This is a genomic window from Bacillus sp. FSL W8-0770, from assembly GCF_038008705.1.
GTDB lineage: Bacteria > Bacillota > Bacilli > Bacillales > Bacillaceae_G > Bacillus_A > Bacillus_A cereus.
Genome location: NZ_JBBOZR010000001.1, coordinates 2387477 through 2445147, shown reverse-complemented (window position 1 = coordinate 2445147; position 57671 = coordinate 2387477). Strand labels below are relative to the sequence as shown.

Genomic DNA, 57671 nt, shown 5'->3' with positions numbered 1-57671 from the left:
TTTCACCACAATAAATTTCGTTATATAGTTGACCATCTTTAATAAAGATTACTCGGCTGCAAAAACTCGCTGCATACGGATCATGTGTAACTAACATCATCGTTGCTTTTTCTTCTTTATTTAGAGTATCCAGCATCTCCATTACATCATTTGAAGATTTAGAGTCCAAGTTCCCTGTTGGTTCATCTGCAAGTAATAATTGCGGCTTATGAACGATCGCACGAGCGATTGCTGTTCTTTGAGCTTGTCCCCCTGATATTTCAAACGTTCTTTTATTCAATATATCTGTAATATTTAACTTCTCTGCAATCTCTTCCAATCGCTTGTTCATTTCTTGCACGGAAACACCATCTAAAGTCATCGGCAATACGATGTTTTCTTTTACAGTAAGTGTGCTAAGAAGATTAAATGATTGAAAAACAAATCCTAATTGTTTTCTGCGGAATAACGCTAATTCTTCTGATGATAATTGAAAAGGATTTGTGCCATTAATAAATATTTCTCCCGATGATGGAGAATCAATAGTAGATACCATATTCAATAACGTTGTTTTTCCGCTACCTGATGGACCCATAATTCCTACAAATTCACCTTCTTGAATTGATAAATCAATATCTACTAATGCTTTATAAGGTACTTTCCCTTTATATACTTTACTAATACTTTTTGCATGTAAAATTTCCATGTATATTCTCCCTTCATTTCCACTGCTCACTATAAAGTGTAAATGAATTGTCTTACAGCTCATATTGATTCATCTTTCATTTACCTTACACGCTTGTAAGATTTCTAAAAAAACTGACAACATAATTATTTCAAACTAAAATTAACGCATAACTATCTTATAATAATTGTATAGTAGTAGGAAATATAATGTATAATAAATCTTTATTATATAAATGAGAAAAGACCGATTGCTATCGGTCTTTTACTACCAAACGTTATATTTTTATCCACTCAGATTTTCTCAATATATAATGATTATATATTTGATTTTCTATCCTCTGTTGGCTCTTATAAATAAACCCGCATTTTTCAATAACTTTATTTGATGCTACATTGTTAATTAAAGCAATTGCGTTAAGGACATTTAAATTTGTTTCTTTAAACAAATAGTCAATTAAACCTTTAGTCGCTTTTGTAGCATAGCCATGATTTTGATATTCATTTGAGATAGCATACATTATCTCTCTGTTTGGTGAAGGGAGTTCTTCTTTCATACCTGTGCAGCACCATCCAATGAGTTCATTTGTAGCTTTCTTAAATATTCCTAGCTTTAACATATGATTATCTATGTTATTCGTAGTTTTCACTGCATCAAGAAATACTTTGTTTGCTGGTATTTCATAATCTGCAATCCAATCCACCCTTTGTTCTTTCGTTGATTTCCAGTCTGGTAAAAATTTTGCTATTTCCGGTTGATTTGCTATTTGATAAATACTCTCTGCATCTTTGACCGTAAACTCTTGCAAGTATATATCTCCACAATCTATTTTAAATAACTTAGTGAATCTCTCTTCTCCCATGTTAATCCCCCTTACTTACGTTATAGCTCTTTAATCTGCTTCGTAAGTTCCATAAACCGTTCATCCAGTGCTTTATATTCTTTGTCTTTAGAAGTTAAAAAGCTTAATTTCCCTAAAACTTCTTGTCTCTCTGTTTCTAACGTTAAACGTAGCTCTTCAATATCATCTCTTGTTTTAGTAGGTTCTTCTAGCTGCTTTTGTATCGTATTGTTTGAAAACACGAGTTTTGTGTTAGTTGTTTTCTCCAGAAAATATCGATCGTGAGATACAATTACTAATGTTCCGTTATACTCAGCTAATGTATTTTCAAGTTGTTCACGTGAAGGTAGATCCAAGTGATTCGTCGGTTCGTCTAAAATGAGTACATCTTTTTCATCTAAAATATAAGCCATTAGCTTACACTTTACTCTTTCTCCCATACTCATATGCTCAATCGGCTCTTTCCATTGAGACGCTTGGAATCCTAAATGTTTCATTAAATTTTGGACTTTTCCTCTTTCTTCAAACGTCTCTTTAAAAAATAAATTTTCTGGTGTTTTATCAAGCGGTAAATCAAAAACTTCTTGTGTTAAATAGCCGATGTTTGCTGAAGGTGAAATCCATATTTCTCCTTCAGCAGTTTCCGTTCCCATAATCATCTTCAGTAATGTTGTTTTCCCACTACCGTTTGGTCCAACAATCGCAACTTTCTCACCGTGCTGAATTGTAAAATTAACGTTTTCAAATAATACTTTCCCATGAAAGTCTTTTTTTAATTGCTTCACTTCTAAAAAACGTTTTCCTACTTTTTTGTTCGCTTGAATAGAAAACTCAACTGAATACTCTTCTTTCACACGTTCTACTTTCGTTTTCTCCAGCTCTTTTTCGAGTCGTTTTCGTTTTGACTTCACTTGTGCATCCATTCGCTTCGCTTTTACACGATAGAATTCTTTCACACCTTCTTGTTTTGTAGACTGCGCGTGTGCCTTTTGTGACCATGAACTCAATTCTTTTATATGTGTTTCTACTTGTTCTATCTTTTTTTGCTGCTTTTCATATTCACGCTGTTGTGACTTTCTTTTTTGCTCACGTGCTTTCATGTAGCTCGTATAATTACCACTATGCTCAATTAATTTTTTGTCCTCAATTGACCATATTTTTGTTGCGACAACATCTAAAAAATATCGATCATGTGATACAACGATAACTGTACCTTTCATGTTTTTTATTTGTTTAATGAGAAATCCCGTACTGATCTCATCTAAATGATTTGTCGGTTCGTCTAATATTAAGACATTAGGATTTTCAGCAAATCCTTTTGCTAATCGAATTTTCAGCTTTTCACCACCACTTAAAGTATGAAAATCGTTCGTTGGCACGCCCCATTTCGCAAGAAGTTCTGCTTCTTTTGCAATTACATCATTATTAATAAAAGATTCTATTTCTTGCTCAACATATGCGGTTGTCATATTCATTTGCTGCCATTCAACAATCCCTTTTGAAGGCTCAATCTTTCCATTTATTAATTGAAGTAACGTTGATTTACCAGCACCGTTTTTACCAATTAATCCGATAACATCCCCTTGTTTTACTGTCACATTCATTTTCTCTAACAACATATTTTCTTTTATTTCAACATAAACATCATTTAATTTTAATAGTTCTTTCATAATACCGATCCCTTTCATTAAGGGAGAATAAAAAAATCCTCCCAAATAAATTTGGCAGGATTAGTCGTTAAAATATTTACACCCAAATAAGCTATTACGTAACATAAATAGCAATACCGTTCTATGGAAATTGGGCAGACTAATCCTATTTTTTAGAAATTGAAATTTATTGAATTTCAACATTTAAAAATAAGATTAGTTAATCATCGTCCACCCATCATTCCTTTCCGTCATTAGTAACCATATTGTACCATGATAATACTGTATGCGTAAATATTATTATTTGTACTACAAAAACAATTATTTTTCATTTCTACAATTTCATGTGCTCATATCTTTAATTTTTACTAATTTGTGTCGTTTATTCATATGAAAACTTTAAAAAAATACAAAACAAGGCTAAAAAACTTATCTCCAAGTTCTTTAGCCTTGATCAATTTTTACACATTAAAAAATATTACTCGTACTGCCGTACCTTTATCAACTTCTGAATGAATCTCTACACTATGACCTAATTGTTTTGTAATTTCATATACAAGATATAGCCCCATTCCAGTTGATTCTTTAAAATCTCTACCATTTTCTCCTGTAAAGAAAGGTTTAAACACTCTTGGTAAATCTTGCTTCGGTATTCCTACACCATTATCGGCAATTTCAAGTATAACATTATTACCTTCCTTACAAGCTTTCACTTTAATCTTCTCTCTACTACCAGATGAATATTTAATCGCATTCGATAGTATTTGTCCAATTAAAAATTGTAACCATTTCGCATCACTTTCTACTGTAATGTCCTTATCAATTTCAAGCTCTGGATATACAAAATTCCGGATAAAGAACCGTTTATGCTCATGTACCGAATCATTCACTATTTTATGTAGTTGTACTCTTTCTACATAAAAATCTTGTGTAAATGCTTCTAAACGTGCGACATACAGAGCCATTTCTAATCCTTTTTTTAATCGATCAGTTTCCTCATTTATACTTTCAAAACGTGAATCTACTTCATCCTGTGTAATTAATTCTATTACAGATAAAGGTGTTTTCATTTGATGAATCCACTGATTCATAAAGGTTAAATGGTCATTATTTTTTCTCTCTTGCATTTGCAGCTGATTTTGATAATGTCGATATTGCACCTCAAGTAGTTCTTGAAGAGCAGCCGATACATCTGCAAAATCAGATTTTTGAACAGATTCATCCAAAGATTGCATCGGGTTTGCTAAGCGCTCATAAAAAGAACGATGTGTAAAATAACGAAACACTAAATAACTTCCCATAAAGAAAATACCTAGAAACATTGCATATAACGCCGTTGTAATATGATTATGCCCATCAAACCAATATACGAGAAATATAGCTAGTAGTTGAATTATAGTAAAGCAAATAAGTGGTATATGATCACGTATAAACAACCTTATCATTTTTCTATACCAGTATCCCAAGTAAAATGCAATCTATATCCAACACTACGAATCGTTTCAATTGCACCTTCTATATGTAACGTTTGTAACTTTTTACGCACACGTGTTGTATTTACACTTAATGTATTATCATCAACATAAGATTCACTATCCCATAATTTATTAAGTAACACTTCTCTACTCACAACACGCGGATAATTTTTCATTAATGTCTCTAATAAAATAGCTTCGTTTCTCGTTATATCAATCTCTTCGTTTCTAAGTTTCAATACAAGTCTTTCAGGATATAAACAAAGGCCTTGTTGCTCAATCATTCGCTCTTCTAGTTTCGGTGCATAATCTCCATATGCACGTCTTAAATGACTACGAATTTTCGCCACTACAACTTCATAATGAAAAGGCTTCGGAATAAAATCATCGCCACCATTTTCTAACGCCATAACTTGATCCATCGTGCCTTCACGAGCCGAAATGAATAGTATCGGACATGTAGAAACACCGCGAATTTGACGACACCAAAAGTACCCATCAAAACTCGGTAAATTAATATCTAATAAAACTAACTCTGGTTGTTCATCTAAAAAAATGTCTAATACATTTTGAAAGTCCGATACAATAACTCCTTGATAACCATATTTCGCAACATGTTTTGATAATAGTTCTGCAATTTTCATATCGTCTTCTACAATCATAATTTTGACCATTATTGAACTCCTTTTTAATCCACAATCTCAAATATACTTATATAAAATAAATACTACCTCTTTTCACAAAATCCGTAAATTAAAAAAGGATGCTTTTATACAAAAGTATCCTTTTTCGCCCCTTATCTATTTAATATGAAATTTACTAAAAGTAAATCCTAGTTTCTCCACATAATCCATCCCTAATTCCATACGCGCCGTTTTCAACGGATCCACAACTTGGCAAACTTTTAAATTACCTGCTGCCGATAATAAAAGAGTTGCATCAGCTTTAGACATTGCTAATTCTTCATGTAAAAATGTCACCATATTATGTACAGCACGACTTGCTGCATCATCTAACAATTTCTCTGAAGCAATCGTCATCATTTTTTCTTTTTGAATAGCCATTGGTAACGGCCATTTTTTCCCTTTTATAATTTGAACTGTTACAGTTACCTCACCAGCAACCTCTACACCACTAACACCAATTTCACCATCACCCATTGCTGCGTGTAAATCACCTAACGCTAATAGTGCTCCTGGGACATTAACTGGTAGTAGTAATGTTGTTCCTTCTTTAATTTCTTTACAGTCCATATTCCCGCCGTGATCATGCGGTGTGCCACATGAAATGCTCTCTTCTTTCGGTGCAGTACCAATTACCCCAATCATTGGATTAATCGGGATTTGTAGTTCACTTGAAAACAAAACATGTTCATTATGTATTGGGACAATTTTCACTGTATTTTCATTTAACTCATTCCCTATTACACCAAGGTTTGCACCTGTAGTTAAAACGCCCTGCTCTGCAATTTTAATCTTTTCAATCGTTACGGCTAATATATCGCCAGGTTCTGCTCCTTTAACATATACAGGTCCAGTCGCTGGATTAATTCGGTTCCAATCTAATTCTTGAAACACAACATCTTCAGAATCGATTTAATTTTCAAAGCAATCATATGTTTCAAATACAAGACTGCTCCCAATTTCCACTTCCATACAAGGCTTATTTTCTGGTGACATTGAGTAAATGATATGGTCTTTATGAATTCGATACATAATACCTCTCCCTTTTATATTTATCTACTATTACTAATTAGCTCTTTTTATACAAGCTCCTCTTAAAATTAAATGTTATTTTTATGTAAAAAAGCACGCAGATTGTTTTATAACATACACTCTTTACTATAACAGAAAGGTGGTATCACTATGCCCCTTATTCCATACAACGAAAGTGATGTTGATTTACTAGCTCGTTTAATTCGTGCTGAAGCTGAAGGTGAAGGTCGCCAAGGTGAGGAGTTAGTTGGATGCGTTGTAGTAAACCGTGTATTTTGTGATTGCTTAGATTTTAAACAACTCCGTACCGTACGCGACGCTGTATATCAAAGCCCCGGCGGATTTGAAGCAGTACAATATGGATATTTTTATCAACGCGCTCGTGAATCAGAAAAAGAAATTGCACGAAAAGTTTTACAAGGTGAATGGCGCTGGCCTGCACGATGGGCTCTTTGGTATTTCCGTCCAGTTGGAGCTTGTCCACCTGAATGGTATAATCAGCCATTTGTAGGACAGTTTAAAAGCCATTGTTTTTATGAACCAAGTGGTGATGAATGTCCAAAAATGTATTCACGCTAGCAAAATTTGAAACGCAAGTACTTAGATGTCTAAGTACTTGCGTTTCTTTTAGCTTTATTTTAGAAATCTAGTAATGAGATGAATTTTTCGATGCCCACCACATGTATTAATAACGATATACGTGGGCCACTAGACTGATTCATAATGAGCTTATAAATAATAATAAATAATTGTTTTTGATTTTCTTTCATTATTTTTTTATTGTCATGATGGCAAATCGAATACAATTGCTCCATTAAGTTAGAGTAATCTTTGTTAGAACGAAGTATATTGCAAACTTTTACTAACCATTCTTTCTGTCTTTCATCTAATGTGTTGTAAAACTCTGTATTTCTCTCTCGATTTACCGCAATTAATTTTTCAGATTGAAAGTTTTTTATCCAATACTCTGCGCGGTTACATATCGCTATCATAGCATCTAATGTATAACTTCTATCTATTTTTTCTAATGTATCTTGTAAAATAGATGAATCAAAATTTAATAGCGGTAACGTTCCTGCTACTTGATTAAATCTCGGATATTCTTTAAACTGCCTATCAACTTTAGAGAGTTTAATTGCATCAAATAAATCTTCATTTTTGAGCGTTTTATTTTCATAGCTATCTTTCAATCGTTCATACTCTGTATAATTACGAATCACATCTTCATCCAACCCAATATGAAAAGCAGCGCCTGGTTTGTATTTGGCAAACATAAAGAGAATTACTTCTGGTATATACACTTTCAATAAATCGCTTGGTGTAATGCTATTCCCTGAAGAACTAGACATTTTTTCATGATTCCCTTTAATACCAATGAAATCGTAAGCAACGTAATGAGGCGCTTCACGATTGAATATTTTCCTTGCAATTTCTTTTGATACATTATAACTACCCGTTTCTGATGAATGATCTCTTCCACCCGGTTCAAAAATAACATCCTCTATCATCCATCTCATCGGCCAATCGATTTTCCAGTTTAGTTTCATTTTATTTGTATTTAATACGGATAATTCTTTTTCATTTCCGCATTCACATTCATACCGGACTGTTTTTAATACTTCATCAAAATGTGTAATAGTTGTTGTATCTTTTCCACACCTCTCACAATATAATGTAGCTGGATAAAAATTGTTTCGCTCTTCTTCACTACACTCTCCAGTTTTAAAATCCATTAAAATATCATATATTTCTTTTCGTTTATACAAAGCCTCTAAAATATTTTTGTTATACCTTCCACTTCTATATTCATCATGTTGATAAATAAATTCTACTTCAATTCCAAATGCTTGAAGCGATGTTTCAAACTCTTTTTCAAAATGCTCCGCATACGAGTTATGACATCCAGACGGATCTGGAATATCACAGTATGGCATACCAATATACTTTGCAAAAGATGGATCAATATTTTTTGGAACTTTTCTAAATCGATCATAATCATCCCACGAAAATATAAAACGAGTCTTTTTCCCTAAACCTTGAAGTGCTCTTACTACGAAATAAGTCGTTACGATTTCACGAAAGTTCCCAATATGAACAGAACCTGAAGGACTAATTCCAGATGCACAAACAAACGTTTCTTTATTTGGATGTTTCCTAATTAATTCATGTGCTACTTCATACGCCCAATGCATTTATTGCTCACCTCAATTATTTTTTGTTTTCGTATTCTCAGTTTTATGCAATAAAAAAACTCCCACCCCCAAGATTATTCATCTTGAGGACGAGAGTTGTTAGCTTCGCGGTACCACCTCAGTTTGTTAATATGTCACCATATTAACCTCTTCAGGTACGGCAAAATATGCTTATACCCTATCTCTATAACGGGAGAACCCGTCGCACCATCCCTAAATAAATTAGTTCCTTGCGCAGCTCCAAGTCTTTTTTCGTTAAGATGTATACCGCTCTTTCTCAGCTACCAGAGCTCTCTGTACGTATTCTTTCTTAACTACTCTTCTCTTCCATGCCATTTTAAATATTAGTTTTTTAATATGATAATTTATAACAATTTTATTGTCAAACTTTTCCGAATCAAAAACATATAATTACCTAAAAAAATTCTTTATCGCTTCTAATTGAATTTTATGACTACACTCATCACAACAATATGCCCCGTTTGGTTTTTCTTTAAATCGCTTATATTTTTCACTGCCTTCGTAAACACGAAATATATTCTTACAAGAAAAGCAAACAATCTCATAAAACATCATATGCATTTTCCTCTCCTTGTTTATACACTTTTTTAATCACTTGTGAGAAGGTCATTTTTCTACAGAATAAATTTTAATATCCTTTGACTAAAAGGTTTACCTCTATTCTTATCGAATTATATTAATATCTTATAACGCGAGGTGAACATCTTGTTCAGTAATATAGAATTAGTTTTAGATGCTAAAGCAAGTTTAGCTGAAGGACCATGTTGGAATGAAAAAAAGCAACTTTTATATTGGGTTGATATTATGGAGAGAAAATTATGCATCTACAATCCTACCGCTAATACGAACCGAGTAATTGCACTCAATCAACAAATTGGCTGTGTTGTTCCATATTTAGAGGATGTACTACTCTTAGCTATGGAAAAAGGCTTTTATTCTATTAATGTAAATACCGAAAAACTGACACATATTTTTGACCCTGAACCACATTTAATAGAAAATCGTTTCAATGATGGAAAATGTGATCCAGCTGGTCGTTTCTGGGCAGGTTCTACAGATACATACGGTATGAATGCTGCAGGTTCCTTGTATTGTTTACATCATAATTTAAGTGTAGAGAAAAAAGTTTCACATGTAAATACATCAAATGGAATTGCTTGGTCACCTGATCATACATACTTTTACTTTATAGATACACCTACTAAAAAAGTGGTTCGCTATCAATATAATATACGTACTGGAGACATTCATAATCCAATTGATGTAATCATTTTCTCTGAAAATGATGGTCTACCTGATGGTATGACAATTGACGAAGAAGGTTGTTTATGGATTGCACATTGGGGAGGTTCAAAAATAACTAGATGGCATCCCTCTACTGGAGAACAAATATTAAGCATTCCAATTCCTGCGTTATATGTTACATCATGTACATTTGGTGGGCCTAATTTAAAAGATTTATATGTTACAACAGCCAGAACAAGAATGACAGATGACGAATTAAAAGAGTATCCACATGCTGGTGGTATTTTTCGAATTCAAACAAATATAAAAGGTTGTCCTACATATGAATTTTGCAATAAAAATATTGGGGCTGAAACAATATGAACCGTATCGATTACATAAGACAAGAAGAAAAGAAATATCACGACCTTTGCTATGAACAATATAAACTATTTGAAATTGGCTCTTGGCTGTACAAACCGGTTAAAACAGTTATGGACTTGATGGATCACTTTGAAGGACAAAACAACTTGCAAGTACTTGATCTTGGCTCTGGCGTCGGTAGAAATAGCATTCCAATTGCACAAAAATTAAGAAATACTAGCGGCACTGTTACATGTGTTGATTTACTTAATTCCGCTTTAACAAAGCTACAAACTTATAGTAAAGAACATGATGTATTCGAGGTTATAAAAACAGAACAAGCAGCAATTGAAAACTATCATATTGACTCTAACGCTTATGATTATATCGTTGCAGTATCAAGTTTAGAGCATGTTAAATCAAAAGAAGATTTTAAAAAAGTGCTCCATTCTATGAAACAAGGGACAAAAAACGGCGGTATTAATTGTTTGATTATTAACTCTAACATACAAGAAATTGATTTAAAAACGAATGAAGAATTAGAAGCTTTAATTGAAATTAATCTCCCAACTGATGAAATGATACATCTATTAAAAAGTATTTATAAAGGATGGAAAGAAGTAAAAGTTGAAATAAAAGAATTAGCTTATAATATAGTTCGTAATGAAAGACACATTCAATTAAAAACAAATGCTATAACGTTTGTAGTTCAGAAATAATCGTATAATAAAGATATGGTTATTTCTCTCAGATTTATTTTTATTGCACGAAATTTGCAAGTATAAATATTTATGAAACAAAAAAATAAAAGAGCACTTGTTTCCGCAAGTGCTCTTTTGGGGATTTTGAGATACCCTATTAACGAAAGTTAAGGTTACTTAAAGTTAAAAGGTATTTATATTATATGCTTGTCCTTTTTATTTGTGCATAATCAATATATAAACATCTTTAATCATTCTTAATAACTTTTAGTTATCGTTCTTTCTTACATTTTATCATTAAGAAATTGATTGAAGGTTTATTTACTATGTTCTTATTTGGTTCATCAATTTCCGAAACTTGTACTAATCCATATTGATTAAAATCTTTTTTTATAGATTCAGAATCATAGAAGAACATTTTTACACCTTCCATTATCTCATAATAATCTTTATCCAACTGTTTTCCTTTTCCGTACATGGGAGCTTTTTTAGAAACAGTTGTAAAAACCATATATCCTCCTGGTTTTAACTGATTATAACAATCTTCAATAAATTTCTCTCTTTCCTGTCCATTCAACAAATGAAGAAGTGCATGACTAAATATCCCATCATACAGTTTATTATCAAAAGGCATTTCGTTTACTGAACCGTGATACATACTAACATCTTCTAGTCCGTTTTCTCTTGCTAAATCGATCGCTGTTTTCGAAATTTCAATGCCTGTTACATTTATACTATTTTTGATAAATACCTTTGCGTTTCTACCATATCCAATACCGGGAACTAATATGTCCTTAATGTTCTTTTCTAGAAAAAAATCTTTTGTCAAAATTGCAGATTCTGTAGGTTCAAATCCCCACATTGTTTGTTTCTCAATAAAACTTGATTCCCAAAATTCCATTTTATTTTTATCTCCTTATTCTTATCTCATGTTTAATATCACATGAAAGACCTATTCATTTTAACGCTGCTTTTTTCACCACAGTCACTATAGCTCCATTGAATATAGCATATTAATAAGCCTATATCTAATTTAAAGATTGGCTGAATATCTATTCTAAATATTAACTTTTACATTTAGAAAAAATAAAAAATGCCAATAATTCAATTGTATATTGGCATTTCACATAAGAAATTATCTTTTTATTTTGTGCTGATCTAATGTTTTTTCTAACATTTCTAAAGTTATCGGTTGAGCTTTCTCTATTAATTGATAACCAATACGTCCATTCGGCTCAGCTGTAACTTGCTGCAAAATCTTTAAATCATGTATTCCTTTTTCTCTTAATTGCATATAAAGTTGTTGTTCAGACATTTTTGCCTTCATCAAGTTCGCTTTAATAATCTCTCCATTTTCAACAATTACAAAGCTACTGCCATTTAGGAATTGTTCCGCCTCCCTTGATTTCAGTTCAAAGAAATGAATGATAAGAAGTACGCTTGCAAATATTACAGCTGCAAATATAGATGGGACTACATTCCTACTTAATACAGGCTCTACAATAATACGCGCAATTGATACTACTATGATGATTTCAGCTCTTGTCATTTGGCTAACAGATTTACTACCTGTCATTTTTAATGCAAGAATCCCAGTGAGAATTAAAATAATGCTTTCAACAATAATATGCATAATAGCCCAATCCTTTAATGGTAAATGTTATTAGCATTCTAGATGCACTTTAAACTTTTTGGTGAAAATTAAAACTTACATATATAGAAAATGGATCTATTTAGATCCATCTTTTTTCAATAAGAATTTGATGATCTATTTTCTATTGTCAAAAAAACAAAAGCACCCAAATGGATGCGTATAGATTAAACTTATTCATTATTACTTTCTCCACTTTGATCATCAACTGATTTCGAGTCTAACATGCTGCCTATATCAGGCGGTAAGGCTAGCTCTATACCAGCTACTGGTTGATTATCTTCATTAAACCATTGTTTCTTAAATTTACTCAATTCTTCATTTTTCTTATTTCCATCCATATTACCCCGCCTTTTATGTACGTGATATTAAATACTTTACTTAATATGTACATTGAGAAAGATAATATACGATTTGTACATAATGAATGAGCAACAACCCGTTGTGCCTATTAAAAATTAACACGTACATGCTACTCCTCGTTTTATTATCATATTAATGACAAAATATATGTGAGCTAAGTGACAAGTACGTTGTCATTTTATTCATATGAGACAAATACTTTTAAAGGAGTAATTATTCCTTGACTTAATTCCTCAAAACATTTTTCAAGTGCAGTATAATGAATTTCATGTTGAAAAATCTCTTCTATCCATGGCGTCTGTTCTATTTGACTAAAAAACCAATCTGCATGTTTTTGGTAACCATATCCATCACTTGAACCAATGATTTTCAATTCTTTTCGATAAAAGTCGGCGGTTAATGTTAAGTCTTCTATATTACCATCAGAAAGAATACATATCGCTCTATTACTATTAATGGCCTTTTGTAATGTGTGAAACCCTCTATTTGTAGCAGAACATTCCAAACCGTAATTATATGTTTCTATTATTTGTTTTTCTGAATCAAAGAGGTTTTTCGCACCAAACTTCTTTGCAAATTCTCTTCTATTTTTATTAGGCTCAACAACATCCACATGCTTAACACCTACATAGTATTTTAAGAAATAACAAGCGAGTAAACCGATAACTCCCAGTAATAAGTACTTTTTCATCCTGTCGCGGGTCTAGCTTCAATACCCCTTCAGCAGCATCACACGAAAGAATAGATAATAAAGCAACTTTAGGTTTTATATAACTAGGTACTCGAATTACTTTATCTCCCTTAACTATTCCTATCGTTTCATGTCCATAAAAAGAAACTACTTTATCACCTACGTTTAAATTTGTTACTTTATTACCAACTTGAATTACTTCACCATAACTTTCATATCCAGTTTTTTTTGGATAGATAGGATTTGTATCTGTAACATCCGATTCTTTATACTGTGGTAACTCTGCTCCAATACTTATTGCACCTGCAATTGTTTTAACGATAATTTCATTATCCTGTATAGACTTAATTTTACATGTTTTCCACTTAAGACGTTTTGGTCCTTCTAAAACTAATTTATTTTGTTCCATTTATACCCCTCACATTTTATAAAATATATTCTCACTAAATTTCAAACAATGTATAATAGATTCATCTAAAATTAAGCTATAAAGTTGGCTAGCAACCAACAGTGATAATATGATAATTGAATTTGATGGATATGAAATAAATGAGTATGTTATTGGCCTTACCTGCTCTATACACGAAATAAGAACAATGTATTTACATGTTAAAAGTGAAGAGTTATCTAACGAAGATCTTCTAAGCTTATTTTGTGTACGGTATCACTTTGAAAAATCCTCAAAATTACTACAAGAAGAAGTCCTAAGCGATGCTGTCATTGATTTAGATACAGACTATATTTATATCCCTAATAGATAACAATACACTAGATTTAAATGAGTAGAAATTACGATTCAGCTAAGTGTTTAATAAAATAAGTGAATGCCCAAATTAATGTCGCAAATTGAGTGACAAAATACATTGTCCATTCAAAACCAGTCAATTTTCTCTCTCGTTTCACTTTCTTTAAGTATCTGTAAAATATAAATGTACTTAAAAACATAAGTAATAATGATAATTGCTGTAAATCATCGACTATACGTACCCCCATAGACTCCATCACCCTCCCATTCAAAATAAATGCTATACTTTAAAGATATCATCTATTGGTAGTTTATTTCCATTTAAAACAATTATGTCCTAAACAAAAAGAGCACTCAACAATTGGGTGCTCTAAAAATTATTAACATAACACTTTTCTTCTACTTTTTATAACTCAGTTCTATCACTTTGGGTATATGATTGTTATCATATTTCCTTTTATAGAGGTAACGTCAGGAAAATACGAATATACAAAGTTAAGGAATTTTCATTACTTTATAACCATTTTTAAGTTATATTCAATAACCATGCTTTGACATTGTCTAGAGCATGGTTATTATTTAAACAAATATAAATCTGCTTAGTTGATTTTTTAGTTCATCAATTTATTGAATTCATTAACTGAAAGAAGTATTCAGGTTTGTGAGTTTTATTTAGGTTAAACCATGAATGTAATGTATCTGGTGCAAATATATCTAATTTTTTCAGTACTTCCATCGCAAATTCCAGAGGAGCTATTCCTGATGCAGTAACTAAGTTCGCATCAGATACCGCAGATCTCAACTCATAGAATTTTTCTCCTTTATAGTTAGGACATACCATTTTAGTGTATTCTAAATTATTAGTTGTATGCTTTCTAGTATCTAAGTATCCCCTATTTGCAAGGGCCTCAGTTGCACCACAAATTGCACCAACAATAGTACCAAACTTTAAAGCTTGGCCAACTCTTTCCAAGATAGGTTGATGAATCTCTTCACTCCAAGTAGTCCCTCCTGGTAAAATTAAAAGATCTTTACTCTCAAAAGTACATTCATCAAGGGAAATATCTGGTTTTATGCTCAGTCCCCCCATAGTAGTAATCATTTCTTTATTAGCTCCTACTGTAATTACTTTTAAAGGTACTAAATCTTTTTTAAAATATCTTCCTGAATTTAGTTCGGTAATTAAATATCCATATTCCCAGTCCGACATTGTATTAAATACATATAGAAAAACTTTTTTTGTTTGCATCCCATATCACTCCAATCACAATTGATATGGATATTATAATATAACTTCCCTGACAGTTAACGTCAGGGAAGTTATCATACTTCATGAAATTTTATTAATTCCGACAGAACTTCAATAAGTCTTTTCTTAAGACTTATTGGCTCAATAACTTTAATAGATTTATTGTACGGTAAAAGTAAATAAGGTACATATGTATGTATCATATCTTTTTCAAGAAGAAAAACTGCTTGATTTGAAGTTCGCACTTGTAAATAATGTCCTAAAAACCAATGTTGGCAAATATCATCCAATACACTTTTATCCCCACTAATAACCAAAGAAATAATCCCTTCCTTATCTTCTATAGTTGGAAGAAGATTTTTTATAAAAAAGTCACGTGCTGAAAAATTTTCTGGCCGGTTAAACTTATTTTCGGTTAGCATTAAATTTTCAATTCGATCTACCCTAAAACTACGGATATCATTCCTAAGATGACAAAATCCAATCACATACCACCTATTATTCCAATAGATAATTCTGTACGGATCGACCAATCTATAATTTAATTGCTTTTTCCCACTTTTATAATAAAGAATTTTTACTGAATACCCATCAGTTACGGCCTCCTCCAACTCCTTCAAAAAATGTTCCATAGAGGATGAACTAAATCGACTTATTACTTCTAGACTACTTAAATGTCGGTTTATCTTTGCTTCCTGCTCTTGATTTGAGTATTTACTTAGTTTTGAAATGGCCCTATTTAATGCTTCACCTCCATAATATCCGGCTTCTTCTGCAAAAACAGCAGCGTGAAATAGTGAAGTTTGCTCTTCAAAATCAAAAAAAAGAGGAGCCTCAATAAAATTGTTTAATAACGTGTATCCACCGTTATGTCCTGGTTCTGAAATTATAGGTACACCACTTGTTGAAATTGTATCAATATAACGATACACAGTCCTTATATTCATCTCTAACTTTTCTGAAATTTGTTTTGCAGTAATTTTTTTACCTGAGCGAAGCATCCATAGAATCGCTAACATATTATCAATTTTAGGCATGTAATTCCACCTCTCTATGGAATTTATCCCTTATTATATATTTCTGATTTTTAGTATAACTCATCAACTGTTCCTTTCCGATAGCTTTCTAAATAATGAGGCCCTAGACACATTTGTAATTTCACAAATTTGATTTACATTCATATCTACCTCTTCATAAAGCTTTACTGCATAATTCATTCCTGCATGATTTTTATAGTATTTCTTTAACCAACCTTTAAATTTTCCTTCTTTCTTATTCAGTTCAATACCTTTATGTTTCCACCTACGAATCAGATCACGTTCTAATTGGTTTATACCCGCCATAACCTTAATTAAGCATCGGCTTTAGGAATTATCTTCCAATAAATCGAGCCATGTATCTTTGAAGGATTATAATTATCATCCTTATTATAATATTTAGTTACAACAATAGCTTCAATTATTATAGCGATACACACAAACAAAAGAATTATTTTGCGTCTCACAACAAAGCTACTTATTCATTTTTTTCTTTTTTAAATTGGAAGGATATATGTTCCAATTGTTTGATTTCCTCTATTATTTTACGAATTCCTTCTTCAATCCTATCTTCCTTTACATTCGATACGTTTAACTTTAATAGTCTTTCTTTCGGAAAACCTCTCACATAATTTTTATCAATTGTATCAATACTTATTTGTTTTTCACTTAGTCTTTTGAAAAACATTTCTGAAATACTCGTTTTATGTAATTTTAAACAAGTATGAATTCCAATTGTATTATGCTTTTTATATGTGAATAAAAGTGGGTTTTCACTATGAGTTCTTTCTAGTGTTTCTGCTAATTTTTTAGATCTATTGTGATAGGAAGATTTAATTTTATTTTTATGACGTTCAAACATGCCACTCTTTATATAAATTTCTAAAGCAGCTTGAGATATCATTGGACTATCAATATCTAAAATTTTTTTATATGTATAAAAAGCATTCGCAATAATCGGTGGAATAACTGCTACACCAACTCGTAAACCTGGAAAAATAATCTTCGAATAACTTTTCAAATATATGACATGATTATCATGATTCAAGCTATATAACGGATCAGCTTTCGAATCCGTTTCTAAATCTGCTAAGTAATCATCTTCCACTATAAATACATTGTATTTCTTAGCCAATAGTACGATTTTTTCTTTCTCATCTTTAGAATAAGACGTTCCAAGCGGATGATGATATCTCGGTATCGTATAAAAGAATTTTATTTTTTCAGTTTGAAATATTTGTTCCAATTCATTCAAATCAATACCTTTATTCGTACGTCTAATACCGATTACAGGAACTTTATTTATTTCTAGATAATCAATATATAGATGATATGTTGGCTGTTCAATTAATACAGTTTCATTTCCATTCGGAAATGGTATGGAAGTTAATATAGCAAGTGCCTGCTGAACACCTGACGTTATAAAAATATTGTCTTCTTTCGTGAACACTTGATAATTTGCCAACTGTTTTTGAATGACTGGAATTAAAGATGGTAACCCTTTCGGTGTTCCGTATACGAACAAATCATTTTTATAAGTATCAATAGCCTTATTAATGCAATGCTGAAAATCTAAATATGGGAAAACATCTGGATCTGGTGCTGAAGAAGCGAAATCAATTATCTCGTTATTTTCTATGGTACTCCCAGATTTCTTAACAACGTAATATCCACTTTGAGGGACAGAATATATAATATGACGCTTTTCTAATTCATGAAGCGCACGTATAACTGTCGCCTTATTACATTCATATTGCGTAACGAGTGACCGTATAGACGGTAATTTCTTTCCTTCATTTATTTCTCCATTTTGAATCATATTTTCTATGTCGTTTAAAATATGTAAATACTTATACATATTACACCTCCTTCAGCAATTTTCTATTTAATTATATCGATTTTATATTCATATAGCATTCATTCCTCAATTAGTTAATTTTCCGATCATCTATATCGTAAATCCCAATAGCGTATGAATCATTTTCAATCCATTTCTTTACTGCTTCTGTTTTAAGTACCCCTTCAACTTCTTTTTCTATTTTCTGTCCAAGTTCTCTCGCCCCTACTTCATCATCGCTAATCTTAGTTTTTATATCAATGGTAACAGGTTGATTCTTTTTATAATTTATTTGCTGAATCCCAAACCCTTCATATCCATTCTTCCTGAATACGTCATCAAATATCTGTCCAAAAACTAACCCCCATCTATGTTCTGCATTTACAATCTCCTTGTTTCTTTGAGATATATTTACTTTATAGGACATAATACCTTGAATTTGCAATCTTTTATTAATTTCTTTTTTTATTTCGTTAGGATTTTCGCTATCAGCAATCTCTAAATCTACTATTCTTGCTTTTTCATCTCTTATAGCAGCACTAAAAAAAGATTCCTCCTTTACCGCTACTGTAGCAATATCCATCACTATAGAATCTTCACTTTTAGCATCTTCAATCTCATTCTCACAGGCACATAATAAAGCAAATGGAATTAAAAATACAAGTACCTTTGTTCCCTTTCTCATGTAGCACCCCTCCACACATTTTCATTTACGATAAACTTTTTACTTTGACATATAAATACCTTCTATAATTATTAAATTTAACATTATTTCACATTTTCCCCACTTAACAAGGGAATTACAATTAATAAATAGAATATCTCTATGAATAAATAAAAAGTGAGGGATATATAATGCAACGTGTAAATACGATTGATATTAGTAATGTACTACAATTGGAAAAAACTCTTTCGACTTTATTAAATAAGATGATTTCTTCAAAACTAGACCTTGAAAATTGGTTAAAAGAGCAGTCAAAAGTAATTTGGGAAATCGAAGAACAATTAAGATCACATTACATCGCCTTTCAATGTAATACGGATGATGAAGGAATAAAGGATACTTTTGAACATGATCAACAATTTGTAAAGCCACTTTTAAAGCGGTACCAAAATTTATTGGATAATAAATATTTAGAGTCACCTTTTCGAATGGAATTAGATTCTAACGTATATGGTTTGTTAGATGCAAAAATAAAAAATGCTCAAAAGTTATTTTGTGAGGAAAATATCGAATTAGAAATACAGGAAGACAAATTAGTCACAGAGTACTTTGAAATCACTGGAGGATTAAGTGGAATTTGGGACGGAGAAGAAAAAACGATAACAGAATTACAATCCTATTTACAAGATTCGAATCGTGACATCCGTAAAAAGGCAAAAACTATTATTTCTGAACAATTTTTATCTGTTGAAAAAGAACTCCAAAACATATTAAATCAATTAATTGAAATTCGCCATCAAAAAGCAAAAAATATTCAACTAGAGAATTATCGCGATTATATGTTCAAAAAATACGAGCGTTTTGATTATTCAGCGAAAGATTGCTATGAACTAGCCGAATCCATACGTAAATATGTTGTGCCTCTTAAAGATAAAATAATGCTAGAGAAAAAAGAAAAACTGCAAGTTGATACGCTTCGCCCGTGGGATGTATCAGCTGTAACTCCAGATCAAAAAGTACTTAAACCTATTGCAAATGAAAATGATTTAATTGAAAAGAGCACTCATATCTTTAATAAACTAGATGTTGAATTTTCAGCACTATTAAACCGAATGTATAAACACAATTGTCTTGATTTAACAAGCCGCAAAGGAAAAGCAGCTGGTGGCTTTTGTGAGTACTTACCAGCTTCACAATTATCTTATATTTTTATGAACTTAAATTATACACAAGATGATATTATCACTTTTATACATGAAATGGGTCATAGTATTCATAACGAACTCATAAAACCATTAAAATTACGACAGTATATAGAAATTCCAGCTGAAACAGCTGAACTAGCCAGTATGACAATGGAGTTATTCTCGCTTAATTATTGGGATACCTTCTATACAGACAAAAAAGATTTAAAACAAGCAAAAATTAACTTCTTTAAAGATGTTATTTCATATTTACCTATTATGCTTATTGTAGATCAATTTCAACACTGGCTGTATGAAAATCCAATTCATACTTCTGAAGAAAGAAATGAAAAATACTTACAACTTCAAAAACATTATCAATCTAGCGTCATACATATTGATGGCTACGAAAACTGGATAGCAACGAGTTGGTTACCTGTACTCCATATTTTTGAAGTACCATTTTATTATATTGAATACGCGATTGCCCAACTTGGGGCATTACAAATGTATAAACAATATAAAGAGGATCCTAAGCAAGCGCTAGAAAATTATAAAAAGGCATTATCACTAGGAAGCTCGCAATCTATAAAAGAAGTATATGATGCAGCCGGTATTCGTTTTGATTTCTCTGGTGAAACCATTAAAGAACTAATGCTATTTGTAGAAAAAGAATTAGAATTACTTGAGCAATTATAAGAAGAAAACTACACCTATATTTTAGGTGTAGTTTTCTTCTTCATTTTATTAATCAGTTCTATGTACTGAGTATCACCATATCCGATTGTTGGAAAAAGATAAAACAACTTTGTTAATAATTCTTGATTTGATAAACCTTTATTTTTAGAGATGAATTTCATTACGATATTATCTTCTTTTAGCATTTCTAAATATAAATCTATAGCTTGATACATTACAGGTGGTACTTTATGATAAGTCTTTTTATGGTTTACTAATACTTCATTGTATATAGTAGAATAATCCCCCAATTCAAGTTCAATTTGATTTACTTTAAATTCATCCTCCCTGAAACTATTTAAGTATACTTTCCCTTCATAGCACGACTGCTCAAGGTATGAAAGTAAAGTAAGTAGATTCATTTGGCAAAACATATCTTCACCGAACCATAAAACAATACATTTATACTTTTTCGCAAATAGATTTTCTAACGGATCTATAACTTTTTTTGCATAATTTTCGACTGAACTGTTATGACCTTCTGCTCTTATTTTAATAAACTCTTCATCAAAAACTTGTGCAGTAGCGCTATTTACACACATGGCCTCGTTAAATGAGGCATAATCAGACTCACCCATTAGCTCCTCCGTTTTAAATTCTTCATACATCATTTGACCATTCAATATGTTAAGTACATCTTTATCAAATAGCTCACTATTCTTATTACGTAACTGTTCAACCTCTAATTTTCTAGAAATATTCATTTTGAACTCCCCTTCTTTATTTATATTAAGTTTAACAAATGATTGAATAGGCATGTTGTTCGTTGGTATTCTCTTGGATTCATTCCAAAAACATTCTTAAAAGCTCTACTATAAGCCTCTTGCGAAGGATAATCATAATCCAATGCGATATCTATTATCTTTTTATCATTCGTCAGACCCTCCTTAGATAAATACAATTTCCTCAAAAGAATATAGCGCCTAATACTAATGCCTGTTACTTGGTGAAAATTAAAGGAACAATAATAAGGAGAATAGCCCATATAACGGGATAATTTATTTAATGAAAATTCTTCTTTTAAATTGCTCTCACTCCAATCAATTATCTGCTGTATATGTTCATTCATTTCTTATTTATAAGTATATAAGAGGTTCGTTTCTTTCTTTTGATACTTCTTGTGTTTTATAACCTGAGCCGTTCATTACTTCATTTTAAAGGAAATCAAACATAAAACACGAATGTTGTATATTAAGAATCTTTTAGTTCTCTAGTAAAAAATAAAAGTTTGGAAAGGACGTTACAATGAACGAGCTAGAAAAAGAAATACTTCAATTCATAAATGAACGATATCCATTAAATTTTATTAACATTAAACCTATAACGAATGAAATGTATCAATGTCTTACAGAACTAGATACATACTTCATTAGAATTACAAACTACAAAACATATGAAGAACAGTTAGAAGAAGTTTCATATACGAACTTTTTATATGAAAATGGTTTAGCAGTTCCTCCAATCATACATTCTCTTAATGGGAATTTAGTAGAGAAATTAACATTAGGCAAAGAACTATTTGCTGCATTATATAAAGCTGCGCCTGGTATACATTTACCAAGGTGCGAATGGAATTCTAAAATGTTTAAAAAGCTTGGTAAACAAATTGGAAAATTACATCGTATATCTAAAAACTTTGAAAAGATTAAACCAGTAAAACATATAAATGATTGGTATGAAAATGAAGAGTATAATTTTCTTAAGTATATCCCTAAAGAAGAAACTACTATAAGAGAAATTGCATCTGACGTTTTAACTTCTATAAAAAAGTTACAAAAATCCACTTCGAATTACGGCTTAATTCACGGTGATTTATGGTTAGAAAATATATTAGTTGAAAACAATTCAAACTTAACAATGATTGATTTTCAAGACTGTGAAAAACATTTTTACCTATTCGATTTAGCAGTGCCTATTTATAGTGCGATAGAATATTCATTTGCTGGAAATGGGAATATCGTTGACTATGAACATTCTATTACAGAAGCACTATTTGAAGGCTACCAAGAGGAAAATGAACTACCAAAAGAGATGATAGACAAGTTTCCATTATTTATTAAATTAAAGGAGATTTTTGAATATAGCTTAATGCATATGTATTGGGTTAAAGAAGAATTAACGGAGGAACAAGTACGGATTATGAACCTTTATAGGATGAAGATCGAAAATAAGTATACCTCTATCAATATTTAAGAGTGCTGTTGTTTAACTACAAGGAAACTTTGGTTAAACAACAGCATTTATTAATTTGCTGACAGCCTTTTTTATGACTTATAAATACTGATTCAATAATCTTTTCAAATACACTTCATTTTGCGGTGATACTTTTTCAGAAAATCTAGCTGCAATAATAATAGGAGCCCATTGAAAAACTTCATCTCTTGATAAGCCGGTACGACTGCAATATATACGTAAATACATCTCAGCTAATTCTACCGAAGATTGTGAGTACAACAAGTATGTTCGAAATACATCTGCGCGAATATCACCTGAACTTGCATCTACCCAGTCTATAACTTTCACTTTCTCTTCCTTACTCAAAATCAAATTAAATGGATGGAAATCTCCATGACATAGCCTAAAATCAAATGTAATAGAATCTAATTTTTGTAATATATTCTTCTTTTTGCTTTCATCCAATTTATGTACAGATTTAATTTGACGCTCTAACCTTTTCCTCATTAACACAAAGGCCGATATAACGCTCTGCCTCATTCAAATTATTAAGCAGGAGATCACCAATGTTCTCCCCTTTTACATATTCCATAATAATTGCCTGTCTATCGTGTATCTTTTTCACTTCAAATACGTTTGGAACTGGCAGCCCGCATGAATAAGCATATTTTTGTTTGTTTGCTTCATTCATAGACTCTGTATCTGGGAGGTAATCTTTAAATAATTTTACAACCTTATCATCAGTTAAATAAATTTCTGCTGTTTTCCTTTTGCAATTGGATTACCTAAAACCACTTCATTTCTCCCCTTAACATAAATTAAAATAACACCTTATACCTCTCTTTAAATTCACTATAATCCTAGCTAAAACCTTCTTCACGAATATACAAAAAACTTACCGCTTTCCATCCTTAAATAGAAAGCGGTAAGTTTAATTGTTTAGGAATATCAGAATGAAACTCTGATGTATGCACAATTGAAAATGTATATCCTTGCTCAATAAATGATACTTCATTACATTTCCATTCAAATGATACACCATTTTTCTTAAAGTTATTTTGGATTCGCTGTAAAAATGCGACGTCTGGTGTTCCGAAAGAAACGTGTACTTTCGGTGATAGAGCTTTCATGGCGATTGGAATCCAAGGTCGCTGCCACCAAGTTGCGACGACATAAGCAGTGCCACCAACTACAAAGTTAAAAATATCCCCGTCTTCCATCGTTTTCATATTTAGATTTGATTTCAGCCATTCCCTAAAAATAGGTACACTTTTAACAGGAAGACCAATTTCCCTTACATATAAAATGTTTAAAGGTGACTGCGGTACTAATACATCTTCTTTAACATAACTATGCGCGATAATTTCGAGTAGATTTCCATCTCCGTCTTTAAAGTATAAATTGAATCGACCATCCTCTTCATCAATTATATGACCATCTTTCCATTTCGCAATGAGTAATCCAGACTCCTCAAGCCATCTTGCTGTTTCATGAAATTTTGAATATGGGATTTCAAAAGCAAAATGTGCAGGTGCAATTGGTTCATACACTTCTTGAAAACTAATTGTTGTATAAGGGGTTACTTCAAATTGAATGAAGGATGCTGTTTCTTTTTTTATTGGAAGAGATAATATGTCCTTATAAACTTGTTTTACCCCTTCTATGGAAACCGTTTGTAGTTTTATATCTGATATATGTGTAATCACTTTACATTCCTCCTCATTTCTTATTATCTATTCGTATTGTATTACACTTATAAATAGATAAAATCAAACGGAAGGATGGATTTTCCATATAGAAACTACAACTTTAGTATGAATATGTTAGCTCCAATTATTTTTTATTTCTGCTATAACAATTTCTGGTTTCTCCCAGTGCAACATGTGTGTAGTATCAGGAATTACTTTTACTATACTGTCCGTTTTCTCTTTGAAAACATTTACTGTCTTATCTCTATAATCCGCCCAAACTTGTGGAACTGTAGCTCGGAGTAATACAATATTAGCCGGCAGCTTCTCATATATATCTATCGTTTCATCTTTATACATACCTCTTATTATATTACTAGCTGTATTCCCCCTGGCATGCCACCATACTTTGTTATCCATTTCGATCCCTAGGTCCTTTACAGCAACTTCTAACAATGAAGACCACCTAGTATAAGCTTCTTTTTCACTTTTGAAAAATTCGTCCCAATTATTAAAAACGTATTCATCAAAGTCCTTTTCATAATAAGCAATTTCTTCTTCCAACGTTTTTTCTTGAAGCCTTTTTGTTTGATATCCACCATCAATAAGAATACTTCCTTGTACTTTTTCTGAATGATGTAACAAATAAAATAACGCTACAAAACTTCCCCATGAATGTGATAGAAAATAGAAGTATTCGATTCTCAATTCATTTATTATTTCATTTAACCAATTTGCTAAATTCTGCATCTCATAATCTTCTGTTCTTTCAAATGGCGGTGTTTTACCATGTCCAGGTGCATCAACGGAGATAAATCTATACTCTTCTTTTAATTCCTCAGCAATTTCTATAAAACTTAAACTCGTACTACCTAATCCATGTAAACAAAAGATAACGGGCTTGTCATTATTCCCCCATTCAGTAATATGTACATTTATTTTTTCATTGCTAATATAGTAACGTTTCAAAACATTTATCCTCCATATTTTGATTTACACTTTATTTATTTCTATTATTTTCAAGTATTTCCTGTATTCTTTTCCACACAAAAAGCTGCTTTTCTTTAAATGAAAAGCAGCTTTTACGCTAAAATATATTATAATTTAACAGCGATAATCATAAATCTTTTTGAATTCGTACGAATCTCTTTTTCAGAACTATTTGTTTCAATGAACTTTTGTAAAATAGTAAAATCCTCTTCCTCTTCTCCAAATCTAGGAATAATAGGTGTATGTTTTAATAAGAAAATAAGATCTTCAGGCGTACTGTAATAATCAGTAACATCATATTCACGTACTTGCACGAGTTCAAATCCTGCATTTATAAGTTCACCCATATACTTTTCTTTTAAAGTTCCATCTCTTTCACCTAAGCATTGTCCTCTCCCAAATGTCTCTTTTAGGTTTAATTTATCATGTTCGCTAACTTGTTGCGTTAAGAAAAAAGCACCCTTTTTCATTACTTTTGATAATTCAGTCGCTGCAAATGTTGCATGACAACTTGAAGCGATATCAAAATGCGCATGTGGAAACGTTAAAGCTTCAGAACCCATTTGAATAAACTCAACATTTTGTACACCTGATTTTTTCAAATTAGAATGTGCCGTTTCAATCATGCCGTTAGAATTATCAATTCCAATCAACAATTTAGCTGATGATGCTATGTTAAGTACATTTTCTCCTCCGCCTGTACCAACATCAAGTAGAATGTCTGATGATTTACATCTTTCTTTCACTTCTCCATAAAAGTCCCATATTTCTCCTACAGTTTCACATTTTATTTTACTAAAATCCCATCCATTTAATCTTCCTACTTTATCATAAAAGCTTTTGTACTCTAATTCATTCACCTTATAACTCCCCTTTGTAAAAACGAATTAAATATGTATAATAACCTACAACACTATTTAATTATATATTATAAAATACAAATTATTAAAACACCATTCCACTTCGTACGACGATAAGTTTACATAACAATTTTATAGTTTACCTTTATCTATATGTTCTAAATGACCTCTTCCCCAACTACACACACTATCCAAAACAGTACTGACTGTTTTTCCATGTTCAGTTAAGCTATATTCTACTTTAGGTGGTATTTCTTGATAATGCTTATGAATCTTATAAATCTCTTTCTCTTGTAAAAAGGCCTGGCCATAATAATGAAATTGCACATACTGTTCTATATTTAATGCAAAATAGTTTTACTACGGGTAATGTATTATTTCCAGATGGAGGGTACACATATCATTAAATTATTAGCAACAAAAGCCCCTTATTACAGTGGCTTTTGTTGCTAATTTAAACATTGCTGAAGTAATATAGGATTCTCTTTTATTAGTTCTGCTAAAACAAAAGTTGTGGAAAAGGTCGTAAGATTAACTCTTTATCTAGCAATCCTTTTTGTTCTCGAATCATTCCGCCTCATCCAATAAAAGCCGCCCTAATTTCTATTCCCTACACTTTTATATAAAATTAACCTTATAAAGGTAGGATTCAACAACTTCTTACAGAATTCTATATTTAATACGTATTGGACGGATTATTTTCAAATTCCTCTTTACTAAAGGTGGTTCATACAATTGTGAAATTTGTACAAGAACGAAGATTAACTGTCAAGACAACTTTTTCAAAAGAATACAAGATTTTTATTTTTGGTTTACTCATTTCACGAATCGGGGATTCACTATATACTTTTGCACTGCCTTGGATTGCATATCAATTAACTGGTTCAGCTGTAATTATGAGTTCTTTATTTGCTGTTAACGTATTGCCAATCGTTTTATTTGGCCCTTTAGTTGGTGTACTAGTTGATCGATATGATCGAAAAAAGTTACTTTGGATGGCGGATATTACCAATATTATTTTAGTAAGTCTCGTACCAATTCTACATGCATTACATCTATTAGAAGTCTGGCATTTATACGTAATTACTTTTATCTTAGCAGTTATGTCCATGCTTTTTGATGTAACAACAGTTACAGTCATTCCACACATCGCAGATGCATCATTAACGAAGGCTAATTCTTTATATCAAATGGTTAATCAATTGGCTAGTTTGTTTGGTCCAATGATAGCTGGGCTTTTCATATCTTTTATTGGCGGCTTTCAAGTACTTTGGATTAATGTTCTTTCATTTATTGCTACATTAATTGCTGTGATTATATTACCTTCTATGAAAAACTTAAATAAAAAGAATACTGATAAAAAAACATTGCAAAATGTACTAAATGATTTGTTTGATGGTTTTAAATGGCTCAAAAATGATTGGTTAAATATAGCTTTGTCACTTCAAGCTATGGTAGGTAACTTTGGAGCAAGTGCTGTTTTAGGTGTACTTATGTATTATTTATTATCGACATTAAATCTCACCTCCGCACAAAGTGGCTATAATTATACTTTAATAGGAATAGGTGGGCTTTTAGGAAGCTTAATTGCCGTTCCTTTAGAAAAGAAATTTCGACGTGGTGTACTTATTCCTTTACTCCTATTTTTGGGAGCGCTTGGGTTAACATTTGCTTTGTGGAGTACATATTGGCTTGCTCCCGGAATTGCTTTCGGAATCGCGATGACATGTAATATCACATGGAATACGATTGTTACATCAATTCGGCAGGAAACTGTTCCATCCAATTTGCAAGGACGTGTTTTAGGTTTTTCTCGTGTACTTACACGATTATCTATGCCATTGGGGGCATTAGTAGGTGGAATTATTTCAGCCTACAATCCTGTATTTATATTTGCTTTAGCTGCTTTTACTAAAATAATTGAAGTCTTTATTGCCTTATATAGTCCGATACGAAAACTGTAAAGATAAAGATTTATATATCTTGAGATATTAATAAAATAAAAAAGGCATAAAACATGCCTTTTTTTATTACTTATTTGTTTATTGGATAACAAACTTCTGTAACCCACTTATTAGGATCGGATTCCATCGCTGGGCTCACATGATAAATATTAAACATCTGGCCTGCTAATTTGTAACCCTCTGTCTCAATCCATTTTGCCGCAGCCTCATTTACAGCTGTCATCTGTTCATAACTTCCATTAACTGTTATAGAAGCTACATTAGTCGATTCCATATTTTTAAATGTAACGTCTTTTGTATTTTCGTGCTTACCAAGAATACTTAGCTGTATTTCTATATCCACATCATTTTCTTTGTATTCACGATCATGGAAAACCGCAATACTATAACTCGGTTGGGCAATACTAATATTTTTCATTTGAATTTCTTGCATTAATACACTCCATAAATCACCTTCGCAATTATACGATGGAATAATCTTTCTAACACTAGCTACAGTTCTTTCTGGAATTTCTTTTATTGAAACATGATAATTCATCTCAACAACATCCTCTCTCATCGTTTTCATTGAGTCTTCGAGGAGACGTAATTGTTTTTGGAGGTTATTCATGTCTTCTTTAATTTGAGCACTACGATTAAAAAATTGCTCTTTTATGGTATCTATATTATCGCATTCTATTATTTCTTTGATGGTAGCAATATTAAACCCCATAGCTTTTAACGTTTGAATTTGATTTACTTTTTTTAATTGGTCTGCTGAATAAAATCGATATCCACTCTGCTCATCGACTTTTACTGGTTGTAGTAATTCCACTTTATCGTAGTGTCTCAACATTCGTATACTAATGGAAGATAGTTTTGAAAAATCCCCTATTTTAAACATGATTTCCTCCTATAAGTTACATCTGCTTTGAAGCTCAACTTTATCTTAAACAATAACATTGTGTGAGGGTCAACTGTTTATAACGTTTGAATTATATTTCTTTAATTATTTACCCTTATATACTCTTCTGTCTTATGCCTATAAAGATTGATAATAATCCGTTCACAGCTAATAAAATTACTATAATACTTGTAAGTAAACCTACATCTGCCGCAAATATTTTTATCGTACGCCATGGTGAGCTTGTACAATAAGTAAGAAGTGGGATGAAAATAATAGATAATAGTAGGAATAGAGCCCCTACGAATAACCAAGTTAATTTTTTTACAGTTTCCTTATGTTTATATTTTTTAATTAACATAATTGATGAAATGAAAAGCGCGAGTATAACTGTAGACATAACAATTTGTGTAAATGGTATGCTTTTATGGGGATCAACCGGTTCTTCTTCATTCAAAATATTAATAATCCCCTTTTTTAATACTGAAAGTGCTGGTTCTTCTAATACATGATTTTTATTTGTTAAAATCACACCACCCCAGCCACTTTTATTTAAAGTAAATATTTCTGTACGAGCATCGGGCGTTGATCCTGAATGCCAAATCATCGTTTCGCTTTCATTTATACTTGTTGTTCTTAATCCAAAACCATAGCTTTTTTCTGAATTTATGTTATAAAGTGGTGTAAGATAAAGGTCGATGTTTTCTTTCTTTAAAAATTGAGTATCTTCTTGTCGATTCAAAAACATAATAAATTGAATCATATCTTCCAAATTTGCGGTAATATAACCATACGGTGCCCCGGCATTATCATAGGATACTACACTTTTTCTTGGTATGCCAAACCATGACTGATAACCTGTTAAATAGCCTTTTTCATATGCAGTTTCTTTACTTGCTGCCGCACCATTCATATTTAATAGCTGAAAAACATGTTTTTCCATATATGAGGAATATGTATCATTTGTAATTTCCTCAATAAGTGCACCTAAAACAATATAATTCGCATTACTATATTGATATTTTTCTCCTGGTAGAGCAGTTAATTTTACATTTGAAAGTCTCATTACATTTTCTTTTAATGCTGTAGAACTTTTGGATTGCTTATCTGATATTAATAAGCCTTCATATGTGTTTATTCCGCTTGTATGAGTTAAAAGGTGTTGGATTGTTATAGATGAGGATATTTGAGAATCTTTTAGTTTAAACCAAGGAAGATGTTGTTGAACTGAATCCTCTAATTTTATCTTTTTGTCTTCTATTAATTTCACTATAGCTAAAGCTGTTAAAGATTTGCTTATTGAGCCGATTGCAAATGGTGTTTTACTAGTTATTTTTTTTTCAGATTCCCCAGTAATCCCCCACGTTTTAGTGAAGAATACATCTTTATTATGTACAATTGCAACAGCAGCCCCTGGAATATTCTGTTCCTTTATAAATTTTTCAATATACTTATCTAAAGTAGCTTTAATATCTTGCTGAGCATATGCTTTTGGATAAATGATACATAATACTATTACATTACAAAGAATATAGATTTGAAATAGTTTATAGATAGTTTTCTTCATTATACTTTAGATAGCTTTCTTTTTTTATAACTTACTAAGCTAATAAACACTACTACAGAGAGCATAAAGCTAATCATTATTAATAAAACGTTCCACCATTGATTCTCTGATATGCGATATAAAATATTATAATTAAATGTATTTTTGCTATTAGTTGAATTAAATGATTCAGTTAAAAATATTGAAAATGTAGTTTGCGAGATGAGGTAAGTAATAATTGCGATGAATATGCCACGTAAGATAAATGTGTTGAATTTTCCTTTTTCATTTTGAAGTTGTTTCATTTTAACTTGTAAATCAATTTCATTTATTTCTATAAAATCTTTAACAAATAATTGAGGGGTACCTAAATCATCTATACTGTCTTCACCATGTTCATGACACTCTTGAATATGTTCTAATATTTGTCTCTTAATATTTTCCCTTTCTTCTAAACTAATATCGTATTGCTTTAATTCCTTAAGTACGTCTCTTAAAAATTGCTTTTCTTTACCTATCAATTTATTCCTCATTTCAGAAGGTCTCCTTTCAAACCGCTTTTTAATAATGTTTGAATGTCCAATTGCAATTCTAACCACTCATTAATTTTCTTCTCAAGACGTATTTTCCCATTTTCATTAATTTCATAATAAATCCTCACTTTACCACTGTCTGTTACCTCTTGATAAGTGTTAACCCACTCTTGATTTTTCAACTTAGTTAAAATAGGATAAATACTTCCTACTCCTTTCAATTTTAAATTGTTTATTTCAAGTTCTTTCATAATCTCATAACCATAACTTTTCTTTTTCGACAAAATAGATAATACACACATTTCTAAATGACCTTTAATTAAACTTGTTCTATCCATAGGATAAATTTAACAGAAATATATACTTCATTCAAGTATATATTTCTGTTAAATTTAAAAAATCACACAATGAAAAATAGATTAATAAACAAAAACATATCACTTACGAACCATTTTAAACCTTAATTTTCGTTTTTATAATATAATAATTACATAATATATTAATCGTTTATCACTATTTGTTTGGTATCTCTCCTTCCATATTACTTCTTTTCTTATTGAAAAATATTGTATGGAGACATAAAAATACTAAAAGATCCAATTTCTTAATTTTGATATTAAGAAATTGGATCTTCTTTCATTACCTTGTATTAATCATACTGCGCTAATATATACATTATAAAGAATATATGTTTTATTAATTTATATTAATAAAACATATATTAATAAAATTTACTGATTACTCTCAAGACATTCATAAACCGCCATCATATCTCGTTTATCCAACTCACGTATGCGATTGAAAATGGGTATTTGTCCAACAGCTTCTGTTAATAAGCTTTCATTCACAACATCACTTACTTTTCCAGTTAACCACGTTTGTACATCCACGCCCTCGACAACTTCTTTTAACCCTTCGTAATTAATACCACTTGCATTACAAGTTACACATGGAATTGTTAGTTTAAAGACACCATCATGTAAATTATCTTCGGTTATCACTTTCTTACCTTTACAAAATGGACATGGATTACTTTTTTTAATTTTATTAATTTGGGTAACTAATTTTTTGTATCCAAACGCTTCGTATACATACGTAAGTTTTTTATATTTACCATTTGTGAAATACTTATCTATAATGGTTTCTCTCGTTTCATAAACATTAGGGAAATCACAAACAGTTACCTGATTATTAACACTAATGGATTCGATATTTCCTTTTATTTCGCTCCAGAATGGTAAGACATTTTGTAACACCATTTCATAGTTTGAAAAGCTTGCTTGTTCTAATTCAAACATTTTCAATGCAACTTGTGCTTTTCTTGGCAATAAAGAAACATCTTCCGTCAATACCATATCGCCACCAACAATAGACTTCAATTTAACAAGTGCCGGTAAATCACCAACCATTTTCAATACTTTATTAATAGGCTGATTGATTATTTCACGAATATCTACGTTACCAAATTTAAGTGGTTTATGATGATTTAAAACCGTCCCCTCACAAATTGGACATTTCATCATTTTTTTTGAACTCTTAATTTCTTCTTTAATAGGTGCTTTTGAAATAACAATATATCCACCAATAATTGTATTAAACCCTACCCATGTTCTGCGTGTCTTTCCTTTTTTATCATAAAATGATTTTTCAAAATATCCGTACCAAAACGTATGCTTTTCTTCTTCTGACATATCATTATAGCTCTTTGACAAATCGTGACCAAGTTCATTTTTTATTTCTTCGAATAGAAATTCTATTTTTTCATGCTGATAAAATTTTAATACCTTCATGATTTCTTGATCGAATAGCCCATCCCAAAATGGAACACTTTTATCTTGAATGGCAATATCTTTATCAAAAACTTCAATTTGAAGACGTCCAGAACAAGATGGACAATGATTGTCCTGTGAATAGAAATCAAAACTTCTCGTATCTTTATTAATTGGATGAGCAGCTACAATATGATTAATTAATCCACCAATCTCATATAAGAAACTATATTGACTATATAAATGTCTTTCAAGATCAATAGCAATAACAGGTGCGATTGTATCAGATTCATATTCACCATAAATTAACCTAGCCATTGATGATAAACTTTTTAAAATACCGCCCTTATAAACATTTTCGGCATTTTTAAAATAGTTAATATGATTTTCTTCTAAATAGTGAACTCCTTTTTTCTGCTTAAGCATTGAAGAGATATTTATTTTCTCTGTGCTATTCACATTACTTTTTTGACGATAGTAATCCTCATGTTTAACAACATCCAAATGCTCTACAGATTCATTCTGCCTTTTTCCAAAATCAACTATATAATCAGAGCTTTCTAACATGTAACGATTATGCTCAATCATAATGATAGAAACTGATTCATCTTGCAGAATACCTCTAATACTATCGATAAATTGATTTAAAATATTTTGTGATAAACCTTTTGAAGGCTCATCAAAAATGAATAATGTATGTGGATTTCTAGTGTTTGCAAATAATTCCGAAACTAAATGAACACATTGAAACTCACCTGTCGATAATGTTTGTGTTTTTCTCTCTAATGTTAAATAGCCAAGCCCTAATTTAATTAGTAAGCTCAAACGTTTATAAGCGATATCTTCATTTGGAAGTTCATCAATAATATCCTCAATCGAGCGCTCAAAAATATCATCAATGTCTTCACTATACTTTGTGAGTTTCTTTTTAATATCTAGGAAAGTTGCTACAGTTGATCGACTTGTAATTGATTGATTTCGGTCTTGTCCTACCATAACTAATTTATCTTTTGGATATCGTTTTAAAAAATCTGTAGCTAGACATTCGTTGACAAGTGTAGATTTCCCACATCCCGATTCTCCTGTAACCGTTACAAGCCTGTTTTTAGGAATTTGAAACTCCGCCATTTGGATATTACGGCAATATAAATCATAGAATGTATAATATTCTGTTGGTATTTCTTTATTTCGCTCCCACAGTATTGACTTTGGTCTTGGTGATTCTTTCACAATTTTCCCGCCATATTTTCCGCTACCAGGTCCAAAGAACAATTGCTCATCAGTTGTATCTAGTACCGTATCTGAATGATCAATAAGCCAAATTTGATTTTTACACCCTAATCGTTTAATCTCTTCTAAAATTTGTAATAATGTTTCATGATCAAGTCCAACTGAAATCTCATCAATAATAATTACAGCATTTTCACTTACTGCCATGAATTCAGCCAAATAAAGTCGTGTTAACTCTCCACCTGACAACGTACCCATAATTCGATTTAATGTTAAATAACCAATGTTCATATTAATAATATTTTGCAGTATATGCTGTTTTTCCTCACTAATATTTAATTGTTTTGCTAGTGAAAGAATAGATTCAACACTTAAATCATTAATATTTGAGATTGAATGTGGCTTTTCCAACAAATCAATTTCATATTGTTCAATTTCTTCACTATAACGTTTTCCCTTACATTTTTTACACTCAACATTTTTTGTAGTACCACGGCCTTTACAACCAGTACACCAGCCTAATTGATTATTAAATGAAAAGACCTCTGGAGAAAGATTAAATACTTCAGCAAGTTTTTCCCGAACCTCTGTAAAAACACCAGTATGAGTACCAATCGTTGAACGCGGATTAGACGAAATCGATGATTTTCCTAGAAAAAGTACTAATGGCATTTCTTCCATCCTAATAGCACTAAAATTTGTTTCCATAATGTTAGGAAATAAATATTGATATTCAGCCTTTGGTAATAAAGAAACTAATCGTTTTTTTGATTCTTCACCAATTGTTTGGCAAAAAGTTGTTTTACCCGATCCAGATAACCCAGCAATTCCAAACGATTTATTAAACGGTATAGTTGCATCTAATTTATTTATGTTATTAGCAATTAATTGATTTACTTTCATATTAACCTCTATTCTTATTTATTCACAAAAGCATTTTTAAAATATAATAATTACATAATGAATATTACCTATTATACAATTATCCTCTCACTTCATGAATCTTATCCTTGTATATTTCAAACCATTGTTGCCATTCATCTTTAGAAAATTCTTTCTCTTCTCCTTCTAAAACAGAAGAAAAAAGATTTAAACAAATATGCCAACCAGCTATATCTCTCGGTGTATGATCTGTTAATTCATGAATGTACTCTTTAAGGAATAAAAGAGTACCATTTTCCTCTTTATGTATTTCAAATCGGACACGATCTTTATCCCAAGTAAATTCAAGTACTGAGTTTACTTGACATTCTAAAATATCAATGTTTATGAATGAACCGTTCATCATGTCGAACTTTATTATTCCACCCGTTTTAAGGCTTTCAATCTGTAAATTGGACATCCATTTTTTCAGCTTACTGTTTTCTGTTAATACAGACCAAACTTCTTCTGCCGTATATGGAAATTGGCGTTCAAATTTCACAATATATCCATCATTTAGTTTCCCAATTTCAGCTATCATTTTGATTGCCCCCTTATATAGAATATATGTTCTCATTTTATTTTACACGAATATAAATATAAAATAAATATTTATGTCAACGAAGTGTTAATTTAAAGTGAATGACGCTGAGAAAAACTTAAATATTTTCTAAATCGAGTTATATAGTATTGAAAATTAAATATAGATTTACGTACAAATAAAAAAGCCGCATTTGCGACTTATGAAATCATAGGATTAACTCCTTTTTTGGTTGAATGATTAGCACTTAATCGCATCGACAATTAGCGATGGAAAACCAAGTTTATCGCCTTTATTTCTAGAATCATACCTTTTCGAACGGAAAATAACACCGTCGTTTGCATCTCATTCGTTGTAATAAAACTGACCATTTTCATCACAATATTCAAGTAAAACTACCTCGAATCCAGCAGTTTCAAACATTTTCGTTAATGTTTTATAATTATGAACGATTTTATGACTTGCTGCTGGATGATCTTTCGGACCGGGTCCCCCTATTTGAACTATATTTTGATATACCTCATCCTGAAAGAATGCATCAGGGACTCCGCACCGAATATGACCAGATGGTTTTAAAAATTCATAACAGATTTCAGCTGCTCTTACACCTTCTTCAAAAGTAAGGTGTTCCCATACATGCTCAGCTAAAATAGCTGAAATAGAGTTGTATTCAAATCTTTCTTCCCACGTAGCTTTTCTAGTAAGTTAAGTTCATCTTCTTGCGTTTGAATCCAGCCTGGATTATTATTAAACACTCCAGCTCCGACAACTACTTTAATTTCGTCTTGTTTTATTGCCACCATGTTCACCTCTTAAACATTTTAATTCATTAATATATTCTATGTTTACTATTATCCTTCCTCCTTCAACAAATGTAGTAACATGAGTCCAGTACAATACCGAACTCATGCCCTAAAAACTCTCTAACGCAACAATCTGTCTAACTCTATAAAATTAGTTCATAATATACGATTTTTCTTACAGAAATATAGCACACCAAACATTAGCATAATACCAATTACGTAAAAAATTGTTGTTCCGCTCCCACCAGTATTAGGAATTACCCAATTATTCTTCGCATTTTTCACTGTTATTTTTTGTGTCTTTACTGCTTCTGTAATTTCTATTTCTATTGGATCTCTAAGTAACATGTATCCGTTCGGTGCTTTTATTTCTTTAATCGTATACTTTCCAATTGCTAATTGGTTGGAAATTACCTTTCCTTTTTCATCCGTTATTAATCTACTAAGTTCTTTCCCTTCTTTATCTAACACTTGAAATACAGCGCCTTTTAGCTTTAATTCACTATCCTTATCATCAACTTTTTCAATTTCAAATTGCCCAGTCGGATCTGGCAATTTCTTATTTTCTATTTTAATTTCTACTACTGTATCTTTTTCTATTTTTACAGCTATTTTATCTTTTAATAATTCATAACCTTTAGGTGCCTCTATTTCCACTAGGGTATAGTTTCCTATTGGTAAGTCCTTTGATATCATTTCTCCTTTTTCATCTGTTATTAACTCTCCAACTACTTTTCCTTTTGCATCTTCTATATGAAACTTTGCCCCTGCTAGTTTTTTATTTTTATCACTTATGTCTACTTTCACAAGCTTCATTTTTCCCATTGGATCGGGCAATTTCTTATTTCCTATTTTAATTTCTACCACTGCATCTTTTTCTATTTTTACAGTTATTTTATCTTTTACTAATTCATAGCCTTTTGGCGCTTCTACTTCCACTAAGATATAGTTTCCTATTGGTAAGTCTTTTGATATTACTTCTCCTTCTTCATTTGTTACTAGTTCTCCAACTATTTTCCCATTTAAATCTTCAATTTTAAACTTTGCTCCTGCTAGCTTTTTATTTTTATCACTTATGTCTACTTTCACAAGCTTCATTTTTCCCATTGGATCTGGCAATTTCTTATTTCCTATTTTAATTTCTACTTCTGCATCTTTCTCTACTTTTACAGCTATTTTATCTTTTGATAATTCGTAACCTTTAGGTGCTTCTTTTTCCACTAAAGTATAGTTTCCTATCGGTAAGTCTTTTGATATCGCTTCTCCTTCTTCATTTGTTACTAGTTCTCCAACTATTTTCCCATTTAAATCTTCAATTTTAAACTTTGCTCCCACCAATTTTTTATTATCATTATTACTATCAACCTTTTTTATTTTTACTTTTCCTATACTAGGCTTGTTCCAATGTTTCCAGTTAAATTTGAAATTGTGAAACTCAAATCCACCAGTTTGTTGTACCGCACCAACAAATGCTTGTCCATTAATCGAACCGCCTTTTGTTTCTAATACAGCATTGGGAGCAAACACACTCCCAACTACACCATATCCCTCTGTTGTAATTTTTTTCGCATTTGGAAAAACCCAAATCATTTTCCCATATAGCTCAGTAAACGGGGAATTAGGCGAATATGGTTGTGATGTAGGAACTATATCTGTAGCCTTTCCAATATTGTTCGTGTCATATAGAATAGACCCATTTTTAAATGTAACCTCTATTGCATCTGAATACATTACAATAAAATCTTTGTCCTTAGCATTGGGCAAAAATACATCTCTTATATCTACACTGATTTTCCCTGTCAATTCTGATGAAACATAAATATTAGGATTGTTTATATCTTTTCCGATTCCATGACTCATATTTGGAATTGGGGTATTCGTTTTATATTGACCTGCATTTTTACTAACTTGGTTCACTATATTGCGAAATTCATTAAATTTCGCGTCAATTTCTAGTTTTTCTTTATAAACGATACGATCATAAGAAGATTGTATGATGCGATCTGGATCACTCTCTTTTGTCATTACGACTATTCCGTTTTGAATGATAAAAGATTCTTCTCTTGATTTTTTTAGTTTTCCAGACAATAACAAGGACGGATATCCCTCATCAACCCATTTTTCACCTACTATATTAGATGTTCCTGCTGCTGCACCTACAATCGTATACCCCGATGCATCCATATCACCTTGAACTGCAATTGCTCCTTCAATGTCGCCACCTATTGCTTTATGGTTACCAAAGACAACAGCATTATAACGCGATATATCTCCTAGACCTTCTAAGGTAGTCGTGGATCCATATGCTTCTTTTGGTACATATACGACAAAACTTACACTTAACATTAACAAAACAATAAAATGAATACTTACCAGCTTTAATCGTAGCCTCAATTCCTTTGTTCCCACCTTTACCGTATTTTTTTTATAATCGAATAAAATGAATTTTTATTAATGATGATTTACTTCATCCCCTATATACCGTCTTTACTTATCTTTTAATTTCCGGTCCCACTTCCCATTAATGCAGGATAAATACATTCTATCGAGTTAACTTTTTCTTATAAATTACGACTAGAAGCACACATAACAATAGGATTGTAACTATTACAGTCCACTTATTAAATATAAATATCTCTGTACTCACTTTTTGTTTTTCTTTCTCGTTTAACTCCACGCGCTCACCTCGAACTAGCAATCTATTGGTGTTTACTCCATAAGGCGTACACGTAATTAAAGTTGTATAATCTTTATTTTCTACAATTTGTAGATCGTCCGTTTCATGTGGTAACACTACTTTAATTTGATCTACTTTATAAGCAAGAACTTTGTCTAAAGAATGAATATAAAAAAGATCTCCTTTGCTCAACTTATCTAAATCTGTAAATAATTTTGCTGATGGTAAACCACGATGCCCTGTTAAAATAGTATGCGTACTTTCTCCACCTACCGGGAGCGAAGAAAAATCTAAATGACCTATCCCGCGACCCAATACTTCCTCAGAGGTCCCTTGATAGATTGGCAGTTTTATATTAATTTTCGATATTTCAATATACCCCATTACATCTCCTAAATTTAACACATCAGCATACGCTTGATGATTACTTTTTTTTTCAGAAAATGGATCTGTAAATGTTTTCGCAGAAGTTTGAACTTGTTTATTATATTCGGCTGCTTCTTTTTCCCTACGTTCGACTTCTTTCTTTTGTAATGCTTTAATCTTCTTATCGTAAGAGCTAATCTCAGAATAATGTGCACGAGTCGCCAACCAATTACTAATAGTAGGATATAAAAAAATACCTAATCCAAATAAAAAAATACCCCCCAAAACAAGATTTCGTTTCATATTTCCACCTCTGTATATGCTTAAATATCGAAAAGAGGGAAGCATTTTGCTTCTCCCCTTTTCCCATAGTTACATGTTCCTAAAATCTTAATTTCTAGCAAACTTTTTTCTAAAGAAAACAAATGCCGCTGTAAGCATTAACGTAAGGCCTATTACAGTAAAAAGAGTCGTTCCTATGCCACCCGTTACCGGAAGAATCCATCCACTTTTATTATTTTCAATCGTCAATTTAACCGTTTGATTATTTTCACTAATCTTTACATCAATGGGGTCTTTTAATAATTGATAAGATGCTTTTGTACCATCTTCTTTTGTATATGTTGGTGCTTTCGTTTCAAAAATTTGATAGTCTCCATATGGAATGTTAGACCATTTAATAACACCATTTTCATCTGATACACCTGTTACTTCTTTTCCTGCTACGACAACTATTTTTCCATTATTATCTTTAAGTACAAACTCTGCACCTTTTAATTTATTCTTATTAGCACTATCAATTTTTGTTAACTCAATTATTCCAGTTGTCGGAATAACAACTACAGGTTTAGATTCCTTTTCTCCAATTACATCATTTTTATTTGTAAAATGTATTTTTGCTGTATTTAAAATTTCCGAACCAGATGGTACTCCTTCTTTTACTTGGGATTTAATTTGCAAATGAAATTCTTTTTTACCATCTAATTTTGTGAAATCTTTTACTGTAGCTGTTACTTTTTGACCTTCTATAGCTACCTCAACAACGTTTGCATTTACTTCTGCTCCATCAATTTTCACGATTGGCTTTCCTTGAATCACTAAACGATTATCCAAAGTATCTGTTACCACATATTTTTTGTATTCCTTAATGTCTTCTGGAATTAATGTTTTAATATCATAATTATAATTAGTTAAAGGGTTTATTGGTAACGCTTCCAATTTTCCGTTAATTTTTTTATCAATTGTTGGTTCTTCATTGTTTTTCACTTCTATTTTAACTACTGTACCAGAAGTAATAGTTCCATCTTCATTAATTGTTCCGGAGTTCTTAACAAAAAACTCACGTTTAGTTGGATCTATTACGTAGCCTTTCGGAGCTTTTGTTTCTTGGAAATAGTATTCACCATACTCCAATCCTTGCACGCGAATATGACCATTAGCATCTGTTACTAACTCTTTTTTCACTTCTGTACCATCTTTTTTAAATAAAGAGAATACTGCACCTGCTAATGCTTTTTCATTTATACCAGTTTTTATTAAATCCACTGCACCACGTTTAATCTCATTTTTGGGATACATGTGAACATCATAGTTTAGCACCTTACCCTCTTTATTCGTTAATGGGATATCCACTGTATACGTATTGGGATTTAGATTAACATGTGGAGGTCCTGCCACTTCTTTCACCTCATAACGTCCTAGCGGAAGATCTTTTAATACAGCTTGTCCGTTATCATCTGTTACTACTTGATTTGGAGTGTCTCCCATTACAGGTTTCACGTCTTCTTTTACGATTTTCCCATCGTTTGAAATTTTTTCAAAAGAAGCAACCCTTTTCACTTCAAACGTTACACCTTTTAATGGTTTCACATCTTTTGGCACCTCTTGATTTGCAGAACCGTCACCTTCTAGTCCCTGCGCTCCATCTTTTTCTTGTTCATACTTATGAATCGTTAAAGTACCTTTAGATGGTGAATCTGCCTTTACTAATACACTAGACCATGTAGAAAATGTTAAGAATAACACTAAAAGCACACTAAATATTTTTTTCATTTCTCTTATCCCCTTTACTACTTCTATCATTTTAAAAATTTCTTTATTACTATTACCTTCTTAAAAGCAATAGTGTGCCAAGTATCAGATTTAAACGAATAACATAAAACATAGTCGTCCAACAATCCATTGTTTACAATCACTTATTCACTTTTCTTATCTTCTATTATTACGTTGTCTCTCCACATGATATATGTAATTTTCTCCCCTAAATTACACGTATATCCCTATTTCAAGAATCATTACATTTGTTACATAATAGCTTTCACTGCTAATTTCGACTAGTCACTTACTGTCAATCTATTCATATCTCACTTCCTATCCCTATTTAAAATCCAATCTTAATCATTTTTTAATACATATAAGTAATAACCAACAAATAAGTGTGACGATTCATATTTTACGTTACTGTCCAAAACTATTACCTGTATATTCAAATAATATGTGCTATTCATGTTAAATTATGGTATTATTCTTAGAAGTTTATAACTTTTATTTATATTTTTTATTGATAAAGGTTTTCCGTATCTACTTATGAAAAAGGAATATATGTTTATTTAACTATTACGCATAACTGTAAGGAGGAAGAATATGACTAAAAAACTCAGTCTAGTTGAGATAGAGTACATTTGCAATATGTTTTTTCAATCTTTCGAAATTCCAGTTTGTTTTTTAGATTGTAACAAAAATATTCTTTTAGAATTTAAATCCAAAAATGATTCACATTCGTTATATACATCAAAAATAGAACAGTTACATATGCTTTTTCAGAGAAATGATACATATAATTCCCCCATCTTCAGAACTCACGAATATCTAGGGCACTTTATTTTAATTCACATAAAGAGCGATTATATGGTGAACGGTACTGTTATTATTGGGCCCTTGACACATGTAAATTTTTCTACAAGTAAAGCGGATAGTAACCTTAATTTTATTCCAAATTATAAAAGAACAAGAGACCATTATTTTTCATTGTCAGTCAAAGATCAAAATTTCTTTGTAAATATAGCGATATTGTTCTATAACATTCTCTATAAAAAAAATTCAGATGTAAGCACCTTTTCAAATAACAGTGACTCACTTCATATAAGTCATAGCAGCATCTTAAACGAAGATGTATATATTTCAATGCAAAAAGACGAATCGATTTATCATAATTTATATATAGAGCAGCAACTACTTAGTTCTATAGAAGACGGGGATAAAGAAACCGTCCTCAAATATTATTACGAATTCCAACAAGAGACTCTTTCATCTTTATCTTCATTCCATCAATTAAGACGTCATAAAAACATTTGTATTTCATCCATCACGCTCGCTACTAGATATGCGATAAAAGGGGGACTTCCATCTGGGATTGCTTACAAAATTTATGATTTACATATTCAAAGAACAGAAGATTTAAAAGACAAAGAATCTGTTTGGGATTTATTAAAAAATGCTTTTTGTACCTTTGCAGACCGTGTAAAGGCACAAAAAACACAGCAACATTCACAGACTATTGCTATTTGTAAAAACTACATTTTTAAAAATATTTACAATCCAATATCTGTTAAACAACTTGCTAAATTTGCAAATGTGAATTCAGATTATTTATCTATATTATTTAAAAAAGAAGTCGGTATTTCATTAATTGAGTACATTCAACGTGAACGAGTCGAAGAAGCAAAGAAATTATTAACTTTCACCACCTATCCCTTATCAGATATATGCGCTTCGCTTAATTTTAGCGATCAAAGTTATTTCACTAAAATTTTTAAAAAATTCACCAATGAAACACCTGGTAAATACCGAAAATCTCATGTTGTCATTTAGAGTGACACTTCCATTAAAACAAAGTGTTTTCAGTAACTTATCAATGGCAAATTAGAAGTACTCCTATATTCATGAGCTATAGGATTTATACTATTTTCAAATTAAAAAACACGTTACTATTCTTTTATTTTAATGAGAATAGTAACGTGTTTTATATGTAATATAGTTCTGTAGACAGAATAGTATCCAACTGCAAATTTTTATAAAAGCCAAATGTACCGCTTAACTATTAAAATCTTAATAAGTAAAAAATCCATATTTCGTTTTATTTACTTTCTACTTTATTTCTTTTGAATACTGAACTCTTTTCTTCAAACGAATGATCCCTACTATTATTTTTGTATCTTTCTAAATTTGCGAATCAAAGTGAGTACTGTACCTGCAATAATCATCAATATGCCGATTGCTGCACTGTTAGTTGTACTTACACCCGTCTTTGGCAGCTCCTTATATGTATATTCTTTTTTATCGGTATTACTGTTATTTGAGATATTATTGTTATTTGTCTTATTAGCAAGACCATTAGGTTTGCTAGTTTCTTTATCTTTCACTAATACTTTTTGTATCGTATTTACCTCATTACCCACGGAATCTCTTACACTATATATTATTTCATAAATACCGGCTTTATTTGTATCTATAGTTCCTTCATACGCTACTTTAGAAGTAAGGTCACCGTCTTCTTTGTCAGTAGCTGATACTCCTATCAACGGATCAAATTGATCACCCTCAGTAATTGAAGTTGTAGCAGGTACTTTTAGTATTGGTTTTTCATTTGTAACTTCTTCTCTAACTTTAACCGTTACAGCTTGTTTCGCCGTTACTTCATGACCTTTAGAATCTGTAACCGTGTACGTTAATACGTAAGTACCGACTTTAGATGTATCTACTCCACCAGCAATTTTTACTTTAGAAGTAAGATCGCCGTCTTCTTTATCAATAGCTTTTACTTTTATCATTGGATCGAATGAATCTCCTACATGAATTGTCGCTCCAACAGGCACTGTTAATTTAGGTTCTAAATCTAATATTTCTCCATTTCCCTCTACAATTACAGTCTGTGTAGCCGTTGTAGTTCTCCCTTGGGAATCAACGACCAAGTATTCCACAATGTATGTACCTGGTTTTGAAGTATCTACATCGCCTTTATGCTTTACTTTATTTGTTAAATCACCATCTTCTTTATCAACAGCTTTTACATTTCTCATTGGATCAAACGTATCACCTACACGTAGTGTAATCGTAAACGGCACAGTTAACTCTGGAGCTTGGTTTTCTGCTGTTTTTTCGTTTTCTTTCACTGTTCCGGTAATTTTTGCAGCATCAAAAGCATTTTGGACTGCTTGAACTTCAATTGAGCTCGTTCCATATTTATTAGTTGCCACTTTAAGGCATGCCAATTTCAATTCAGAGAAATTAGAAGTCATGTTTAATTCATCAGTATTTGCATAATAGAAAATATCAAACATTTTATCTTCACCAATACCATTTACATTTACACCGTTATGAGTACCACCTTGTGCAATTAAATACGCAACTTTATTAATAATACTTGAGTTAAAATGAACGCCTCCATAATCCTCTCCATTTAAATCATTATATTTACTATAATCATCGGGATACGGTAGTCCTTCTGAAAAATTAATTGCAGTTGGATTTTTCATATTACGAAAAGTCGATCCAGTTTGCTCTCCTATTGTCCAGTTAAATTCCCCATTATTTATGTATTTCTCTATAGCCGTTCCCATAATATCCGATAATGCCTCGTTAATTGCCCCAGATTCTCCTGAGAATTCAAGGTTAGATTCACTTGATGTAACTGCGTGTGTAAATTCATGACCGGCTATATCGAACGCTTTTACCATAGGATCTCCATATAAAAGCATACTGATGTTATTAATATTAGTACTAAATGCATTCTCCCAATTTTCAGGATCATTTGTTCCTCCAGAATCCCATGCATGTACAACTGAAACTACTTTTTTTCCTTTATTATCAAAACTATTACGATTATATTTTTCTTTATAAAAATCATATACCTTTGTTGCTAAGAAATGAGCGCTTACCGCCTTTGGATCATTAAATGTTGTTGAAGCGCTAGTTGCTAGTATGCCAGGATAATAACTTTCTTCATTTGTAATATCTCTATAATTTACATCATATGTCTCAATTCCTTGCCCTCTTGTGTAATCAGCAAGCGCATAATTCCCACTGGTCTGTTTAGAAATACCAAATGTACGAGTTACGCCTAAATCATCTTTTCCTGTTCCAGTTAATGATGTGAAATTGCTAGTTTTATTTTCCTTAACGGATTCAACATACTCTTCACTTATTTTCAAACTTGATTCTTGTACCATATCTTTTAACATATCGCCATTATGAGCATTCACTAAATAAGTTCCAGATACATAATTTGGTGTTGTAGCAGCAAATGTAACTTGATATGCATTGCTAGCCTGCCCATGATTTTCATCAACAAAAATAACCGCCTTAACTTCTGGTTCAGAAATAAATTTAATGTCGTTTCCGTACTTTTTATAAATATATTGTTTCGCTTCTTCTTTTGATAAATTAATAGGTTTCTTTAAATCTTCTTGTGTTAAATTTTGTGCGCTAGCTCCTGAAATGCTTTTAATAATACCTTTTTTATCTACGTGAGCAGTTAACTGGTGGCCATACACTTCTTTTCCTTCATATATTTGTTGCATGCGCACAAGTGTAGTTCCATCATAAGAACCACGTTTTTGAAGAACCTTGTAATCTACTCCTGTTTCTGCACTAACTTGTTTTGGAGACAAAGCATGCTCCGTATTTTCCTTAAGTGCATCTTTCACTACATTCTCTGGCGCCTTTTTTGATGGTTGTGTAAGATCACCTGTACGGAATGAATCCTCTTGAATTTCAACTTGCATTTGACCAGGTTCCTCTGCATGACCTACTCCATATGGTGTTACACTTGTTAAAACGAATCCTGTTGTTAATGCAACTATAGCTATTTCTTTTTTATTTCCCATGGTATTTACCTCGTATAAATTTCTATTATTTATATGAAACTGCTAAAATGTATACAATCTATTCCTAACATAAAAAGATGACTTTTGTAATCTACAAAAGCCACCTCTTCAATATATAATATCCCTAAAGTGTTTTTAATACATAATTTCTATAAAAAAAAGAAAAAAGCATTCATTAACGAGCATTTTGCAATACTTTTATTAGGTCATTTATATTTTCAACTTTCTGCTGAAACTGATCAAATCTGTTATGTAGCGATGAAGGATTTTTATCTTCAGTTGAAATAACTTGTTTTAATTCATTTTCTAATTTATCATACATATCAAAAAAATTATCAAATTCTACACTTACAAGCTCTTCATTTTCGCGATAGAATCTTTTTGCTTCTATATAAGTCATATATGATTTATTTAAAAATCCTAATGAAATTAAATATTTAGAAGTGTTTTCTTGATAAATAGCAATATCACATGCTATTTTAATATCAGAATAAGTCTTTTGAACGAGACAATGCAATTCAAAAATCTTAAACTTTAATCCATTATTCATTTCATCCCCTCCCATCGTATCTATTCTACATAAAATTAGAATATTATACAAAGAAAATTATTAGCATAAAATTGACAATTTAAAAAATAACTTAAGGATAAACAAAATCCCTCTCATTATAAATTATAGTTGCGGAGCATTTACCAACATAACAGCAAAATAAAAAACGAAAAGAATAAATCTTTCCGCTCTTAGAGTAATAAATACATTTCATATTGCGCTAAAGAATTCTTTTCAAATCCACATTTCTTTAAAAAACCCTCCAATAAATTATTGTTAGGAAACCCAATTGATAAACTTGATAAATGTAATTCTTCTCTTGCTACTTGTAATAATTTCATCCCAACACCAATATTTCTATAATCTTTGTCTACGAAAATAAAACTAATTTTACCTTGTTCATTTACACATAGAGAGCCTTTTAAGTCATTATCGACATATGCACCATAAAATACATTATTTGTTTGTTCGATATAATCAATATCATTTTGCCAATTTATATGGAAGTTTAACCATTTCTGAATTTCATCTTTAAAAGTTGGAAATTCTAATTGTTTTACTTCAATATCCTTACAAACTTTATTCTTTATTTTAGTCAAATCATTTAAATTATAATAAGAAAGATCGTACACTTTTTCATAGCCCAACTTATTATAAAAATGAATCGCTCGGTCGTTTCCTACAATGACTTCGAGAAAAAGTTGCTTACATCCATGTTGAATCGCCTCTTCTTTATGCAGTTCAAATAATTTTTGACTCACACCAATACCGCGGTAATTAGGATGAACCGCTAATGTTCCGCAGCGCATAGTCTTTATACTTTCATAATCCTTTATGCTACCTAGTATTACGCCAACTGATTTGTCACCGTCTAAAGCAAGAAAAGAATGTTCTAGCAAATTACCTTCTGGTCCCAAAAAACGTTGTATAAAATCCTCTTTTGAAACCTCCATCTTAATAATGTAATCTGAAAATCCATCTTTAAAAGCTTCATATACTAAATCAATATTTACTTCACTACACCTTTTATATTGAATCATATAAAATTGCCCTCCAACTGCTTATATTAAACTCAACGTGTACCCATATAATATATTCCATCTATTATAAATTTCAGCTCTTAATTTGAAATGAGCGGACATTTCCCTACATATAACTCACTATTGATTTGTTTTATAACAAACTATCTATTATTTACTACATTAACCTCATAAACACGTAAAAAAGCAATTAAATGCTCACATGCTCTTTCACATGCTAGCATTTTAAAGATTTTTTGTTCTTCTTTCGTTTTATCATTTGCTTGATCTGAAGCAGCTTTTAAACAGAGAAATGGTTTTTTATTTATTTGGCATACATAGGCGAAAGCTGCTACTTCTTGATCAACTGCCAATGCTCCATATACGGTATGGAGTAAATATCTCATTTCTGAACTACGAATACGTTGATCTCCTGATAAAAATGTGCCGAAATGTATCGGATCATACGATCGTATTTTTTTTATTCTTCTTACAAGTGATTTTGTTGTTTCAATAGGTGCTGTTCTACCGTTATATAAATTAAAAACATCTTCTCCTGAACCAGCAGCAGTAACATCATGTTGTATTGCGTTTAGTGCGACTACAATATGACCGTTTTTCACCTTGTTTGATAAACTTCCGCATATTCCTGTCATAAACAACTCATCTGGCTGAAACTCACTAATTAACAATTGTACACAACTAGCGCAGCTTACTTTACCGACACCAGTAACAACTGATATAATTTCCAGCTCATTAATAGTATGAAAATGAAATTCCCAAGCTGCTCTTTTTTCAACACGTTCACTTGGATAATGTTGATGCAAATACGTCAGTTCTGGTTCCCATGCAGAGACAATTGCAATACGTTTCATTACACGCTTCACTTCCCCTATTGTCATTTAAATGAGTTATCTATACTTTCTCATTCATAATCTAGAATCCATTCTTTATATTTCTTATATAAATCTCGTATTATTTCTTTATTCTTCGCAATTACTTCACATCCTCTATCATCATACATAAACATGACAATATCTTTCGTTGCATTTATGAGAAATACATTTGGATAAGAAATTTCTTTTTTTCGTCCAAATCGAGGATATAAATCAAAGAAATCCTCATGATTAGCAACTTGTATAAGCGATTCATATTTAATATGTTCCGCAAGGCATTTTAAAGAAAAATGATATGTACAATATAAATCTGCTTCTTCATCTTCAAATAAAAACGGTAACGTTTCTTATCTTATATGAAATCTTAAATCTCTTTTCTTAATATATTTATTGTATACATTTATTTTCTGTGGAGTTTTTATATTTTCCTTTTTAAATCTATAAACATTTGTCACTACAAACACTACATCTTCTTTTGAAAATATGTCTTCAAATAAGAATTTATTATATGTATATAGTTGAGAAAAGTATTCCGTATTTAAATTGTCGGTTCCTTCTACAATTTGATATTTATCTTTTCCAAAATCAAAATGCAAATGATTTTCCCACTAAGAATATAAGTAGGGTACTAATGTAACTCCTGGAAATGTTTGATTCATATATTCTTTTAATTGCATTTCCTTGTCCTTTCTACTGTACAATTCCTTTTAAATCCCAGTATGCTTCTTCTAGCCACGGATGTCTAACTTTCAATGTATCTTTCCTTTCCCACAAATATGAAATATATACAAAAGCTGCTTTTTCCAAAGATTTTTCCAATCCTTTTTTTATTTCTATTAAATATGGTGGTGTCCCTTTTTGATCCCATTCTATTTTATCTGCAACAAATAATACTAAATCCATCTTCGTTGCATGTTTACGCAACGTTGTGTGGCAACAAATTGCATTTAAAATCTCTTCATCTTCTACTTTAAATATTTCTTTTGCGATTACTCTCGATAGTTTTTGATGAATGATCATAGGAAACTTTCTTTCTGCTTCCACTATTTCTACACCAAATTCTTCAGCAACTGCAATCCGCTCCTCGTTCGGAAAAATGCCACTAATATCATGTAAATATCCTGCAATTGCTGCTTTTTCTTTATCTACGTGAAACTTTTCTGCAATCTTTTTTGCCTCATTTGCCACACGAATTGAATGTTTATATGTAAACTCTTTATTATATTTTAGTAGAAAAGCTTTAATATCATTTTCTATTTTTCCAGTTGGAGTAAATGAATATATATCATTACATAACATAGAAAATCCCCCTTATAACTACCTTTCATTATAATGTAGAATCTAAATATCTTTGTTATTTTATATTCGATATTAATCTTTTTACTCCTTTTTAATACGTTACATGAAATTTTATACAGAATCATCGCTACAAGTACATAAATGTTTGATATTATAGTAATGTTGATGATTTGTAAGGAAAGGAACTACACAATGAATAAAAACATATTAATTATTGATGATGATAAAGAAATTGTTGAATTACTTGCTGTTTATTTGCGAAATGAAGGCTATAACATTTATAAAGCTTATGATGGCGATGAAGCATTGCAAAAGGTTTCTACATATGAAGTTGACCTTATGATTTTGGATATTATGATGCCAAAGCGAAACGGTTTAGAAGTTTGTCAGGAAGTGCGTGAAAATAATACTGTACCAATTCTAATGCTTAGTGCAAAAGCAGAAGATATGGATAAAATATTAGGTCTTATGACAGGTGCCGATGATTATATGATCAAGCCATTCAATCCATTAGAATTAGTAGCAAGAGTGAAAGCTTTATTACGAAGATCATCTTTCCAAAACGCTACTTCGCAAAAGAATGAAGATGGTATTATTCGTATTCGCTCTGTTGAAATACACAAACATAATCATACTGTTAAAGTAAATGGAGAGTATATTAAACTAACCTCTATTGAATTCGATATTTTATATTTGCTTGCAAGTAATACAGGAAGAGTATTTAGTTCAGAAGAAATTTTTGAACGCGTTTGGAATGAAGATGGTTACGGTTCAAATAAGACTGTAATGGTCCATATTAGCAACTTACGGGATAAACTTGAAACAGTAATAAATGGAGAAAAATTTATTCACACTGTTTGGGGAGTTGGCTATAAAATTGAGAAATGAAGCATTTGATATATTAAAAGATATCCCTAAATGGAAACTTATTTTTTGGCTCTTATTAGCTATCACACTCACGCCTATTACTGAATTAATTATTTATCGCCTCGTTACGAGTGTAATTGAGAGTTCACTTACTCTAACTGAACTCGGTAAAGAATTCATTCGAATTTTTGGTTATGAAAAGTATAAAGGGATTAAAGAATCGTTATGGATGATGATTGTATCTTATTTGTTTTTATTTTCTATTTTTTCATCCTATCTTTACATTTTTTATCGTCACGAGAAAAAACTTTACTATGAAACTTGTATTAAAAAAATGATAGAAGAAATTCGTTATATTGCAAATGGAAACTTCAATCATAAAGTTTCTATTGTAAATCATAATTATCTAGAAGAATTAGCAATCGGGGTCAATGAAATTGTTGAACAATTAAAAGTCTCCATTGATGAAGAAAGACAAGCGGAACAAGCAAAAAGTGAACTTATTACAAATGTATCACATGACTTACGCACTCCCCTTACTTCTATAGTTGGATACGTAAATTTAATCCATCATGATAATTATAGAGATGAAGTAGAATTGCGATACTATATTCAAGTCATTTACGATAAAGTAACTCGTCTTAATGCATTAATGAATGACTTGTTCGAATATACACGTGTTCAAAATAAAGAGTTAAGCTTGTATTCTGTTCCTATTGACATAGTAGAGTTACTTGGACAATTAACTGTTCAATTCCGTATACAATTTCAAGAAACAAATATAGAATGTCGACCTTCTTTCCCATCTCAAAAGCTCATGGTATTAGCTGATGGTGAAAAATTAGTGCGTGTGTTTGAAAATCTTATTATAAACGCTATCGCTTATGGAAGCGAAGGTCGCTATATTGACCTTACTGCTTATGAAAGCAATAATATGATTACAATTGATATAACAAATTACGGACAACCTATTCCTAGTACGGATTTACCTCATATTTTTGAGCGTTTTTATCGCGTTGAGAAATCTCGCTCTACAAACACTGGTGGATCTGGACTTGGATTAGCTATTGCAAAAAGTATAGTCGAATTGCATAAAGGAACAATTGAAGTATATAGTGATGATGAAAAAACAACATTCACTGTAAAACTACTCCCATACAAATGTTAATATTATAAATAAAAAGTTCAATTTCTTATCATATAAGAAATTGAACTTTTTTCCATTAATACCCAAAATTTAATAATCCTTTATAATTCTTTAGAAATTCTTTACCTTTTCTTTCTTCCTAATTAAGCATTCCTTTTTACAATACTAGTATTGATGTCATAATAGGAGGATCGCTTATGCAATTCTTAAAGAAATTCGCTATTTTATTATTATCTTTTTTTATTACCGCACTTATCGTTTTATATTTTTATCTTTATGTAAATGGTCCGATTATTCAAGCTAAATCAGCTATTTTAATAAATGCTAATTCAGGTGAAATTGTTTATAAAAAAAATGAAGAAACTCCGGTACAATCAGCTGCTTTATCTAAATTAATGACAGAATATATCGTATTGGAGCAACTAAATGATAGAAAAATACAGTTAGATGACTTAGTACAAATAAGTAACGAAGTTTTCCGAGTAGAAACAAGCCCTATACAAGTAACATCGAATGATAAAACAACGGTTCGTGATTTACTTCATGCATTGCTACTGGCAGGGAATAATCGTTCTGCACTCGCTCTAGCAGAACACATTGCTGGAAATGAAGATAACTTTACAGTATTAATGAATAAAAAAGCAAAAGAACTAAAGTTATTACAACCATCTCCATTTCTAAACTCTACTGGAATTAATAATGATACAGATAAACAATCAACTACAACAGCGATAGACGCAGCTAAACTAGCAGCAAAATTAGTAAAAGATTTTCCAGATGTATTGAATATTACGAAACTAACCTCTTACCAATTTACCTTCAAAGATTCCCAGGTTTTCAATACGAATAAAATGATATATTCCCTTAATGAAAACATTAAACTTCAAGGTGTTGATGGCTTACAAACTAGTTTTTCAACTAACGGTAATTATAGTTTTGTTAGTACAGCAAAACTTGGAGATACTAGACTAATTTCAGTAATATTAGATGCAGATGAAGAAAACATTTCATTTATTGAAACAAAAAAGTTACTACAGTATGGTTTTGATCCTTCCTCGTACTCTGCACTCCAAGCTTTTAAAGACGCCCTTACATCTTGGACAATATTGCTTCAGTTTAAAAATTTAATTATACAAACTATAATGATTTTTTTAATCATTACCACCTTAATGTTTTTACATATACGTCAGAAAAAATCCGAGGATTTCAATTAAGAAATCTTCTTATATATAAAACCGACTTGCGCTTAAGATGCAAGTCGGTTTTTAATTCTATCATCCTCGTCCAATCAAATTTGCTGAAACAGATTGCAAGTTTAACTCCCTCGCCCATATAGATAGCTGACCAATATGATGAATTTCATATCCCATTACATGTCTTAAAACCTATGTTTTTCGAGGCATACATCCATCTCTGTTTCCTTTCGTTATGTTCTTTTGTTTGTATAAATGGGTTAATCTATTAATTCTATTAAATCCAACAATTTAACTATTACATTTTAAAGTTCTACTCATATACTATAGTAAATTACTAGAAAGGAGGTTTAACTATGGATAGTTGCGTTGTATTTGTAAACGGACAACCTTTTTTAGTTCTTTCAGTAGCTGGTATTGAAATTGCTAGATTAGAGATTTCCCTTCAAGTAGCATTAGCTCTAAGAGTGCTCGGGATACCAATCTGTGATTAATTACCAAATTAAAAGAAAAAGAGGGCATTAGCCCTCTTTTTTTATTTTCTTCTCACCTTTTCTTAACAACAAACAAAATTCAAATTTGATTAATTATAAAAAATTAAAGTATATGAACGTTACATGAAACACTTGTTAAGATAGCTGTCCCTCACACTATTTATTTCGCCGACGTTATATAATCAAAGCACACAATGATTAACTTTTTATACGGCTTATTTTAAGTGTGCTAGCATTCTATGCTAGATGATCATGACTGCAAAAAAACTTCAAGTTCTCGTTTATATAAATCAAATAACGCTTTCACTTTTTGAATCGATTGATAATCTTTAAATTGCGGTTTTCTATCTTCTTCTCCTTGAAGAGCACTAATCCAACTATACTCTACATCTACAATATGAAATAATGTTTCTAACATACCCCCAGTTTGCAAAGTAAATCTTCCTCTGAAAGTTGTTCACACCACTTAAACCAATTATCTCTTACTTGCCAATTATATTGAAATAAAGTGTACACATTTATCTCTCCCTTACTTCAATTATCCACCTAACAGCATCTGTTATATAATGTGGTTCATCTTTTTGAATATAATGACCACTTTGTTCTGCAATTATTAGTTTATTTTTGTTTGATAATCGTAATAATTCTTCTTGCAATTGTAACCATTTTATTTGTGCATCTTGCGAATAAAAAGCTTTTTTACCAGCAGCTAACACGACGAGTGGAATATCTCTCGTCAACTGACAATATTTATCTGCTTCACCCAGACTAAACATAAACTCTTCATAAGAACTTTCATGTACAAATTGTTTATAGTAAGCTTCTTGAAATTCTGGAGACATGATTGGCAAAAATGCTTCTTTATAATTTTCTGGTGTCGAATCAACCAAAACTATTCCCAACATATCTTCAGGATAAAAATCAGTAAATAAACGTGCATTTATACCACCAAAAGAATGTCCTACAAAAATATAAGGTGGCTTCAGTTGTAAAAGATTTAAGCATGTTCTCAAATCTTTTACCATTTCAGAACTAATACGTTTCTTGGAACTCTTCCCGCTTTTGCCTAATCCAGCCCGATCGTATGTAAGTATCGTACCATATTCCGTCAGTTCTTCAGCAGTTTGATTCCATGCCTTCGAATAATCACCATAACCTGATTCCAATATAATAACAGGCTGCTGCTTCTTTCCTTGGAATATTTTCGTATACATTTTAAAATCAGCAACTTGTATATATTCCTCTATACATTTAACCATTGACAATCACTTCTCTTCGGCCAAGTTCCTCTACAGCGTGATTAATTATTTCACTTACAGATAAAGAACCATCCAATATGATATCTGAATTCGGCTTAACAGTATGAATTGCCTCTAAATAAGCTTTTCTCGCATATGTCATGTAATGTTCCAAATCATTATGTATTTCATCTATTGTACCTTCCTTAAAATCTCGCAAAATCCTTCTAGCCATCGCAATATCTAAAGGCGTATCAATAAATATAGTTACATCAATGAATTTTCGCATCTCACTATTTAAGTATGCAAAAGGATAATCTACAATAATATAGTCTAAGGTATTATTTTGTATAAGTTGCTCAATATCATGAATTAATGGTGTTAATACCCACTCGTCGTAATTCGCCCCATCATCAATCCATTTACAAATATCAGCAGGAGATTTATCAAATGTGTAACTATCAAAATATAGAGCTTTTGAGTTTTTAAACTTATGCTTTAATCTTTCTGTAATTGTAGTTTTACCTCCCCCCGAAACAGCTGCAATTGAAATTATTTTTGTTTTATTATCCACTATATCCACCAAACCCCTTTGTTAACATAATATAATTATAAATTACTATCGTTGCTACTTCTTCCATTCATATTCTAACATACTCATTTCCCATAAATTCCAATACGTTTCTCCTACTCTTTTTGACTCTCTTAATAAGCCTTCTTTTACAAACCCTATTTTTTCGTAACATGAAATGGCCGATGTATTAAAATCATACACACCAAGAGTTACTCTATGTAGTTTTAATTCGTCAAAAGCAATATGAAGTACTGCTTTCATCATATGTTTTCCTATAGAACGTCCTCTCATCTTCGTATTACCAACTAATACTTTTCCAATTCTAGCGGACTTATTAATATTATCTATTTGCCCAAGCGAAATATGTCCAATAACGTCTGAAGTCTCTTCATCTATCACTTTGAAAGCGAGTGTATTTGCACTTTCTATATACTTCTCTAATTGCTGTTCGTCTAAAGGAAATGTGAATGCATTTCCTGACCATTGTATTAGAAATTCTTCGGAATTAATCCAATTTATTAATTGTTTAAAATCAGATTTCTTAAAGCTTTCTAGTTTAATCACTTCCTTGCTCCTTTCGTACATCATGCTTTATAACCTCAAACTTATTTCTATATAAAGAATATATTCTCCTTTTATATAAAATTAAAATAAAGCCATTCATGTGAATGGCTTTACAAAAAAGCAGCATAATTATGCTTTGTTTGCTACATCAATACCATTAAAATCAAAGTCAGCAGTAACCGTTGTAACCGGTGGGAAAATTGCTTCAATTTTGCAAATGGAAATAATTACTCCAACCGATCCAGGAATAGCCGCAAGCCTAACTACATCACAACTTACAGACGAAACAGTACCTACATAAGTACGTCCCTCTGTATTAATTTGAACTGTTCGATTAATTAATTTCTTAAGTTCATCTCTAATTCCTTGTACACAAGAATTATCACATTTCTCATGCTGTTCTTTTTTACACTCTTCGAATACTTCCCAACAATCATCTTGTTTACATGTACACTTCTTTTTACAATTATTAAATCGAGAACCCAATACCTCACCCCCTAATCCTTTCTATTAGTAAAGTATGTCCACTAGCTTAAAAGGGTACGAGGCAAACACATAAAAAGAAAAAAACAAACAATTGTACCAAACTTTCTTTTCATTATTCATTATAAAAACAGACTTCTCCTAATTAAAAGCTTTTTAATGAGCGGCCGTGAATTTAGTCCTACTCCATTTAATGTTTAGACACCACTTTCTAAAACAAACCTTTTTTCTTTTAAATAAGACGCCCCTTAAAAACACACTAGATTTTCCCATTAACTCACATATACATAGACTTTATTTGTGGATTTCCCATTTTTCATTGTGAAATATACATTTAAAAAGCGTACTCGAAAATAAGATATTATTTGTAATCAGAACATTTTCTTCAACAAGTGTTTATTGAAAAATACCATAACTAGTAGTAGTTCTCTCCACTTTCTCTTAAAAATTAGCATAGTTTGTATGAATTCTATATCGAGTAGAAGACACTCTATCATATAAAGATAAAATAGT

At 31.2% G+C, this 57671-nt stretch carries 51 protein-coding genes, 9 pseudogenes and 1 other annotated feature (1 of these 61 cut by a window edge); of the genes and pseudogenes, 13 read left to right on the top strand and 47 right to left on the bottom strand.

Translation table 11 applies throughout. The features are described 5' to 3' along the window. The 6 genes from NST27_RS12505 to NST27_RS12480 form a co-directional block, all read right to left on the bottom strand. Nucleotides 1-685 carry the 5' portion of an ABC transporter ATP-binding protein gene (locus tag NST27_RS12505; RefSeq protein WP_000404275.1) on the bottom strand. It extends 86 nt beyond the left edge of the window, so 685 of the gene's 771 nt are visible here — the first part of the coding sequence; its start codon is at nt 683-685; its stop codon lies beyond the left edge, outside the window. A 256-nt stretch (nt 686-941) separates the two neighbouring features. Continuing rightward, entirely contained in the window at nt 942-1526 is a 585-nt protein-coding gene (locus tag NST27_RS12500; RefSeq protein ID WP_000503531.1) for a GNAT family N-acetyltransferase, read from the bottom strand. Nucleotides 1527-1546: 20 nt separating this feature from the next. Beyond that, nucleotides 1547-3175, bottom strand: a complete 1629-nt coding sequence (gene abc-f / locus NST27_RS12495; RefSeq protein ID WP_002098365.1) for a ribosomal protection-like ABC-F family protein — start codon at nt 3173-3175, stop codon at nt 1547-1549. 440 nt (nt 3176-3615) lie between these two features. Further along, entirely contained in the window at nt 3616-4599 is a 984-nt protein-coding gene (locus tag NST27_RS12490) for a sensor histidine kinase (RefSeq protein WP_047386163.1), read from the bottom strand. Beyond that, nucleotides 4596-5303 (bottom strand): response regulator transcription factor, encoded by a 708-nt coding sequence (locus NST27_RS12485; protein ID WP_000238968.1) that lies wholly within the window; start codon nt 5301-5303, stop codon nt 4596-4598. Before NST27_RS12485 ends, NST27_RS12490 begins: the two co-directional genes overlap by 4 nt. A gap of 126 nt (nt 5304-5429) precedes the next feature. Next, nucleotides 5430-6224: an acetamidase/formamidase family protein gene (locus NST27_RS12480; protein ID WP_233276707.1), complete on the bottom strand. Its 795-nt coding sequence runs from the start codon at nt 6222-6224 to the stop codon at nt 5430-5432. 270 nt (nt 6225-6494) lie between these two features. On the opposite strand from NST27_RS12480, the gene NST27_RS12475 reads away from it, so the two are divergent. Beyond that, the gene (locus NST27_RS12475) at nt 6495-6923 is read left to right on the top strand and encodes a cell wall hydrolase (protein ID WP_001128398.1); all 429 of its coding nucleotides are present in this window, start codon (nt 6495-6497) and stop codon (nt 6921-6923) included. Between the two features lie 59 nt (nt 6924-6982). Here the strand turns inward: NST27_RS12475 and lysS are convergent, their stop codons facing one another. Together lysS and NST27_RS12465 are read right to left on the bottom strand one after the other, a co-directional pair. Continuing rightward, the gene (gene lysS, locus NST27_RS12470) at nt 6983-8536 is read right to left on the bottom strand and encodes a lysine--tRNA ligase (RefSeq protein WP_047386161.1); all 1554 of its coding nucleotides are present in this window, start codon (nt 8534-8536) and stop codon (nt 6983-6985) included. Nucleotides 8537-8618: 82 nt separating this feature from the next. Then, nucleotides 8619-8875 (bottom strand) — a binding site (T-box leader). Nucleotides 8876-8947: 72 nt separating this feature from the next. Next, nucleotides 8948-9118: a DUF2197 domain-containing protein gene (locus NST27_RS12465; RefSeq protein ID WP_000551047.1), complete on the bottom strand. Its 171-nt coding sequence runs from the start codon at nt 9116-9118 to the stop codon at nt 8948-8950. A gap of 144 nt (nt 9119-9262) precedes the next feature. Between NST27_RS12465 and NST27_RS12460 the strand changes: the two genes are divergently transcribed. Both NST27_RS12460 and NST27_RS12455 read left to right on the top strand, forming a co-directional pair. Beyond that, nucleotides 9263-10165, top strand: coding sequence for an SMP-30/gluconolactonase/LRE family protein (locus NST27_RS12460; protein ID WP_000492421.1), 903 nt, complete (start codon nt 9263-9265; stop codon nt 10163-10165). Next, nucleotides 10162-10863, top strand: a complete 702-nt coding sequence (locus tag NST27_RS12455; RefSeq protein WP_001079460.1) for a class I SAM-dependent methyltransferase — start codon at nt 10162-10164, stop codon at nt 10861-10863. Before NST27_RS12460 ends, NST27_RS12455 begins: the two co-directional genes overlap by 4 nt. Before the next feature lie 253 nt (nt 10864-11116). Here NST27_RS12455 and NST27_RS12450 read toward each other — a convergent pair whose 3' ends face one another. The 4 genes and pseudogenes from NST27_RS12450 to NST27_RS12435 all read right to left on the bottom strand — a co-directional run bounded on the left by NST27_RS12450 (nt 11117) and on the right by NST27_RS12435 (nt 13959). Next, entirely contained in the window at nt 11117-11746 is a 630-nt protein-coding gene (locus tag NST27_RS12450; RefSeq protein WP_000397592.1) for a class I SAM-dependent methyltransferase, read from the bottom strand. A 234-nt stretch (nt 11747-11980) separates the two neighbouring features. Then, a complete protein-coding gene (locus tag NST27_RS12445; protein WP_000547584.1) occupies nt 11981-12478 on the bottom strand; it encodes a DUF421 domain-containing protein in 498 nt (165 codons plus the stop codon). A 191-nt stretch (nt 12479-12669) separates the two neighbouring features. Continuing rightward, complete coding sequence (locus NST27_RS12440) at nt 12670-12837, bottom strand: hypothetical protein (RefSeq protein WP_000348947.1); 168 nt, start codon at nt 12835-12837, stop codon at nt 12670-12672. 200 nt (nt 12838-13037) lie between these two features. Continuing rightward, nucleotides 13038-13959: pseudogene (locus tag NST27_RS12435) on the bottom strand (alcohol dehydrogenase catalytic domain-containing protein). A gap of 109 nt (nt 13960-14068) precedes the next feature. On the opposite strand from NST27_RS12435, the gene NST27_RS12430 reads away from it, so the two are divergent. After that, nucleotides 14069-14311: a hypothetical protein gene (locus NST27_RS12430; RefSeq protein ID WP_009326972.1), complete on the top strand. Its 243-nt coding sequence runs from the start codon at nt 14069-14071 to the stop codon at nt 14309-14311. A gap of 28 nt (nt 14312-14339) precedes the next feature. Here the strand turns inward: NST27_RS12430 and NST27_RS12425 are convergent, their stop codons facing one another. The 6 genes and pseudogenes from NST27_RS12425 to NST27_RS12400 all read right to left on the bottom strand — a co-directional run bounded on the left by NST27_RS12425 (nt 14340) and on the right by NST27_RS12400 (nt 19103). Next, nucleotides 14340-14543 carry a hypothetical protein gene (locus NST27_RS12425; RefSeq protein WP_000538966.1) on the bottom strand — a complete coding sequence of 68 codons (204 nt, stop codon included), beginning with the start codon at nt 14541-14543 and terminating at the stop codon, nt 14340-14342. A 371-nt stretch (nt 14544-14914) separates the two neighbouring features. Next, entirely contained in the window at nt 14915-15544 is a 630-nt protein-coding gene (locus NST27_RS12420) for a type 1 glutamine amidotransferase family protein (protein ID WP_001193606.1), read from the bottom strand. A gap of 74 nt (nt 15545-15618) precedes the next feature. Then, nucleotides 15619-16581 carry a helix-turn-helix transcriptional regulator gene (locus NST27_RS12415; RefSeq protein WP_001124137.1) on the bottom strand — a complete coding sequence of 321 codons (963 nt, stop codon included), beginning with the start codon at nt 16579-16581 and terminating at the stop codon, nt 15619-15621. Between the two features lie 63 nt (nt 16582-16644). Continuing rightward, a pseudogene (locus NST27_RS12410) lies at nt 16645-16953 on the bottom strand (helix-turn-helix domain-containing protein); the annotation flags it as partial. Nucleotides 16954-17059: 106 nt separating this feature from the next. Next, nucleotides 17060-18439, bottom strand: a complete 1380-nt coding sequence (locus NST27_RS12405; protein WP_000280115.1) for an aminotransferase-like domain-containing protein — start codon at nt 18437-18439, stop codon at nt 17060-17062. A gap of 70 nt (nt 18440-18509) precedes the next feature. Then, nucleotides 18510-19103 (bottom strand): DUF4030 domain-containing protein, encoded by a 594-nt coding sequence (locus tag NST27_RS12400; RefSeq protein WP_001225462.1) that lies wholly within the window; start codon nt 19101-19103, stop codon nt 18510-18512. A gap of 170 nt (nt 19104-19273) precedes the next feature. Here NST27_RS12400 and NST27_RS12395 point away from each other — a divergent pair, with 170 nt between their 5' ends. Then, nucleotides 19274-20965: a M3 family oligoendopeptidase gene (locus tag NST27_RS12395; RefSeq protein WP_001190038.1), complete on the top strand. Its 1692-nt coding sequence runs from the start codon at nt 19274-19276 to the stop codon at nt 20963-20965. 14 nt (nt 20966-20979) lie between these two features. On the opposite strand, the gene NST27_RS12390 is transcribed toward NST27_RS12395, so the two are convergent. Together NST27_RS12390 and NST27_RS12385 are read right to left on the bottom strand one after the other, a co-directional pair. Further along, complete coding sequence (locus NST27_RS12390) at nt 20980-21708, bottom strand: hypothetical protein (protein WP_033689750.1); 729 nt, start codon at nt 21706-21708, stop codon at nt 20980-20982. Nucleotides 21709-21728: 20 nt separating this feature from the next. Then, nucleotides 21729-21989 carry a helix-turn-helix transcriptional regulator gene (locus tag NST27_RS12385; RefSeq protein ID WP_233276706.1) on the bottom strand — a complete coding sequence of 87 codons (261 nt, stop codon included), beginning with the start codon at nt 21987-21989 and terminating at the stop codon, nt 21729-21731. A 260-nt stretch (nt 21990-22249) separates the two neighbouring features. Between NST27_RS12385 and NST27_RS12380 the strand changes: the two genes are divergently transcribed. Next, the gene (locus NST27_RS12380) at nt 22250-23197 is read left to right on the top strand and encodes a phosphotransferase enzyme family protein (protein ID WP_001003813.1); all 948 of its coding nucleotides are present in this window, start codon (nt 22250-22252) and stop codon (nt 23195-23197) included. A 78-nt stretch (nt 23198-23275) separates the two neighbouring features. Here the strand turns inward: NST27_RS12380 and NST27_RS12375 are convergent. The 5 genes and pseudogenes from NST27_RS12375 to NST27_RS12355 form a co-directional block, all read right to left on the bottom strand. Next, nucleotides 23276-23974 (bottom strand): annotated as a pseudogene (locus NST27_RS12375) (phosphotransferase family protein). Nucleotides 23975-24090: 116 nt separating this feature from the next. After that, nucleotides 24091-24885, bottom strand: coding sequence for a VOC family protein (locus NST27_RS12370; protein ID WP_000627944.1), 795 nt, complete (start codon nt 24883-24885; stop codon nt 24091-24093). Between the two features lie 117 nt (nt 24886-25002). After that, nucleotides 25003-25836: an alpha/beta fold hydrolase gene (locus NST27_RS12365; RefSeq protein ID WP_000833451.1), complete on the bottom strand. Its 834-nt coding sequence runs from the start codon at nt 25834-25836 to the stop codon at nt 25003-25005. Nucleotides 25837-25964: 128 nt separating this feature from the next. Continuing rightward, entirely contained in the window at nt 25965-26717 is a 753-nt protein-coding gene (locus NST27_RS12360) for a class I SAM-dependent methyltransferase (protein WP_001003879.1), read from the bottom strand. A gap of 132 nt (nt 26718-26849) precedes the next feature. Continuing rightward, nucleotides 26850-26984, bottom strand: a pseudogene (locus NST27_RS12355) (winged helix-turn-helix transcriptional regulator); the annotation flags it as partial. On the opposite strand from NST27_RS12355, the pseudogene NST27_RS12350 reads away from it, so the two are divergent. After that, nucleotides 26981-27124: pseudogene (locus tag NST27_RS12350) on the top strand (SDR family oxidoreductase); the annotation flags it as partial. The pseudogenes NST27_RS12355 and NST27_RS12350 sit on opposite strands and share 4 nt — an antisense overlap. A 330-nt stretch (nt 27125-27454) precedes the next feature. Then, nucleotides 27455-28681, top strand: a complete 1227-nt coding sequence (locus NST27_RS12345) for an MFS transporter (protein ID WP_000673894.1) — start codon at nt 27455-27457, stop codon at nt 28679-28681. A gap of 70 nt (nt 28682-28751) precedes the next feature. Here NST27_RS12345 and NST27_RS12340 read toward each other — a convergent pair whose 3' ends face one another. From NST27_RS12340 to NST27_RS12295, 10 genes and pseudogenes are all read right to left on the bottom strand, one after another. After that, nucleotides 28752-29564: a MerR family transcriptional regulator gene (locus NST27_RS12340; protein WP_000472629.1), complete on the bottom strand. Its 813-nt coding sequence runs from the start codon at nt 29562-29564 to the stop codon at nt 28752-28754. 115 nt (nt 29565-29679) lie between these two features. After that, nucleotides 29680-31131, bottom strand: coding sequence for a serine hydrolase domain-containing protein (locus NST27_RS12335; protein WP_000751428.1), 1452 nt, complete (start codon nt 31129-31131; stop codon nt 29680-29682). After that, a complete protein-coding gene (locus tag NST27_RS12330; RefSeq protein WP_001244705.1) occupies nt 31131-31643 on the bottom strand; it encodes a hypothetical protein in 513 nt (170 codons plus the stop codon). The genes NST27_RS12335 and NST27_RS12330 overlap by 1 nt, the downstream gene beginning before the upstream one ends. After that, nucleotides 31640-31945: a PadR family transcriptional regulator gene (locus NST27_RS12325; RefSeq protein WP_002094025.1), complete on the bottom strand. Its 306-nt coding sequence runs from the start codon at nt 31943-31945 to the stop codon at nt 31640-31642. Before NST27_RS12325 ends, NST27_RS12330 begins: the two co-directional genes overlap by 4 nt. A gap of 429 nt (nt 31946-32374) precedes the next feature. Continuing rightward, nucleotides 32375-35545, bottom strand: coding sequence for an ATP-binding cassette domain-containing protein (locus NST27_RS12320; RefSeq protein WP_047386156.1), 3171 nt, complete (start codon nt 35543-35545; stop codon nt 32375-32377). Nucleotides 35546-35624: 79 nt separating this feature from the next. Continuing rightward, a complete protein-coding gene (locus NST27_RS12315) occupies nt 35625-36104 on the bottom strand; it encodes an SRPBCC family protein (RefSeq protein ID WP_000559837.1) in 480 nt (159 codons plus the stop codon). A 240-nt stretch (nt 36105-36344) separates the two neighbouring features. Continuing rightward, nucleotides 36345-36904 (bottom strand): annotated as a pseudogene (locus NST27_RS12310) (class I SAM-dependent methyltransferase). A 159-nt stretch (nt 36905-37063) separates the two neighbouring features. Then, on the bottom strand, nt 37064-39301 hold the full coding sequence (locus NST27_RS12305; protein WP_047386155.1) for an MSCRAMM family protein: 2238 nt from the start codon (nt 39299-39301) through the stop codon (nt 37064-37066). A gap of 148 nt (nt 39302-39449) precedes the next feature. Continuing rightward, complete coding sequence (locus tag NST27_RS12300; RefSeq protein ID WP_080296745.1) at nt 39450-40253, bottom strand: class C sortase; 804 nt, start codon at nt 40251-40253, stop codon at nt 39450-39452. A gap of 87 nt (nt 40254-40340) precedes the next feature. Beyond that, on the bottom strand, nt 40341-42002 hold the full coding sequence (locus NST27_RS12295) for a SpaA isopeptide-forming pilin-related protein (RefSeq protein WP_080296743.1): 1662 nt from the start codon (nt 42000-42002) through the stop codon (nt 40341-40343). A 591-nt stretch (nt 42003-42593) separates the two neighbouring features. Between NST27_RS12295 and NST27_RS12290 the strand changes: the two genes are divergently transcribed. After that, nucleotides 42594-43820, top strand: a complete 1227-nt coding sequence (locus NST27_RS12290) for an AraC family transcriptional regulator (RefSeq protein ID WP_000162832.1) — start codon at nt 42594-42596, stop codon at nt 43818-43820. Between the two features lie 332 nt (nt 43821-44152). Here the strand turns inward: NST27_RS12290 and NST27_RS12285 are convergent, their stop codons facing one another. From NST27_RS12285 to yqeK, 6 genes and pseudogenes are all read right to left on the bottom strand, one after another. Beyond that, on the bottom strand, nt 44153-46834 hold the full coding sequence (locus NST27_RS12285) for a M4 family metallopeptidase (protein ID WP_000527059.1): 2682 nt from the start codon (nt 46832-46834) through the stop codon (nt 44153-44155). 175 nt (nt 46835-47009) lie between these two features. After that, the gene (locus tag NST27_RS12280; protein ID WP_001059023.1) at nt 47010-47384 is read right to left on the bottom strand and encodes a hypothetical protein; all 375 of its coding nucleotides are present in this window, start codon (nt 47382-47384) and stop codon (nt 47010-47012) included. Between the two features lie 191 nt (nt 47385-47575). After that, nucleotides 47576-48424 carry a GNAT family N-acetyltransferase gene (locus tag NST27_RS12275; protein ID WP_047386149.1) on the bottom strand — a complete coding sequence of 283 codons (849 nt, stop codon included), beginning with the start codon at nt 48422-48424 and terminating at the stop codon, nt 47576-47578. A 143-nt stretch (nt 48425-48567) separates the two neighbouring features. Next, entirely contained in the window at nt 48568-49305 is a 738-nt protein-coding gene (gene mtnN, locus NST27_RS12270) for a 5'-methylthioadenosine/S-adenosylhomocysteine nucleosidase (protein ID WP_001987381.1), read from the bottom strand. 23 nt (nt 49306-49328) lie between these two features. Then, nucleotides 49329-49976 (bottom strand): annotated as a pseudogene (locus tag NST27_RS12265) (DUF3885 domain-containing protein). A 13-nt stretch (nt 49977-49989) separates the two neighbouring features. After that, nucleotides 49990-50598, bottom strand: coding sequence for a bis(5'-nucleosyl)-tetraphosphatase (symmetrical) YqeK (yqeK, locus tag NST27_RS12260; protein ID WP_000882445.1), 609 nt, complete (start codon nt 50596-50598; stop codon nt 49990-49992). A gap of 192 nt (nt 50599-50790) precedes the next feature. Here yqeK and NST27_RS12255 point away from each other — a divergent pair, with 192 nt between their 5' ends. The 3 genes from NST27_RS12255 (at nt 50791) to NST27_RS12245 (ending at nt 53826) form a co-directional block, all read left to right on the top strand. Next, on the top strand, nt 50791-51486 hold the full coding sequence (locus tag NST27_RS12255) for a response regulator transcription factor (RefSeq protein ID WP_001038807.1): 696 nt from the start codon (nt 50791-50793) through the stop codon (nt 51484-51486). Further along, a complete protein-coding gene (locus NST27_RS12250; protein WP_001243311.1) occupies nt 51476-52633 on the top strand; it encodes a sensor histidine kinase in 1158 nt (385 codons plus the stop codon). The genes NST27_RS12255 and NST27_RS12250 overlap by 11 nt, the downstream gene beginning before the upstream one ends. A gap of 176 nt (nt 52634-52809) precedes the next feature. Continuing rightward, nucleotides 52810-53826, top strand: a complete 1017-nt coding sequence (locus NST27_RS12245) for a D-alanyl-D-alanine carboxypeptidase family protein (RefSeq protein WP_001160052.1) — start codon at nt 52810-52812, stop codon at nt 53824-53826. A gap of 60 nt (nt 53827-53886) precedes the next feature. Here the strand turns inward: NST27_RS12245 and NST27_RS12240 are convergent. Next, nucleotides 53887-53997, bottom strand: a pseudogene (locus NST27_RS12240) (DinB family protein); the annotation flags it as partial. Between the two features lie 164 nt (nt 53998-54161). Here NST27_RS12240 and NST27_RS12235 point away from each other — a divergent pair. Further along, entirely contained in the window at nt 54162-54299 is a 138-nt protein-coding gene (locus tag NST27_RS12235) for a DUF3956 domain-containing protein (protein ID WP_000376554.1), read from the top strand. A gap of 256 nt (nt 54300-54555) precedes the next feature. On the opposite strand, the pseudogene NST27_RS12230 reads toward NST27_RS12235, so the two are convergent. The 5 genes and pseudogenes from NST27_RS12230 to NST27_RS12210 all read right to left on the bottom strand — a co-directional run. Beyond that, nucleotides 54556-54815, bottom strand: a pseudogene (locus NST27_RS12230) (DinB family protein); the annotation flags it as partial. 2 nt (nt 54816-54817) lie between these two features. Next, a complete protein-coding gene (locus NST27_RS12225; RefSeq protein WP_000237652.1) occupies nt 54818-55558 on the bottom strand; it encodes an alpha/beta fold hydrolase in 741 nt (246 codons plus the stop codon). Beyond that, on the bottom strand, nt 55551-56111 hold the full coding sequence (locus tag NST27_RS12220) for an AAA family ATPase (protein WP_002061416.1): 561 nt from the start codon (nt 56109-56111) through the stop codon (nt 55551-55553). The genes NST27_RS12225 and NST27_RS12220 overlap by 8 nt, the downstream gene beginning before the upstream one ends. Nucleotides 56112-56165: 54 nt before the next feature. Continuing rightward, on the bottom strand, nt 56166-56699 hold the full coding sequence (locus tag NST27_RS12215; RefSeq protein WP_033689663.1) for a GNAT family N-acetyltransferase: 534 nt from the start codon (nt 56697-56699) through the stop codon (nt 56166-56168). Nucleotides 56700-56804: 105 nt separating this feature from the next. Then, a complete protein-coding gene (locus tag NST27_RS12210) occupies nt 56805-57161 on the bottom strand; it encodes a hypothetical protein (protein ID WP_000535577.1) in 357 nt (118 codons plus the stop codon). Nucleotides 57162-57671: the final 510 nt, after the last annotated feature.

Excerpts from the sequence above, each read along its gene's own strand:
- NST27_RS12500 (WP_000503531.1), bottom strand. The coding sequence starts at position 1,526 with ATGGGAGAAGAGAGATTCACTAAGTTATTTAAAATAGATTGTGGAGAT.
- abc-f (WP_002098365.1), bottom strand. The coding sequence starts at position 3,175 with ATGAAAGAACTATTAAAATTAAATGATGTTTATGTTGAAATAAAAGAA.
- NST27_RS12490 (WP_047386163.1), bottom strand. The coding sequence starts at position 4,599 with ATGATAAGGTTGTTTATACGTGATCATATACCACTTATTTGCTTTACT.
- NST27_RS12485 (WP_000238968.1), bottom strand. The coding sequence starts at position 5,303 with ATGGTCAAAATTATGATTGTAGAAGACGATATGAAAATTGCAGAACTA.
- NST27_RS12475 (WP_001128398.1), top strand. The coding sequence starts at position 6,495 with ATGCCCCTTATTCCATACAACGAAAGTGATGTTGATTTACTAGCTCGT.
- lysS (WP_047386161.1), bottom strand. The coding sequence starts at position 8,536 with ATGCATTGGGCGTATGAAGTAGCACATGAATTAATTAGGAAACATCCA.
- NST27_RS12465 (WP_000551047.1), bottom strand. The coding sequence starts at position 9,118 with ATGCATATGATGTTTTATGAGATTGTTTGCTTTTCTTGTAAGAATATA.
- NST27_RS12455 (WP_001079460.1), top strand. The coding sequence starts at position 10,162 with ATGAACCGTATCGATTACATAAGACAAGAAGAAAAGAAATATCACGAC.
- NST27_RS12450 (WP_000397592.1), bottom strand. The coding sequence starts at position 11,746 with ATGGAATTTTGGGAATCAAGTTTTATTGAGAAACAAACAATGTGGGGA.
- NST27_RS12445 (WP_000547584.1), bottom strand. The coding sequence starts at position 12,478 with ATGCATATTATTGTTGAAAGCATTATTTTAATTCTCACTGGGATTCTT.
- NST27_RS12440 (WP_000348947.1), bottom strand. The coding sequence starts at position 12,837 with ATGGATGGAAATAAGAAAAATGAAGAATTGAGTAAATTTAAGAAACAA.
- NST27_RS12430 (WP_009326972.1), top strand. The coding sequence starts at position 14,069 with ATGATAATTGAATTTGATGGATATGAAATAAATGAGTATGTTATTGGC.
- NST27_RS12425 (WP_000538966.1), bottom strand. The coding sequence starts at position 14,543 with ATGGGGGTACGTATAGTCGATGATTTACAGCAATTATCATTATTACTT.
- NST27_RS12420 (WP_001193606.1), bottom strand. The coding sequence starts at position 15,544 with ATGCAAACAAAAAAAGTTTTTCTATATGTATTTAATACAATGTCGGAC.
- NST27_RS12415 (WP_001124137.1), bottom strand. The coding sequence starts at position 16,581 with ATGCCTAAAATTGATAATATGTTAGCGATTCTATGGATGCTTCGCTCA.
- NST27_RS12405 (WP_000280115.1), bottom strand. The coding sequence starts at position 18,439 with ATGTATAAGTATTTACATATTTTAAACGACATAGAAAATATGATTCAA.
- NST27_RS12400 (WP_001225462.1), bottom strand. The coding sequence starts at position 19,103 with ATGAGAAAGGGAACAAAGGTACTTGTATTTTTAATTCCATTTGCTTTA.
- NST27_RS12395 (WP_001190038.1), top strand. The coding sequence starts at position 19,274 with ATGCAACGTGTAAATACGATTGATATTAGTAATGTACTACAATTGGAA.
- NST27_RS12390 (WP_033689750.1), bottom strand. The coding sequence starts at position 21,708 with ATGAATATTTCTAGAAAATTAGAGGTTGAACAGTTACGTAATAAGAAT.
- NST27_RS12385 (WP_233276706.1), bottom strand. The coding sequence starts at position 21,989 with ATGGGCTATTCTCCTTATTATTGTTCCTTTAATTTTCACCAAGTAACA.
- NST27_RS12380 (WP_001003813.1), top strand. The coding sequence starts at position 22,250 with ATGAACGAGCTAGAAAAAGAAATACTTCAATTCATAAATGAACGATAT.
- NST27_RS12340 (WP_000472629.1), bottom strand. The coding sequence starts at position 29,564 with ATGTTTAAAATAGGGGATTTTTCAAAACTATCTTCCATTAGTATACGA.
- NST27_RS12335 (WP_000751428.1), bottom strand. The coding sequence starts at position 31,131 with ATGAAGAAAACTATCTATAAACTATTTCAAATCTATATTCTTTGTAAT.
- NST27_RS12330 (WP_001244705.1), bottom strand. The coding sequence starts at position 31,643 with ATGAGGAATAAATTGATAGGTAAAGAAAAGCAATTTTTAAGAGACGTA.
- NST27_RS12325 (WP_002094025.1), bottom strand. The coding sequence starts at position 31,945 with ATGTGTGTATTATCTATTTTGTCGAAAAAGAAAAGTTATGGTTATGAG.
- NST27_RS12320 (WP_047386156.1), bottom strand. The coding sequence starts at position 35,545 with ATGAAAGTAAATCAATTAATTGCTAATAACATAAATAAATTAGATGCA.
- NST27_RS12315 (WP_000559837.1), bottom strand. The coding sequence starts at position 36,104 with ATGATAGCTGAAATTGGGAAACTAAATGATGGATATATTGTGAAATTT.
- NST27_RS12300 (WP_080296745.1), bottom strand. The coding sequence starts at position 40,253 with ATGAAACGAAATCTTGTTTTGGGGGGTATTTTTTTATTTGGATTAGGT.
- NST27_RS12295 (WP_080296743.1), bottom strand. The coding sequence starts at position 42,002 with ATGAAAAAAATATTTAGTGTGCTTTTAGTGTTATTCTTAACATTTTCT.
- NST27_RS12290 (WP_000162832.1), top strand. The coding sequence starts at position 42,594 with ATGACTAAAAAACTCAGTCTAGTTGAGATAGAGTACATTTGCAATATG.
- NST27_RS12285 (WP_000527059.1), bottom strand. The coding sequence starts at position 46,834 with ATGGGAAATAAAAAAGAAATAGCTATAGTTGCATTAACAACAGGATTC.
- NST27_RS12280 (WP_001059023.1), bottom strand. The coding sequence starts at position 47,384 with ATGAATAATGGATTAAAGTTTAAGATTTTTGAATTGCATTGTCTCGTT.
- NST27_RS12275 (WP_047386149.1), bottom strand. The coding sequence starts at position 48,424 with ATGATTCAATATAAAAGGTGTAGTGAAGTAAATATTGATTTAGTATAT.
- mtnN (WP_001987381.1), bottom strand. The coding sequence starts at position 49,305 with ATGACAATAGGGGAAGTGAAGCGTGTAATGAAACGTATTGCAATTGTC.
- yqeK (WP_000882445.1), bottom strand. The coding sequence starts at position 50,598 with ATGTTATGTAATGATATATATTCATTTACTCCAACTGGAAAAATAGAA.
- NST27_RS12255 (WP_001038807.1), top strand. The coding sequence starts at position 50,791 with ATGAATAAAAACATATTAATTATTGATGATGATAAAGAAATTGTTGAA.
- NST27_RS12245 (WP_001160052.1), top strand. The coding sequence starts at position 52,810 with ATGCAATTCTTAAAGAAATTCGCTATTTTATTATTATCTTTTTTTATT.
- NST27_RS12235 (WP_000376554.1), top strand. The coding sequence starts at position 54,162 with ATGGATAGTTGCGTTGTATTTGTAAACGGACAACCTTTTTTAGTTCTT.
- NST27_RS12225 (WP_000237652.1), bottom strand. The coding sequence starts at position 55,558 with ATGGTTAAATGTATAGAGGAATATATACAAGTTGCTGATTTTAAAATG.
- NST27_RS12215 (WP_033689663.1), bottom strand. The coding sequence starts at position 56,699 with ATGATGTACGAAAGGAGCAAGGAAGTGATTAAACTAGAAAGCTTTAAG.